The organism is Sneathiella sp. (genome assembly GCF_029233945.1).
Lineage (GTDB): Bacteria > Pseudomonadota > Alphaproteobacteria > Sneathiellales > Sneathiellaceae > Sneathiella.
The window spans coordinates 1-56406 of record NZ_JARGOQ010000020.1; the positions used below are offsets into that span (position 1 = coordinate 1).

General features: G+C 57.4%; 57 protein-coding genes (1 of these 57 only partly in view). 38 read left to right on the forward strand and 19 right to left on the reverse strand.

The window, feature by feature from the left end; genetic code table 11:
* Positions 1–1094 (forward strand): class I tRNA ligase family protein (locus P1U71_RS08385; protein WP_301105127.1); only part of this gene is annotated, 1094 nt, incomplete at its 5' end.
* A gap of 335 nt (positions 1095–1429) precedes the next feature.
* Here P1U71_RS08385 and P1U71_RS08390 read toward each other — a convergent pair.
* Positions 1430–2182 (reverse strand): phosphatase PAP2 family protein, encoded by a 753-nt coding sequence (locus tag P1U71_RS08390; protein WP_301105128.1) that lies wholly within the window; start codon positions 2180–2182, stop codon positions 1430–1432.
* A gap of 195 nt (positions 2183–2377) precedes the next feature.
* Between P1U71_RS08390 and P1U71_RS08395 the strand changes: the two genes are divergently transcribed.
* Together P1U71_RS08395 and P1U71_RS08400 are read left to right on the forward strand one after the other, a co-directional pair.
* Positions 2378–3832 carry an amidase gene (locus P1U71_RS08395; RefSeq protein WP_301105129.1) on the forward strand — a complete coding sequence of 485 codons (1455 nt, stop codon included), beginning with the start codon at positions 2378–2380 and terminating at the stop codon, positions 3830–3832.
* A 217-nt stretch (positions 3833–4049) separates the two neighbouring features.
* Positions 4050–4517, forward strand: a complete 468-nt coding sequence (locus tag P1U71_RS08400; protein WP_301105130.1) for a hypothetical protein — start codon at positions 4050–4052, stop codon at positions 4515–4517.
* Between the two features lie 8 nt (positions 4518–4525).
* On the opposite strand, the gene P1U71_RS08405 is transcribed toward P1U71_RS08400, so the two are convergent.
* Positions 4526–4939 carry a PaaI family thioesterase gene (locus P1U71_RS08405; RefSeq protein WP_301105132.1) on the reverse strand — a complete coding sequence of 138 codons (414 nt, stop codon included), beginning with the start codon at positions 4937–4939 and terminating at the stop codon, positions 4526–4528.
* A gap of 160 nt (positions 4940–5099) precedes the next feature.
* Between P1U71_RS08405 and P1U71_RS08410 the strand changes: the two genes are divergently transcribed.
* On the forward strand, positions 5100–6659 hold the full coding sequence (locus P1U71_RS08410) for a long-chain fatty acid--CoA ligase (protein WP_301105133.1): 1560 nt from the start codon (positions 5100–5102) through the stop codon (positions 6657–6659).
* Positions 6660–6673: 14 nt separating this feature from the next.
* Here P1U71_RS08410 and P1U71_RS08415 read toward each other — a convergent pair whose 3' ends face one another.
* The gene (locus tag P1U71_RS08415) at positions 6674–8335 is read right to left on the reverse strand and encodes an OmpA family protein (RefSeq protein ID WP_301105134.1); all 1662 of its coding nucleotides are present in this window, start codon (positions 8333–8335) and stop codon (positions 6674–6676) included.
* Between the two features lie 186 nt (positions 8336–8521).
* On the opposite strand from P1U71_RS08415, the gene ilvD reads away from it, so the two are divergent.
* A complete protein-coding gene (ilvD, locus tag P1U71_RS08420; protein ID WP_301105135.1) occupies positions 8522–10375 on the forward strand; it encodes a dihydroxy-acid dehydratase in 1854 nt (617 codons plus the stop codon).
* Positions 10376–10440: 65 nt separating this feature from the next.
* On the opposite strand, the gene P1U71_RS08425 is transcribed toward ilvD, so the two are convergent.
* The 3 genes from P1U71_RS08425 to erpA form a co-directional block, all read right to left on the reverse strand.
* Positions 10441–11346: a hypothetical protein gene (locus P1U71_RS08425; protein WP_301105136.1), complete on the reverse strand. Its 906-nt coding sequence runs from the start codon at positions 11344–11346 to the stop codon at positions 10441–10443.
* 65 nt (positions 11347–11411) lie between these two features.
* Entirely contained in the window at positions 11412–12179 is a 768-nt protein-coding gene (gene xth / locus P1U71_RS08430; RefSeq protein WP_301105137.1) for an exodeoxyribonuclease III, read from the reverse strand.
* A 69-nt stretch (positions 12180–12248) separates the two neighbouring features.
* On the reverse strand, positions 12249–12599 hold the full coding sequence (erpA, locus tag P1U71_RS08435) for an iron-sulfur cluster insertion protein ErpA (protein WP_301105138.1): 351 nt from the start codon (positions 12597–12599) through the stop codon (positions 12249–12251).
* 119 nt (positions 12600–12718) lie between these two features.
* Here erpA and P1U71_RS08440 point away from each other — a divergent pair, with 119 nt between their 5' ends.
* The 16 genes from P1U71_RS08440 (at position 12719) to P1U71_RS08515 (ending at position 27470) form a co-directional block, all read left to right on the forward strand.
* Positions 12719–13744 (forward strand): DALR anticodon-binding domain-containing protein, encoded by a 1026-nt coding sequence (locus P1U71_RS08440; protein WP_301105139.1) that lies wholly within the window; start codon positions 12719–12721, stop codon positions 13742–13744.
* Entirely contained in the window at positions 13745–14581 is an 837-nt protein-coding gene (locus P1U71_RS08445; RefSeq protein ID WP_301105140.1) for an SPOR domain-containing protein, read from the forward strand.
* A complete protein-coding gene (nagZ, locus tag P1U71_RS08450) occupies positions 14568–15608 on the forward strand; it encodes a beta-N-acetylhexosaminidase (protein ID WP_301105142.1) in 1041 nt (346 codons plus the stop codon). The genes P1U71_RS08445 and nagZ overlap by 14 nt, the downstream gene beginning before the upstream one ends.
* The gene (locus P1U71_RS08455) at positions 15608–16294 is read left to right on the forward strand and encodes a site-2 protease family protein (RefSeq protein ID WP_301105143.1); all 687 of its coding nucleotides are present in this window, start codon (positions 15608–15610) and stop codon (positions 16292–16294) included. The genes nagZ and P1U71_RS08455 overlap by 1 nt, the downstream gene beginning before the upstream one ends.
* Positions 16295–16343: 49 nt before the next feature.
* Positions 16344–17138 (forward strand): ScpA family protein, encoded by a 795-nt coding sequence (locus P1U71_RS08460; protein ID WP_301105144.1) that lies wholly within the window; start codon positions 16344–16346, stop codon positions 17136–17138.
* Positions 17135–17743: an SMC-Scp complex subunit ScpB gene (gene scpB / locus P1U71_RS08465; RefSeq protein ID WP_301105145.1), complete on the forward strand. Its 609-nt coding sequence runs from the start codon at positions 17135–17137 to the stop codon at positions 17741–17743. Before P1U71_RS08460 ends, scpB begins: the two co-directional genes overlap by 4 nt.
* A 67-nt stretch (positions 17744–17810) precedes the next feature.
* Positions 17811–18659: an alpha/beta fold hydrolase gene (locus tag P1U71_RS08470; protein WP_301105146.1), complete on the forward strand. Its 849-nt coding sequence runs from the start codon at positions 17811–17813 to the stop codon at positions 18657–18659.
* Positions 18660–18901: 242 nt separating this feature from the next.
* A complete protein-coding gene (locus tag P1U71_RS08475; RefSeq protein ID WP_367281153.1) occupies positions 18902–20527 on the forward strand; it encodes an ABC transporter permease in 1626 nt (541 codons plus the stop codon).
* Positions 20527–21612 (forward strand): ABC transporter ATP-binding protein, encoded by a 1086-nt coding sequence (locus tag P1U71_RS08480; protein WP_301105148.1) that lies wholly within the window; start codon positions 20527–20529, stop codon positions 21610–21612. The genes P1U71_RS08475 and P1U71_RS08480 overlap by 1 nt, the downstream gene beginning before the upstream one ends.
* Positions 21613–21760: 148 nt before the next feature.
* Positions 21761–21994: a twin-arginine translocase TatA/TatE family subunit gene (gene tatA, locus P1U71_RS08485; RefSeq protein WP_301105149.1), complete on the forward strand. Its 234-nt coding sequence runs from the start codon at positions 21761–21763 to the stop codon at positions 21992–21994.
* A gap of 53 nt (positions 21995–22047) precedes the next feature.
* Entirely contained in the window at positions 22048–22536 is a 489-nt protein-coding gene (tatB, locus tag P1U71_RS08490) for a Sec-independent protein translocase protein TatB (RefSeq protein ID WP_301105150.1), read from the forward strand.
* Positions 22533–23405 (forward strand): twin-arginine translocase subunit TatC, encoded by an 873-nt coding sequence (locus P1U71_RS08495; protein WP_301105151.1) that lies wholly within the window; start codon positions 22533–22535, stop codon positions 23403–23405. Before tatB ends, P1U71_RS08495 begins: the two co-directional genes overlap by 4 nt.
* 137 nt (positions 23406–23542) lie before the next feature.
* The gene (gene serS, locus P1U71_RS08500; protein ID WP_301105152.1) at positions 23543–24814 is read left to right on the forward strand and encodes a serine--tRNA ligase; all 1272 of its coding nucleotides are present in this window, start codon (positions 23543–23545) and stop codon (positions 24812–24814) included.
* A 26-nt stretch (positions 24815–24840) separates the two neighbouring features.
* Positions 24841–25599 (forward strand): 5'/3'-nucleotidase SurE, encoded by a 759-nt coding sequence (gene surE / locus P1U71_RS08505; RefSeq protein WP_301105153.1) that lies wholly within the window; start codon positions 24841–24843, stop codon positions 25597–25599.
* Positions 25599–26243: a protein-L-isoaspartate(D-aspartate) O-methyltransferase gene (locus P1U71_RS08510; protein ID WP_367281154.1), complete on the forward strand. Its 645-nt coding sequence runs from the start codon at positions 25599–25601 to the stop codon at positions 26241–26243. The genes surE and P1U71_RS08510 overlap by 1 nt, the downstream gene beginning before the upstream one ends.
* 72 nt (positions 26244–26315) lie before the next feature.
* A complete protein-coding gene (locus tag P1U71_RS08515; protein ID WP_301105155.1) occupies positions 26316–27470 on the forward strand; it encodes a LysM peptidoglycan-binding domain-containing M23 family metallopeptidase in 1155 nt (384 codons plus the stop codon).
* Between the two features lie 6 nt (positions 27471–27476).
* Here P1U71_RS08515 and P1U71_RS08520 read toward each other — a convergent pair whose 3' ends face one another.
* Positions 27477–27890, reverse strand: a complete 414-nt coding sequence (locus P1U71_RS08520; RefSeq protein ID WP_301105156.1) for a PaaI family thioesterase — start codon at positions 27888–27890, stop codon at positions 27477–27479.
* 93 nt (positions 27891–27983) lie between these two features.
* The gene (tmpT, locus tag P1U71_RS08525) at positions 27984–28622 is read right to left on the reverse strand and encodes a thiopurine S-methyltransferase (protein ID WP_301105157.1); all 639 of its coding nucleotides are present in this window, start codon (positions 28620–28622) and stop codon (positions 27984–27986) included.
* 81 nt (positions 28623–28703) lie between these two features.
* Between tmpT and P1U71_RS08530 the strand changes: the two genes are divergently transcribed.
* Positions 28704–29114, forward strand: coding sequence for a helix-turn-helix domain-containing protein (locus P1U71_RS08530; protein WP_367281155.1), 411 nt, complete (start codon positions 28704–28706; stop codon positions 29112–29114).
* 13 nt (positions 29115–29127) lie between these two features.
* On the opposite strand, the gene P1U71_RS08535 is transcribed toward P1U71_RS08530, so the two are convergent.
* Positions 29128–29985, reverse strand: a complete 858-nt coding sequence (locus P1U71_RS08535; protein ID WP_301105159.1) for an ATP-binding protein — start codon at positions 29983–29985, stop codon at positions 29128–29130.
* A gap of 247 nt (positions 29986–30232) precedes the next feature.
* Between P1U71_RS08535 and yajC the strand changes: the two genes are divergently transcribed.
* From yajC to P1U71_RS08560, 5 genes are all read left to right on the forward strand, one after another.
* Positions 30233–30598, forward strand: coding sequence for a preprotein translocase subunit YajC (yajC, locus tag P1U71_RS08540; protein ID WP_301105160.1), 366 nt, complete (start codon positions 30233–30235; stop codon positions 30596–30598).
* A 12-nt stretch (positions 30599–30610) separates the two neighbouring features.
* Complete coding sequence (secD, locus tag P1U71_RS08545) at positions 30611–32191, forward strand: protein translocase subunit SecD (protein ID WP_301105161.1); 1581 nt, start codon at positions 30611–30613, stop codon at positions 32189–32191.
* Positions 32192–32203: 12 nt separating this feature from the next.
* Complete coding sequence (gene secF, locus P1U71_RS08550) at positions 32204–33172, forward strand: protein translocase subunit SecF (RefSeq protein ID WP_301105162.1); 969 nt, start codon at positions 32204–32206, stop codon at positions 33170–33172.
* Between the two features lie 30 nt (positions 33173–33202).
* Positions 33203–33580, forward strand: coding sequence for an Mth938-like domain-containing protein (locus P1U71_RS08555; RefSeq protein ID WP_301105163.1), 378 nt, complete (start codon positions 33203–33205; stop codon positions 33578–33580).
* 126 nt (positions 33581–33706) lie between these two features.
* Positions 33707–34321 (forward strand): urate hydroxylase PuuD, encoded by a 615-nt coding sequence (locus tag P1U71_RS08560; protein WP_301105164.1) that lies wholly within the window; start codon positions 33707–33709, stop codon positions 34319–34321.
* A gap of 55 nt (positions 34322–34376) precedes the next feature.
* On the opposite strand, the gene P1U71_RS08565 is transcribed toward P1U71_RS08560, so the two are convergent.
* The gene (locus tag P1U71_RS08565; protein WP_301105165.1) at positions 34377–34964 is read right to left on the reverse strand and encodes a superoxide dismutase; all 588 of its coding nucleotides are present in this window, start codon (positions 34962–34964) and stop codon (positions 34377–34379) included.
* Positions 34965–35133: 169 nt separating this feature from the next.
* On the opposite strand from P1U71_RS08565, the gene P1U71_RS08570 reads away from it, so the two are divergent.
* The gene (locus P1U71_RS08570; protein WP_301105166.1) at positions 35134–35967 is read left to right on the forward strand and encodes a phytoene/squalene synthase family protein; all 834 of its coding nucleotides are present in this window, start codon (positions 35134–35136) and stop codon (positions 35965–35967) included.
* 11 nt (positions 35968–35978) lie between these two features.
* Here P1U71_RS08570 and P1U71_RS08575 read toward each other — a convergent pair whose 3' ends face one another.
* The 3 genes from P1U71_RS08575 to uvrA all read right to left on the reverse strand — a co-directional run bounded on the left by P1U71_RS08575 (position 35979) and on the right by uvrA (position 41305).
* Positions 35979–36917 carry a hypothetical protein gene (locus tag P1U71_RS08575; RefSeq protein WP_301105167.1) on the reverse strand — a complete coding sequence of 313 codons (939 nt, stop codon included), beginning with the start codon at positions 36915–36917 and terminating at the stop codon, positions 35979–35981.
* Between the two features lie 150 nt (positions 36918–37067).
* Entirely contained in the window at positions 37068–38405 is a 1338-nt protein-coding gene (trmFO, locus tag P1U71_RS08580) for a methylenetetrahydrofolate--tRNA-(uracil(54)-C(5))-methyltransferase (FADH(2)-oxidizing) TrmFO (RefSeq protein WP_301105168.1), read from the reverse strand.
* Between the two features lie 5 nt (positions 38406–38410).
* Positions 38411–41305, reverse strand: a complete 2895-nt coding sequence (uvrA, locus tag P1U71_RS08585; protein ID WP_301105169.1) for an excinuclease ABC subunit UvrA — start codon at positions 41303–41305, stop codon at positions 38411–38413.
* 205 nt (positions 41306–41510) lie between these two features.
* Here uvrA and ssb point away from each other — a divergent pair, with 205 nt between their 5' ends.
* From ssb to P1U71_RS08600, 3 genes are all read left to right on the forward strand, one after another.
* On the forward strand, positions 41511–42014 hold the full coding sequence (gene ssb / locus P1U71_RS08590) for a single-stranded DNA-binding protein (protein ID WP_301105170.1): 504 nt from the start codon (positions 41511–41513) through the stop codon (positions 42012–42014).
* A 93-nt stretch (positions 42015–42107) separates the two neighbouring features.
* A complete protein-coding gene (locus P1U71_RS08595) occupies positions 42108–42491 on the forward strand; it encodes a VOC family protein (RefSeq protein ID WP_301105171.1) in 384 nt (127 codons plus the stop codon).
* Between the two features lie 20 nt (positions 42492–42511).
* The gene (locus tag P1U71_RS08600) at positions 42512–44509 is read left to right on the forward strand and encodes a hydantoinase/oxoprolinase family protein (protein ID WP_301105172.1); all 1998 of its coding nucleotides are present in this window, start codon (positions 42512–42514) and stop codon (positions 44507–44509) included.
* On the opposite strand, the gene P1U71_RS08605 is transcribed toward P1U71_RS08600, so the two are convergent.
* A complete protein-coding gene (locus tag P1U71_RS08605) occupies positions 44506–44964 on the reverse strand; it encodes an Lrp/AsnC family transcriptional regulator (protein WP_301105173.1) in 459 nt (152 codons plus the stop codon). The two genes, P1U71_RS08600 and P1U71_RS08605, sit on opposite strands and share 4 nt — an antisense overlap.
* A gap of 151 nt (positions 44965–45115) precedes the next feature.
* Here P1U71_RS08605 and P1U71_RS08610 point away from each other — a divergent pair, with 151 nt between their 5' ends.
* The 6 genes from P1U71_RS08610 to tgt all read left to right on the forward strand — a co-directional run bounded on the left by P1U71_RS08610 (position 45116) and on the right by tgt (position 51612).
* Positions 45116–45379, forward strand: coding sequence for a DUF6356 family protein (locus P1U71_RS08610; protein WP_301105174.1), 264 nt, complete (start codon positions 45116–45118; stop codon positions 45377–45379).
* A gap of 176 nt (positions 45380–45555) precedes the next feature.
* On the forward strand, positions 45556–48282 hold the full coding sequence (gene gyrA / locus P1U71_RS08615) for a DNA gyrase subunit A (RefSeq protein WP_301105175.1): 2727 nt from the start codon (positions 45556–45558) through the stop codon (positions 48280–48282).
* A gap of 62 nt (positions 48283–48344) precedes the next feature.
* Positions 48345–48857 carry a pantetheine-phosphate adenylyltransferase gene (gene coaD, locus P1U71_RS08620; RefSeq protein WP_301105176.1) on the forward strand — a complete coding sequence of 171 codons (513 nt, stop codon included), beginning with the start codon at positions 48345–48347 and terminating at the stop codon, positions 48855–48857.
* 50 nt (positions 48858–48907) lie between these two features.
* Positions 48908–49390, forward strand: a complete 483-nt coding sequence (locus P1U71_RS08625) for a peptidylprolyl isomerase (protein ID WP_301105177.1) — start codon at positions 48908–48910, stop codon at positions 49388–49390.
* A 63-nt stretch (positions 49391–49453) separates the two neighbouring features.
* Positions 49454–50485, forward strand: coding sequence for a tRNA preQ1(34) S-adenosylmethionine ribosyltransferase-isomerase QueA (gene queA / locus P1U71_RS08630; protein WP_301105178.1), 1032 nt, complete (start codon positions 49454–49456; stop codon positions 50483–50485).
* Positions 50482–51612 (forward strand): tRNA guanosine(34) transglycosylase Tgt, encoded by a 1131-nt coding sequence (tgt, locus tag P1U71_RS08635; protein ID WP_301105179.1) that lies wholly within the window; start codon positions 50482–50484, stop codon positions 51610–51612. Before queA ends, tgt begins: the two co-directional genes overlap by 4 nt.
* Positions 51613–51912: 300 nt before the next feature.
* Here tgt and P1U71_RS08640 read toward each other — a convergent pair whose 3' ends face one another.
* Entirely contained in the window at positions 51913–53223 is a 1311-nt protein-coding gene (locus tag P1U71_RS08640; protein WP_301105180.1) for a hypothetical protein, read from the reverse strand.
* 180 nt (positions 53224–53403) lie between these two features.
* Between P1U71_RS08640 and P1U71_RS08645 the strand changes: the two genes are divergently transcribed.
* Positions 53404–53748, forward strand: coding sequence for a Spx/MgsR family RNA polymerase-binding regulatory protein (locus P1U71_RS08645; protein ID WP_301105181.1), 345 nt, complete (start codon positions 53404–53406; stop codon positions 53746–53748).
* Here the strand turns inward: P1U71_RS08645 and P1U71_RS08650 are convergent.
* The 4 genes from P1U71_RS08650 to P1U71_RS08665 form a co-directional block, all read right to left on the reverse strand.
* Positions 53745–54578 (reverse strand): hypothetical protein, encoded by an 834-nt coding sequence (locus P1U71_RS08650; protein ID WP_301105182.1) that lies wholly within the window; start codon positions 54576–54578, stop codon positions 53745–53747. The two genes, P1U71_RS08645 and P1U71_RS08650, sit on opposite strands and share 4 nt — an antisense overlap.
* Before the next feature lie 16 nt (positions 54579–54594).
* Positions 54595–55236, reverse strand: coding sequence for a hypothetical protein (locus tag P1U71_RS08655; RefSeq protein WP_301105183.1), 642 nt, complete (start codon positions 55234–55236; stop codon positions 54595–54597).
* Positions 55237–55270: 34 nt separating this feature from the next.
* Positions 55271–55966 (reverse strand): ParA family protein, encoded by a 696-nt coding sequence (locus tag P1U71_RS08660; protein WP_301105184.1) that lies wholly within the window; start codon positions 55964–55966, stop codon positions 55271–55273.
* A 191-nt stretch (positions 55967–56157) separates the two neighbouring features.
* Positions 56158–56406 carry the final stretch of an NAD kinase gene (locus tag P1U71_RS08665; RefSeq protein ID WP_301105185.1) on the reverse strand. The gene runs 510 nt beyond the window's last position, so only the last 249 of its 759 coding nucleotides appear in the window; its start codon lies off the right edge, out of view — the gene reads right to left on this strand; the stop codon is at positions 56158–56160.

Genomic DNA, 56406 nt, shown 5'->3' on the forward strand with positions numbered 1-56406 from the left:
ATATCCATGCGCTGGTCCGCGATGAGCAGGGCGCGAAGATGTCCAAATCCAAGGGTAATGTGGTCGACCCGCTGGAGCTGATGGACAAATACGGCGCCGATGCGCTGCGTTTTTTCCTCTCCACCAGCGCCGCGCAAGGCCGCGATGTGCGCCTTTCCGAGCAGCGGGTCGAGGGCTACCGCAATTTTGCGACCAAGCTCTGGAATGCCGCCCGCTTCTGCGAGATGAATGACTGCGCGGTGCCGGAAGGGTTTGATCCCTTCGCGGTGAAAGAGACCATTAATCAATGGATTGTCGGCGAGACGGTCAAATGCGAAAGCGCGGTGCGCGCGGCGATCGAGGGCTATCGTTTTAACGATGCCTCCAACGCGATCTATGCCTTCACCTGGAATGTCTTCTGCGACTGGTATCTCGAATTCGCGAAGCTGCCCTTCATGGGCAATGACAAGGCGGAAACGCAGGCAACAGCGGCCTGGGCGCTGGACCAGATCCTGAAAATCCTGCATCCCTTTATGCCGTTTGTCACTGAGGAACTCTGGGGCAGCGTCGCGGCAAAGCGGAACAGCGATCTGATCGTTGCCGACTGGCCGGTCTATCCGGCGGAGGGCGTCAATGCGGATGCAACGGCGGAAATGGATTGGGTACAGGAGCTGATCACCGGCATTCGCGGGGTGCGCAGCGAAATGAATGTGCCCGCCGGTGCGAAAATTCCGCTGATCTTCAATGAGGGGAGCGCGGACGATAACGCCCGGCTTGAAAAACATTGGGATATCATCGCCCGCATGGCCCGGCTGGAGTCGCGCGAGATTGATGCCGCTGTGCCGAAAGGGGCGCTGCAATTTGTGCATAAGGGCGCGACGGTCATACTCCCGCTCGCGGGGGCGATGGATCTGGACGCGGAGAAAGCGCGGATCGCCAAGGAAATGGCTAAGCTCTCGGGCTATATGACCGGCCTCAACAAGAAGCTCGGCAACGAAAAATTCGTCGCCAATGCCCCGGCGGATGTGGTCGAGGGCGAGAAGGCGAAGCTGGCGGATGCCGAAACCCAACTCGCCAAGCTCAACGATGCAGCGGAACGCCTCGCGGAGCTTTGAACGCCCGGCTCGGGATTAAGAAGCGGCGCTTTGGCGCCGCTTTTTTTTGTCTGTTTGATGGCAAAAATATGATCATTTTATGATCGATGCGGCCAAAGCTTGAACCGGAAATATACCACATTACTTGCGGGATAACGATGTATTAGACATTTTTAACCAAGAGGTCAGCAATGCAAAGTGAATATCCGCAAACCCATGTATTGGGCAACCGAACAAAAACCATCCCCCAGATGAGGAAGCGGTTAATTGAAATCGCGAATGAGCATAAATTGCCCGAATTACGCGAGATAGCGGAAGGACTGTATCGCAAATCCGCCCTCAAAAAAGGTAACGAATTAAGATCCGGCGCGCGCGATCACGGCGTTCCAGAGGCGGGTCTGCTGCCGTTCAATCCAGGGCACCATCGGACAGATGACGAGCCACGGCAACAGGATCAGGCAGGCCGCTCCGCCGCCGACTATCGCATCCGTCAGCCAATGACCGCCGCCCGCAAGGCGTGGTAGGCAAACGAAAACCATCAGCAGAACGCTTAAAATCGCGATATAGGGACGATCCCGGAACAGCATAATAATACCGCCCGCGAACAGCGCGCTGGTCATCGCATGGTCTCCGGGGAAGGAATTGTCGGTCGAGGTCTTCACCGTATAGCCCGTGATATAGTCATTTATGTTGTTGAACGGGCTGAGAACGAGGCCGGGGCTTGGATGAATGAAATCGCCAACCAGCTTTTTCGACACCAGCAAGGCGAGCAGGATGAGGAAGGTAATTGCGCTAAGTTTCGCCATGACCGCGATACGTGCTTTCCGCTCCGTCGAGGCCACCATATAGATACAGATGGCAAGCATGGCAACGAATGTTCCCTGATCGAAGGTTTTACTGTTCGTCCAGGCCCAGAACTGGGTGAGGAAGCCATCCGGCGTAATTGTGTCATTCAGGATCCGGAAAACACCAATATCCAGCTTCCGCCAGATGACGTCATAGAACCCGGTCAGATTTGACATCAGCAAAATCACGGCCGACAGGGTGCAGACGATCAGCAGGGTTATTCGCGTTCGCAGCAGGCGCGCGTCTGAGGTGGAAAGGGACATTGCGCTCCGGTTTACTCTAATATTGTAACCAAATTGTCATATGATCTTCTATTTATGGTTAGGGAAATGGGCTTGTCAATCCCGGCTCGTAAGTTTGTGATTGAGGCGGGAGGGAAAATAGCCTTACACTTCCGCTGATAATTTCACGCAACGAAAAGCCGGGAATACCCGGCATCAGCGAGAGGGAGCCCATCCATGACAGACATTCATTTTGCGTCCGCCCATGAACAGGCGGCGAAAATCGTTCAAGGGGAAATCGGCGCGGAGGAGCTGCTCGATCATTATCTCGCGCGCATCGCCAAATATAACGGCGATCTCAATGCCGTGATCTGGATGGACGAGAAAACCGCGCGGGCACGGGCGCGGGAGGCGGATGCGGCGCGGAGCAGAGGCGATCGGCTGGGCCCGCTCCACGGTGTGCCGATGACGATCAAGGAAAGCTACAACCTTGTTGGCAGCCCCTCGACCTGGGGCAATCCGGCGTGGAAAGACCATTATCCGGAGAAAAATGCCCTGAGTGTGCAGCGGCTTCTCGATGTCGGCGCGAATATCTTCGGCAAGACCAACGTGCCCTTCATGCTCGCCGACTGGCAGAGCTTTAACGATATCTACGGCACGACGAACAATCCCTGGGACCTCGGCCGGACACCGGGCGGCTCGTCGGGCGGCTCGGCTGCGGCACTGGCGGCGGGGCTGTCGGGGATCGAGACCGGCTCCGACATTGGCGCGTCCATCCGTAACCCGGCGCATTACTGCGGCGTCTGCGGTCACAAGCCGACCTATGGCATCATTCCGGGGCATGGCCAGAAACCGCCGGGGATTGTCGCCGACAGCGATATCGCCGTGCTGGGCCCGCTCGCACGCTCCGCCTTCGATCTCGAAATTGCCCTCGATGTGATGGCGGGGGCGGGGCGACCGCAAAACGCCGCCTGGACGCTCAACCTGAAACCGGCGCGCCACCGGCACCTTGCGGATTTCCGCGTCGCCGTGATGACGAGCGCCGAGGGGTTCGATGTCGATAATGACTATCAGGCGGCCCTCAGCGCCATTGCCGACAAGCTGGAGGCGGCGGGCGCCCGCGTCAGCCGCACCGCCCGGCCCGATATTCCCATCGCCGCGGCCTATGAGACCTATATCCTGCTCTTGCGGGCGGCGACGTCCGGCGCACTTACCGAGGAGCAGCTGGCGCGCTTTCGCAAGATCGTTGCCGAGGCGGATCCCGACGACAAGAGCTATCTCACCCTGATGGCGCGGGCCGGGACGCTGCCGCATAAGGAATGGCTGCGGATCAATAACGAGCGTCACCTGATGGCGCTAAAATGGGCATCGTTCTTTGAGGACTACGATATTCTCATCTGTCCCGCCGCCGCCGGACCGGCGTTCCCGCAAAACCAGACGGGGGAGCGGCAGGACCGCATGATCGATATCAATGGCAATCCGCAGCCGAGCACGGATCAGATGTTTTGGGCGGGCTACCCCAACATGGTCGATCTGCCCTCCACCGTGGTGCCGGCGGGGATCACGCCCGGCGGTCTGCCGGTCGGGCTGCAGGCCGTCGCGGCTTACGGCGAGGACAAGACCTCCCTCCGGCTCTGCCAGCTGATCGAGGAGGCATTCGGCGGCTTCACCCCGCCGCCCGGGTATGATTGAGCCGGGCGCAGCCTTAACCCCAAAGACTCCCCGAAAATGCCTTAATTTCGGCGGCCTTTGATAAGAGACTGTATTTAAACGGAAAATAAATCTCCGGGCGACCGAAGCCTAAATTTTTCGTAAAAATGCAGACAGATAGCAAGACTTTGTAAAGAAAATCTTGCTACCTCTTGTCGCAGGATGACTGCGCCGATGCGCCTCGGTCTGAGCGGCGAATATGGACCGGGATGACGGCGGAACTTCTGCTTTGGAGGCAAAAATGGCCTATGCCATTCCGATGATCGAGCCGCAAACCCGGAGACGGGCGATTGCCTATGCGGGCATCTCCTGGACCTGCCTGTTTTTCGGGCCCTTTCCGGCGTTGTACCGGAGCCATATCCTCGGCTTTGTCGGCATGTCGCTGGTCAATCTGGCGACGCTTGGTTTCTCCCTGCCGGTTTTCATTTTCGTCTATAACGCCTGGCACTATCATTCGCTGCTGTCGCGGGGGTATCGCCCGGCGCGGGACAGCCACACAGCCATGACGGAAGAAGCCGTCCGTGTACCGCCGAGCTTTCAGGATAATATGGAAGATATTTACGACACCGGAGAGACGCCAAAGAGACAGCGGATCCGCCTGGCGTCGCCGAAATTATCCGACCGCCTGATCGATGACCATCATCAGGGATCCTTCCTGAAGAAATAATTTGCCTGCTACAGCAGCATGACGCTGGTCGTCACATGGGAGACAGGTTTCGCCGCGTCGCCCATATGCAAATTTACCTCCCCATAGACGAGCCGCTTGCCGGACTTGACAATGCGTGCCTCGGCGAACATCTCGTCCCCTTGCGCCGGACGGAGGAAGGTCGTCTGCATATTGACGGAGGTCATGGAGACGAAAGAGCCCGCATTGGCGGCGACGGCAAAGACCATGGCGGTATCGGCAAGCGCCATGATCGCCTGACCGCAGATCATCCCGCCCAGGCGATTGATCCGGTCCGTTGCGGGAATGCGTAACGTCGCGCTTCCCGTCGTAATGTCGGTGATCGTGATGTCCAGCTCCTTGATCCAGTCGGCGAAGCTGTTTTCGAAGAAGTCTTGCGCTTCCTTTAGAGTAATTTCAGACATGCGGCCCTTTATTGTTAGATTTCTGCCAAAGTTACAATGGCGCAAGTTTCGGCGGCGGGCAATATGCAATGCAATCGCCCATTTCCTGCGGTGTCATCCTTTCCCTTTACGTTCGCTGCGATTTCTCTAATATTTCAAGAAAACAGACAGGGAGCAGGGAATGTTTATTTCACAGTTATTGACGCGCGCGGTCCAGACCAAGCGCGACTGCATCGCCACCATTTGCGCCGGGCGGGAGCGGACCTATGGGGAGTTTGCGGAACGGGTACAGAAGTTTGCCGGCGCGCTCCGGTCTTTCGGCATCACGAAGGGGGAACGGGTGGCCATTCTCGCGCATAATTCCGATCGGTATCTGGAATTCTACTATGCGACGCCCTGGGCGGGCGGGGTGTTCGTGCCCGTGAATACGCGCCTTGCGGTGCCGGAGTTTGCCTATTGGCTGGATGATTCAGGCTCGGAAATCCTGCTCGTCGATGACGCCTTTGCGCCCGCCGTGCCGGAGCTGAAAAAGCGGGTCGCGAGTTTGCGGGAAATTGTTTATATCGGCGATGGCGACACACCGGAGGGGATGCTGAATTATGAAACCCTCATCGAGAGCCATGATCCGGTCCCGGATGCCGGGCGCGGCTTTGACGATATCGCCGGGCTTTTTTATACCGGCGGGACGACGGGCGTCTCCAAGGGGGTAATGCTCAGCCATACGAACTTCATCACCAACACGCTGAACGCCATGCCCTGCTTCAGCTTCGAGGAAGATGCCCGCTGGCTGCATGTGGCGCCGATGTTCCATATTGCTGATGGCGCGGCGGTGTTCGGCACGACCATGGGCCTCGGTGTCCATGTTTTCATTCCGGGCTTCACGCCCAAGGGCACGATGGAGGCGGTACAGCAATATAAGATCACCAATACCCTTCTCGTGCCGACCATGGTCAATATGGTGGTCAATGACCCGGATATTGCCAACTACGATATGTCGAGCCTGAAAGACATTATCTATGGCGCCTCCCCGATGCCGGAGGCGGTGATCGTGAAAGCGCTGGAGGTTCTGCCGGACGCGGGCTTCACTCATGCCTATGGCCAGACGGAATGCGCGCCGCTGGTGACTTTTACGGGGCCGGAATTTCATGTGATGGACGGGCCGAACGCGGGGCGGTTCAAGTCGGCGGGGCGGCCCGCCTATGCGGTGGAGGTGCGGATTTTCGATGCCAATGACGCAGAAGTGCCCTATGGCACCGTTGGACAGATTTGCGTGCGTGGCGCGAATGTCATGCTCGGTTACTGGAACAAGCCAGAGCAGACGGCAGAGGCGCTTCGCGGGGGCTGGATGCATTCGGGCGACGGCGGCTATATGGATGAGCAGGGCTTCGTCTATGTCGTCGATCGGGTGAAGGACATGATCATATCGGGCGGGGAGAATGTCTATTCCGCCGAGGTCGAGAATGCGGTCTATCAGCATCCGGCGGTTGCCGAATGCGCGGTGATCGGTATCCCCCATGAAACCTGGGGCGAGCAGGTCCACGCCGTTGTCCGGCTGCATGACGGCAAGGAGAGCAGCGAGCAGGATGTGATCGCGTTCAGCCACACGCTGATCGCCGGGTTCAAATGCCCGCGCAGCGTTACCTTCGTGACCGATCCGCTGCCGCTCTCCGGGGCGGGCAAGATTTTGAAGACGGAACTGCGCAAACCCTATTGGGCGGACAAGGAAAAGCAGGTCAGTTAGCGCGCGCCATTCCGTCACCCGGCGCGGGTACAATCCCTGACCTCGACCCGCCGTCGGGGCAGGCTGCTGCTGTTATCCTCGCCCCGGCCGATCATATAGAGCGCGGTCTTGTTGAGCCCGGCCTCTGTCAGCAGGCGGGTGACCGCCGCCGCGCGTTGACGCGAGAGGCGGTAGTTATCAAAGCTCGACCCGCTCGGGTCCGAATGGCCGGAGACCACGATGAATTGGCTGCCGCCATCGAGATACCGGCCCGCCAGCTTGCGGATCAGGCTTTTTGTCTCTTCGCTGGGCACCGCCGTCGAGCCGACCTTGAACGTCACCACCAGATGCGGCGATTGATCCCAGCAGTAGTCGGGGATGGTGGCGACAATGCGCTTGGTATGATCGAGTTCCACTTCATTGAGGGCGTAAGAGATCCGGCCAAGCCCTTCCTCAAGATTATCAAGCGCAGCCTCTGATTTCGCGGCGCTCCGTTCCAGCGCGTCCAGCTTCAGCTTGAGATTTGCTGTGTCCGCCTGTTCGCGTTGCCGGGTTGACTTGGCGAGGGTTGTGATATTGTCGCTATTCTCCCGCGCCAGCTTCTCGATGGTCCCGATCTTGTCCTCAAGACCGGCAAGGCGCGTCTCTTCCTTCGGCGTCTCTCCGCCATAAAGGGGTCCGAGATTTTCGACCGGCACGGCGAAGGGGAGGCGGGTGCTGCCGTTGAAGAACAGTTCGAACCGGGAGGTAGAGCCAAGATAGAGGACCGGCTCTGCAGTCGCTCCCTGATGCAACCTTACAACGGGGAAGCTGAAAAAACTGGTCAGGCTTCGCTGGAACTTATCCGACACGGCCACTTCCTCCGGCAGGTCGGCGAGGTCGCTATGGCAGAGGTTCGACATATTGAGCGCCGGGTACAGGGTCTTGGTCTCCGTCGCAGCGGGGACAATTTTCTTGTCCGCCACCATGATGATACATTCGCGCAAATCCCGTGCCTGATGAGCGGCATAGAGGATCGATCCGCTTGAGGCCAGCACGAGCAACAGGATCGTCACAAAGAAACGATGATTGTTGAACGTGCAGACCGCAAGGAAACGACGGTAGATATCGCGCGCAATATCACCCGCGTCGGGCCCGGTGGCGGCGTGTAGCGCTTTCTTGTGGCGATGCAGGGAGAGGGCCAGATGTTCGCGCCCGATCAGGATTTGCGACGGGTTCTTGCGATTGCGCTTTGGCAGCAGAAAAATGAACATATGCAGGATGTTGAGAATAAAAATCCCGAGGCTGAGGCCGATGATCTTGAGCCGCCGGACGGGTTTCAGATGCTTGTGCGAGGTGGACAGGGTGACCTTGACCAGCAGCCAGATGCCGAAAATCACGGCAAGGATAATCGTATAGAATACCCAGGCTTTCAGGATGATAACCGTCAGCACGCCGCCGTTCCTGAGCGCGCTGATGAAGAAATCGTCAAGTCCTGCAAATTTAAGGTACTGAAGATCGAAAACGCCGTAATGCAGCGTTTCGAAAAACAGGCCAAAAACAAAGAAATAGCATAGCACAAGGGTGGTCAGGAACGGCACCAGCAACGCGAGGTTATAGGTGCGGTTCACCCGCAAATGCACCTCGCAGAAGATGTCATCATCAAGAGCCTTGTTGCGGCAGCGCACCCCGGCGCGCGTTATTCCTTCACATTGCATTGTTTCGACGCCTCTTGGTTTTCGGAAGCAAATAATCTTAAAAATAGTAAATTAAATATTAAAAACAAGTATAAGGTGTATTTCCGCGAAAAATATCCCCCCGGCCTTCGTAAATCCGGGCTGGCGCTTGTCCTCGCTCGCCGATCGTATTAACTAGGGACTATAGATTTCACGAAAGAGAAGAATATGCCCCAATATCGATCGAAGACCACCACGCAGGGACGGAACATGGCGGGCGCCCGGGCACTCTGGCGCGCCACCGGCATGACGGATGGCGATTTCGAGAAACCGATTATCGCGATCGCCAACAGCTTTACGCAGTTTGTGCCCGGCCATGTGCATCTGAAGGATCTCGGCCAGATGGTCGCGCGGGAGATTGAGAAATGCGGCGGTGTGGCCAAGGAATTCAACACCATCGCCGTCGATGACGGGATTGCCATGGGCCATGACGGCATGCTCTACAGCCTGCCCTCGCGCGAAGTGATCGCCGATGCCGTGGAATATATGGTCAATGGCCATTGCGCCGATGCGCTGGTCTGCATTTCCAACTGCGACAAGATCACACCCGGGATGCTGATGGCGGCCATGCGGCTCAATATCCCGGTGGTGTTTGTCTCCGGCGGCCCGATGGAGGCTGGTAAAGGCATGGCCGACGGCAAGGAGATTGGCCTCGACCTCATCGACGCGATGATCCAGGCGGCGGACCCGAATGTTTCCGACGCAGAGGTGGCGGAAGTGGAACGCTCGGCCTGTCCGACTTGCGGCTCCTGCTCGGGCATGTTTACCGCCAATTCCATGAACTGCCTGACCGAAGCGCTCGGCCTTGCGCTGCCCGGGAACGGCAGCATGCTGGCGACCCATGCGGATCGCAAGCAGCTCTTCCTCGATGCGGCGCGGACCATTGTCGATATCACCCGCCGTCATTATGAAATGGATGAGCCCGGACTGCTGCCGCGCGAAATCGCCAGTTTCGAGGCGTTTGAAAATGCGATGACTCTGGATATCGCCATGGGCGGCTCGACCAATACGGTCCTTCATCTTCTTGCCGCCGCGCAGGAAGGGGAGGTTGATTTCAAGATGGAGGATATTGACCGCCTGAGCCGAGGGGTGCCGCATCTGTGCAAGGTCGCGCCCAGCATCCAGACCTATCATATGGAGGATGTGCATCGCGCCGGTGGCATCATGGGCCTCTTGGGGGAGCTGTCCCGGGCGGAGCTTTTGCATACCGACGTGCCGACAGTGCATTCGCCAACCATGGCCGAGGCGATTGAGCTGTGGGATGTCGTCAAAACCCGCAGTAACACGGTGCAGGAATTTTACCGCGCCGGTCCCGGCGGGGTCCGCACGACCGAGGCGTTCAGCCAGTCGAAGCGTTACCCCGATCTTGATGTTGACCGGGAAAACGGCTGTATCCGCGCGAAGGAGCATGCCTATTCACAGGATGGCGGGCTTGCCGTTCTTTACGGGAATATTGCGCTGGATGGTTGTATCGTGAAGACGGCGGGCGTCGATGAGGGCAGCCTCAAATTCTCCGGCCCGGCCCGCGTATTCGAGAGCCAGGACGCGGCGGTCGAGGCGATCCTCGGTGATGAGATCAAGGCGGGCGACGTCGTCGTTATTGTCTATGAAGGGCCGAAGGGTGGCCCCGGTATGCAGGAAATGCTGTACCCGACGTCCTACCTCAAATCGAAGGGCCTCGGCAAGCAATGCGCGCTCCTGACCGACGGGCGGTTTTCCGGCGGTACGTCGGGCCTCTCCATCGGCCATGTCTCCCCTGAAGCGGCGGAAGGCGGCGCGATTGGCCTGGTGGAGGAGGGGGATATCATCGATATCGACATCCCGAACCGGACGATTAATCTGCGCGTTTCCGATGACGAGATGGCGAACCGGCGGATCAGGATGGATGCGAAGGGCGATGCCGGATGGGCACCGACCAAGCCGCGTGCCCGCAAAATCACCACCGCCCTCCGCGCCTACGCCGCGCTCACCACCAGCGCCGCAAGAGGCGCCGTCCGCGACGTCGATCAGCTGAAACGCTAGCCGATAGGCGCGCACCCAACAGAAAAGCCCGCTGGTACGCCCGGCGGGCGTTTTTTTGTCACCCTTCACAAACTCTTCAGATACTGATGCGCCTCCGTCAGGGTGAGGCCGCGGTTCTCGCGGAGAAGGGCGGTGGCGCCGAGGGCGTCGCCGCGGCGGACCATCTCGCGGAGGCGGTCTTCCTGTTCCTCCGTTGAGAGGGAGAGGAGTGGGGCTTCCTCCGCCGCTTCCGCCGTCTCCGTCCGGTAGAGACCGTTCAGAATGCCCTCCGCCTCCTTCATCGACGGGGTGAGGCGGGTCTTGCGGGTTTTCCAGTCAATGCGGATGATGCCGGTCTCTGTCATTAGCTTGATGTCCGACCCCTTGGCGTTTGCGGTCACCCCCTTGATCCAGGTCGGCCCCTTGCGGCGGCGTTCTTCTTCAAGCGCGGTGGCAACCCTGGCAAGATCGTCCCCATAAAGTGCAATCTCAAGGCTTTCCTCCTTGTGGACATGATTATCCTCCGGCACGTCCGCATCGGTCACCATGCGGGTTTTCTGTCCCATGAAGCGGAGCGCGCGGATTTCCCGTTTTGGGATAAAGGCGACGATGGGGTCAGCGGCATTTAAGCGGTGATCGCTGTAATTGCGGAGCTTGAGATAGAGCCCTTCCGGCGCGGCGCGCAGCGTCCAGTTGCTTTGCTTCATCGCGGCGACGGCGGAGGAGAGAAAGACCAGGCCAACAAGCGCGCAGGTCAGGACAATCACGCCGCAAAAGAGCCAGATAAAGATCGCGAACAGGATACTGAAGAGGGAGTCGCCCCTGCTGAACAGATCGTTCGCCCCCAGAAAAGCCGGAAATACGACGCTCCAACCCAGGAGGAACAGCGCAACAATCAAATGCCCTTTCCAGGACATTTTTGCGGTCAGGAGCGCGGGGTTTTGCCGCGCCTCGTCTTCCGTGATCAGGTCAATTTTTCCATACCGGCCCATAACTTCGCGCCCCTTTGGTCATCGTCAGGGGCAGAATAGCCGGAAATCCTTAATATTTTTCTGAACTAGTCCGCAAGATCGACCCAGATCGGCGTATGATCGGAGGGTTTTTCCTGACCGCGCGGGTCCTTGTCGATGCCGACCTCCGTCATCCGGTCGGCAGCCTGCGGGGAGAGGAGGAGATGATCGATGCGGATGCCGTTATCCTTCTGCCACGCCCCGCGCTGGTAATCCCAGTAGGTGTAATTCACCTCACTCGTGAAAGCGCGGTAGGCGTCCGCATAGCCCAAATTAAGAATCTGGCGAAAACGATTGCGGCTCTCGGGGCGGGTGAGGGCGTCGCCTTCCCAGGCTTTCGGGTCATAGCAATCCTCATCCTGCGGGATCACATTGTAATCACCGCCCAGCACAATGGGTTCTTCCAGCGTGAGAAGATATTTCGCGCGGGTGATCAGACGGTCCATCCATCCAAGCTTGTAGGGGAATTTCTCCGTGTCGGTCGGGTTGCCGTTGGGTAAGTAGATGGAGGCGATACGAACATTGTTGATGGTCGCCTCGATATAGCGGGCCTGCTCATCCGCGTCATCGCCCGGCAGGCCGCGCATCACATCCTCGATCGGGGATTTCGAGAGGATCGCCACGCCGTTATAGGTTTTCTGGCCATGAGTCTCGACATTATAGCCAAGATCCTCCACCTCCAGGCGGGGGAAGTTGTCGTCAATGACTTTCAGTTCCTGCAGGCAGAGGACATCCGGCGCATAGTCTTTTAAGTAATCGGTAAGCCGCGGCAGGCGGGCTTTCACCGAATTGACGTTCCAGCTGGCTATCTTCATATCACCCCTCGCGCAAAACAAAAGCCCGGCGAAAACCGGGCCTTTTTTCTAGCATCTTTGCCGCCTCAATCAAATGGCAAATGACGATCCGCAGGAGCAGGAGGCCGTGGCGTTGGGGTTCTTGATCTGGAAGGACGCGCCGATCATGTCATCGACAAAATCAATCTCCGACCCGGCGAGATACATCAACGACATCTGGTCCACCAGCAGGGTCGCGCCCTTGTTGGTCACCGCCACATCGTCCGGGTTTTGCGTATCCTCCAGATCAAAGCTGTACTGAAAGCCCGAGCAGCCGCCGCCATTGACCGCGACGCGCAGCATCTTCTTGTCGGAGTTCATTTCCTCGACAATGGCATTAATCCGGTCCGCTGCCGAAGTCGACAGCTTGACGGGAGGCTCCATTGTATCCATGACAGACATCGTACTTAAATTCCCATCTTACAAAGACAAACCGCCTTCGTTATAGAGACTATATAGCAAATGATGTATTAATCCTATGCCTGTTTGTCAATCGACGGTCCCGAAAAGGTGCCTGCATTATGTCCATCAGCTATATAACCGAGGCCCGGGAGGCACTTCACTCCACATTCGATGCGGTTGAGTTTGCGGATCAGGCGGAAAAAGCGGCGATCCTGCGGGAGGTGACGTTGCGTCCGCCAAAGGAAAAATCTTATGGTGATCTCTCAACAAACACCTGTATTATTTTGAAATCAAAAAAGAATATAGACTTTAAATCCATCTCGGAAAAGCTTGTTACCGCCTTTAGTGAGATGGCGGAGGTTAGCGATGTTCGCCTGGAGGATAACGGCTATATCAACATTAAATATTCTGTAAAACACTGGTTAAATAATATTTTACTGGTGTTGAGTGACGGGTTGGAATTCGGCCTGGAGAGGATAGCCGCGAAAAATTGCGTTTTCCCGGCACCGGCGGAAGTTGTTGACCTCGCGAGTTTCCGTGAGCAGGCAAATTTTGAGGCGCTGGACCGTATTGCGGTGCTGACTGGCGCGGAGGTGGTGCGCGAGCCTCTGCCAGTGCGGGAGGCAGCGGGGTTCCCCCATAAAACGGCAATTGCAAAATGCACCGAGGCGAAGACACGCTTTGCCGTTATCGCCAATCCGCCCGGCTTTATCGATGCGTTCAGCCCTATTTTAGCCATAGACCGGCACTATGATAATCCGGTTTTCGCGATACCTTACGCGCGCCTGATGCTACAACGGCTCGGCGCGACGGCGGAGGCGGCGGAAACCGGTATGAGTGACGGGGTGGATATGTCGGTTCTGAAATTGCCGGAGGAGGTGGCGCTGGCGCGGCTTTTGAGCGACTGGCCGCTGGCGCTTGAACGGTCGATGCGCAAACGGGACGCATTTTATCTCGCCTCTTTCCTCCAGGCGCTTTCCTTGCTATTTTTCAAACTCAATAAACGGGTGCATCCTGTATCGTCAAACTATCTGACGGCGGAGGCGGAGCGACCGGCGCGCCTTTGCTTGCTGGGTGCGCTTGATGTAATTTTAATCGGCGGCGTGAGGCTTCTCGGCGTTGATGCAGTAAAGGAGTATGGTTAAGTGACTGACGATGATGATTATCTGGACGATGACTTCTACGATGGCGAAGATGAGCCGCGTTTCAGCCGCAAGAAATGGATTGGCGGCATTCTCGCCCTGTTGATCATCGGCGGTTTCGGGATCGGCATCTGGTATGCCTATGATCAGGGCGTTAAAAAGGGCGTCCAGCTCGCCCCGCCAATCATCAGCGCCGACACATCGCCCGTCAAGGTCAAGCCCGACGATCCGGGCGGGATGGATATCCCCAATCAGGACAAACAGGTCTTTAACGTGCTGAAATCCGGCGACGCGCCTGAGAAGGTGGAAAAACTGATGCCGCCACCGGAAGACGCGATCAAGGATGAGGCGACTGAGACGGCAGCCGTGAGCGAGGCCGAAAAGGCTGCGGACGAGAACAAGCTTGAAACCCTGATCGAGAAGGCAACGAAGGACGCGCCCACGGCGGATGCCGCAGCATCCGAGGCAGCGGAACCGGCCGAAAAACCTGAGGTGATGGTCGAGAAGATTGAACCCAAGGTAGAGGAGAAAAAGGTCGAGGTGGCGGCGGCACCGGTGCCCAAAAAGGTTGAGGAACCCAAGACGAGCGGGCCGCTTTACCGGGTGCAGGTTGGCTCTTTCCGCTCTCCCGACGCGGCGGAGAAACAATGGTCAACGCTTTCCGCCAAGCATAAGTCGCTTCTCTCCGGCCTTAACTACCGGGTACAGGATGTTGATGTGAAGGACAAGGGCAAGTACTACCGCCTGCAACTTGGGGCCTATGGCAGCCGGGACGGCGCGAACAAGCTTTGCAGTGATCTAAAGGCGCAAAAGCAGGATTGTCTCGTTGTCAGGGGCTGATCTTTCCAGCTGCCGCTCCGTCATTTTTGGCTGTGAAGGAACGAAGCTGACCGCGGCGGAGAAGAAATTCTTCAAGGCGGAGCAGCCCTTCGGCTTTATCCTGTTCGCTCGTAATGTGGAGACACCAAAACAGCTCAAGAAACTCGTGAAATCCCTGCGGTCGGCGGTCGGGCGGCCCGATGCGCCGGTCCTGATCGATCAGGAGGGGGGCCGGGTGCAGCGCTTGCGCGCGCCCCACTGGTTCGAGGCGAAACCCTTCGGCTATTTCGGAAAACTCTATCAATCCGATCCGGACAAGGCGATTGAGGCCTTGCGCCTGACGACCCGGCTGATCGCGGCGGACCTTAACGACGCCGGAATCACTGTGGATTGCACGCCCTGTCTTGATCTTTCCCTGCCGGAGACTGTCGAAGCCATTGGCGACCGGGCCTTTGACGGCGATCCGCAGGCCATTGCCCGCCTCGGCGCGGTGGTGGCGGAGGAAATGCTGACCGCCGGGATCATTCCCGTGATCAAGCATATGCCGGGCCATGGCCGCGCAACCGTCGATAGCCATCACGCCTTGCCCCATGTCGGTGCAGAGCTGGAAATGCTGGAGGAGACGGATTTCGCGCCCTTCAAGGCCCTTTCCATGCTACCCTGGGGGATGACCAGCCATATCGTCTTTGACGCCATCGATGCGGATCATCCGGCGACCCAGTCCGCCGCCGTCATCAAGGATATTATCCGGGGTGAGATCGGCTTTAACGGGCTTCTGCTGACCGATGACCTCAATATGGAGGCGCTGTCGGGCAGTCTGCCCGAACGGGCGACCGCCGCGCTGGAGGCCGGGGTGGATATCGTGCTGCATTGTTCCGGTGTCCTTATCGAGATGGAGGAAGTGGCTGCTGTCTGCCCGCCCCTGACGGAGGAGGCCAAGGCGCGGATCAATCTTGGCAATCAGGTGTTCAACCATACCCCGGACAAGATGGACGCAAAGGTGGATCTCGCCCGGCTTAACGATCTTCTGGAAATGGGCGTCGCCTGATGGATTTTGGCAATATTTTCTACCAGATTTCCATCTGGATTATCCCGGCGCTCGCGGCCATTACCCTGCATGAAGCGGCGCATGGCTTCGTTGCCTGGAAACTCGGCGATGACACGGCCAAGCGGCAGGGGCGGGTAACCTTCAATCCGTTCAAGCATATCGACCCGATGGGCACGATCATCATTCCGGGCATTTTGCTGCTGATCAAGGCGCCGTTCCTGTTCGGCTATGCGAAGCCGGTGCCGGTGAACTTCGGTCGCCTGAACAATCCGCGCCGCGATATGATCTGGGTGGCGCTGGCCGGGCCGGGCATGAATTTCCTGCTGGCCTTCCTTTTTGCGCTCGGCTTTCATCTTCTGCCGCTCTTTCCGGGAGAGGTGGCTGAATGGCTCGCACATAATTGCAAAAATGGTATTATTCTCAATGTGGTGCTGGGTGTTTTTAACCTGCTGCCGCTGCCGCCGCTGGATGGCGGGCGGGTCGCCGTCGGCATTCTGCCCGACAGTCTCGCCCTGCCGCTCGCCCGGCTGGAACGCTATGGATTTTTCATCCTGATCGGGGTGATTTTCCTTCTTCCCATGATCACGCGCCAACTCGGCATGGAGGTTGATCTGCTGAACTGGCTGTTCACCGGACCGATCAGCTATGTGGTCAATCTGATTGCCAATCTGGCCGGTCTGGGATAGGCTTTTGCGATGCTGACAGGCACAGAAATCAGAGTAAAGGCGGCGCACCGTGGATAAGGGCTCCTTCGACGAGGCGGGAGAGAAAAACCCCGATGTTATCCCGCTTCCCACGCATGCGCTGCTGGTCGATCTTGATGGCTATGAAGGGCCGCTGGATGTGCTCTTGGTGCTGGCGCGGGACCAGAAGGTAGATCTTCTTAAAATTTCCATTTTGCAGCTGGCGGAGCAGTATCTCGCCTTTATCGAGCAGGCCCGCGCGCTCCGCCTTGAGGTGGCGGCGGATTATCTGGTGATGGCGGCCTGGCTTGCCTATCTGAAGTCGCGCCTGTTGCTCCCGGCGGAGGAAGACGATGGCCCGACCGGAGAGGAACTGGCGGACCGGCTGGCCTTTTTGCTGAAAAAGCTGGAGGCGATGCGCGACGCGGCGGAAAAGCTGACGAACGGCACGGTCGTCGGGCGCGACCGGATGCAGCGCGGCAGGCCCGAGGCGATCCGGATTACCCGCCATTCGAAATATGATTGTACGTTACGGGAGTTGCTTCAGGCCTATGCCGCGCAGAAGGAACGCAAGGGCATCATCAATCCGCTCCGCCTGATGCGCGACGCTGTCTTCTCGGTGGAGGCGGCGCTCGACCGGCTTGAAAAGATGCTCGGCACCCTGCCGGAATGGACGGATTTGATGGCGTATCTGCCGGAGAATATCTCCGATCCGTTCAGCCGCCGCTCGGCCCAGGCCTCGACCTTGCTGGCGAGCCTGCAGATGGCGAAAGAGGGGCAGCTTGAGCTGCGTCAGGGCGCGACATTCGGCCCCATTCAGGTGAAAAAGAGGAATAGCGAGAAATGAGTCTCGATCCCGAGCATGTCAGAATGGCGGAGGCACTGCTGTTTGCCTCGAAAGAGCCGCTGGATGAGGCCGCGCTGGCGGAACGCTTACCCGACGGCGCCGATATTTCGGCCATCCTCGCGACCATTGAGGAGCAATACCGCCATAAGGGCGTTAATCTCACCCGCCTTGCCGGAAAATGGACCTTTCTGACGGCGCCGGATCTTTCCTGGCTGCTCGAAGAGGAGCGGGAAACCACCCGTCGCCTCAGCCGCGCCGCGCTTGAGACCCTCGCGATTATTGCCTATCACCAACCGGCGACCCGCGCCGAGATTGAGGAAATTCGCGGGGTTGGCCTCAGCCGCGGCACCATGGATGTGTTGTTCGATGCGGGCTGGATACGCCCGCGTGGTCGCCGTCGGACGCCGGGACGGCCGGTCACCTATGGTGTGACGGAAGACTTTCTCATTCATTTCGGCCTTGATGATATCAATGACCTCCCGGGCTTTGACGAGATGAAGGCGGCGGGTTTGCTCAGTACAGAGCCCACCGGCATTTTCAATGATCTTGCCCGCCCCGACGAAGAACTGGACGAAGTTGAGGACCCGGAGGAAGAGGAACTCTAGGCGGGGCCTCGTCGGCATCACGAATAACAAGAACAAGTCGGCACAAGGCGGCAGAAAAGGAGAGGGGATGTCAAAAAGCAGGGGGTACGTCTTTATTCACGGGGCCTGGCATAGCAGCGGAACATGGGCCGAGATCAAACCCCGGCTTGAACGGCAAGGGCATCTTGTGCGCGCCGTTGATCTGCCGGGGGCGGGCCCGAATGCGTCTGAGCCGGCCTCGCTGACCCGGCGCCCTTTCGATAAGGACGCTTTTGCTACGGAACCTTCCCCAAATGCAGATGTTACGCAACGGGAACGAACCGATGCCGTTATTGCGGCAGTCCGCGAGATTAACAGCCAAACCGGCGGCAAGGCCATTCTCGTCGGGCATTCGCTTGGTGGCCTGACGGTGTCCCATGTGGCGGAAGAAATTCCGGAAGAGATTGGCGCGGTTGTCTATTTAACGGCGATGATGCTTCCGAGCGGCATGTCGGCATTGGAGGTATCCAAGCGCGATGCTCTGCCGGATGAGATGCTCCCGTCCCTGATATGCGCCAATCCGAATACCGTCGGCGCGATGCGGCTTAATACCAGAAGCGAGGATCCGGCATATCGCGCGCGGATGAAGGAATGCTTTTACGGGGATGTGGATCAGGAGACATTTGACAGGGTGGCCAAAGGGTTGCATTGCGACGAACCGGCAGTGGTGCGGATGGAGCCGTCACCGATGACGGCCGGGAACTTCGGGACCGTCCCAAGACATTATATCGAATGTACCGAGGATAATGCGATTCCCATTTATCGACAGCGGTTTATGATCGCAGCCGTTGATGCCGCCTTGGGTTCGAAAACAACCGTCCATACTCTGCGCTGCAGCCATTCGCCCTTTGCCTCAATCCCGGATGACCTTGGCGGGATTCTGCTGAACATTCGGTGATCAGGCCCGTTTTGGGCTTGTTACGGAAAAACGCGGCGATTTGCCGCTCACATCCGCCTTTTCTTATCCCTTGCAAATGATTATTATTTACCGATTGCGCCGGGTGGCTTAGACAAGCCCCTGCGCGTGAACTGGAATGAGGGAAATCATTGGCAGTCCTGGAGTTTGAAAATCAGCAACCGCTTGTGCGGCAGGGGCGGCGGCGCAAGGGCACGTCCCTTGCGACGGGCTTCGTGCTGGTGATGGCGTTGATCCTTTCGATCCCGGTGCTTGTTGTCCTCGGCTATGTGTTTGTGCCGGCGCAGGACATCTGGGCCCATCTCGCCAGCACGGTTCTGCCGACCTATCTCTATAACACGCTGGCGCTGGCTCTCGGCGTGGCGGCTGTGGTCCTTATCATCGGGGTGGGGACGGCCTGGCTGGTCACCATGTGTGAGTTTCCGGGGCGCAGGATATTCTCCTGGGCGCTGTTCCTGCCGCTCGCCATGCCCGCCTATATCATTGCCTATACCTATACCGGCATGTTTGATTTTGCGGGGCCCCTCCAGACGGCTCTGCGGGAGATGTTCGGCTGGAGCCGGGCAGACTACTGGTTCCCGTCAATCCGGAGCCTGGGCGGGGCCATCGCCATGCTTGGCCTGGTGCTCTATCCATATGTCTATCTGGTGAGCCGCACGGCCTTTCTTGAGCAATCGATCTGCGCGCTGGAAGTGGGGCGGACGCTGGGACGCGGGCCGTGGCGCGGCTTCTTCTCGATCGCGCTCCCGCTTGCCCGCCCGGCCATTGTCACCGGCCTTGCGCTGGCCCTGATGGAGACCTTGAGCGATTTCGGCACTGTTCAGTTCTTCGCGGTCGATACTTTCACCACCGGCATCTACCGGACATGGTTCGGCCTCGGGGAGCCTGCAGCGGCGGCGCAGCTCGCGGCGATCCTGATGCTCTTCGTCTTTACCCTGATCCTGATCGAGCGGTTCAACCGGGGAAAACGCAAATTCCACCACACCACGGGGCGGTATCAGAAGATCACCCGCTATCGCCTTGGCAAGGGGCATCAGGGCCTCGCCCTGCTGGCCTGCGCGCTTCCGATTATATTTGGCTTCCTGCTGCCGACGGGCTGGCTCTTGAAAGACAGCATTTCGCATTCGAGTAGCGCCTTTAATGCTCACTTTCCGCAGCTGGTGCTGAACAGCGTGACCGTCGCCCTGATCGCGGCGGGGCTGTCGCTGCTGCTGGCTCTGTTCTTGATCTATGGCTTGCGGCGGGATAGCGCTGCCCCCTCCCGCTTTGAGCAGGGAGCCTTGCGCGTCGCCTCAATGGGCTATGCGGTGCCGGGTCCGGTGCTTGCCGTCGGGATCATGCTCCCCTTCGGATTTGTTGATAATGCGGTCGATAGCTGGATGCGAACGGCTTTCGGTATTTCGACCGGCCTGATTTTAAGCGGCACCATGGTCGCGCTCTTGTTCGCCTATATCGTCCGGTTCCTGGCGATTTCCCTCAACACGGTCGAGGCCGGGGTGGATACGGTGACGCCGAATATGGACCGGGCGGCGCGAACCCTCGGCGTCACCGGGCTCAAAAAGCTCTTCCGGGTGCATATCCCGATTATCTCGGGCAGCCTGATGACGGCGGTCCTCTTGGTCTTTGTCGATGTGATGAAGGAACTGCCCGCGACCCTTGTGCTCCGGCCGTTTGGCTTTGACACCCTGGCAATCCGCGCCTATGAAATGGCGAGCGATGAGCGGCTCGCCGACGCGGCCGGCCCGTCGCTGGCCATCGTCATCGTCGGTATCCTGCCGGTTATTATCCTCAGCCGGGCGATCGCCAAATCCCGCCCGGGACAGCATTCAGCTTCGAGAAGCGATCTTTGATGAGTAATCTTGTTTTCAGCAATGTCCGTCATCAGTATGACGGAATAAACTCCGTCGATATCGAGTATCTGGAGGTGGGCACGGGCAAGCTGGTCTGCCTGCTCGGTCCGTCGGGCTGCGGTAAATCGACGACATTGCGCCTCGCGGCGGGTCTTGAAAGCCCGCTGGAAGGAGAAATCAGCATCGGCGGCGAGGTAATGGCGAATGAGAAGATTTTCGTCGGGCCGGAGGATCGCCGTGTCGGGCTGATGTTTCAGGATTACGCCCTGTTTCCGCATTTGACGGTGGCGGATAATGTGGCTTTTGGCCTCTCGCATCTCGGCGGGGAGGAACGGCGCGCACGGGCCGAGGCGATGCTGGAAACCGTTGGCATGGCGTCTTCCGCACAGAAGTACCCGCATATGCTTTCGGGCGGGGAGCAGCAGCGCGTCGCGCTCGCCCGGGCACTTGCCCCGAGCCCGCGCATCATGCTGATGGATGAGCCCTTCTCGGGCCTTGATGCGGTTTTGCGCAACCGGCTCCGGGACGAGACACTGGCCTTGCTCAAGGAAATGGGAACGACCGTCCTGATGGTCACCCATGATCCGGAGGAGGCCCTGCGCATGGCCGATGAGATTGTGTTGATGCGAGCAGGCAAAATCGTGCAGCAAGGACCCGGCGGGGAGCTTTATAACCGCCCGGTTGATGCGTTCGTGGCGTCCTTCCTCGGTGATGTGAACCGGGTGCCGGCGCGGCAAAATGGTGAATTTTTCGAAACCGACCTTGGCCCTGTCCCGGCCACCGCCGCGTTAAACGGCGAGAGTGTCACCAACATTCTGATCCGGCCGGAGGCGATCCGCTTCCTGCCCGTGGTCAATCCCGACGCGCCGACGGGTGAGGTGGTTTTGTCAAGGAATCTCGGGGCTTACAGCCTGGTTGATGTCCAGTTTGAGAGCGGAATGAGGGTGACAGTGCGGGTTGCGTCCATGTATCAGCCAAATTTGGGTGAAAGCTGCTCTCTCACGCTTAATTTGGGCGGGGTTTTCATTTTTCCGGAGCCCGGAAATGGCATATACGTCGATAAACCCATATCAAACGCAAATTAAATGTCGTATAAACGCCTATAGACCTTTATATAAAACGAAGGAAGAGCCGCAGAGTTCCTTGAAAAAGTCCGGCGTTGGAAACTTTTCGATATTTGCGGTCGTCATATAGATTTAAGATATTCTCAAGATGAGAACAGGAGCATAAAACATGAGTATTGGTCCGTGGCAAATTATTCTAATTCTTGTCATCGTGCTCATCATTTTTGGGGCCGGCAAGCTGCCGCGCGTTGCCGGTGATCTGGCAAAGGGCATTAAAAACTTCAAAAGTGGGATGAGCGAGGACGACAAGCCGGAAACGGCTGAGGAGAAAAAGCCTGAAGTGCTTGAATCCGCCAGCAATAATGACAAGGCCGAGAGCAAGGACAAGGCGGCGCAGGGCTAAGCCTGACGCGGCCTCTTTCGTGAAACCCTTCAACCTGGACGAAGTGAATAGCCATGTTTGATATTGGCTGGACGGAAATGGTGTTTGTACTGGTGATCGCCGTGTTGGTCATCGGGCCGAAAGACCTGCCGAAAGCAATCTCGACTATCGGGAAATATGTCCGCAAGGCCCGGTCCATGGCGCGGGACTTTCAGTCCGGTATCGATGATCTCGCCCGGGAGACGGAACTGGACGATATCAAGAAGGATATTCAGAAGGGGACAGACTTCAATATCAAGAAACAGATTGAAGATGCGGTCGATCCCACCGGTTCCAAAGAGAACATGTTCAACGATATCAAGCCGCAGATCCGCGATCCGCGCGACAGCGCCAATAACTATTCCGCCCCGCCCGAAAAAGCTGATCCAGCGGCGGAGGTCCCCGCAAAAACCGACGCTCCGGCAGCAAAGCCCGCATCAACCACCTCTGCCGAGCCTGCACCCGCACCTGTAAAGACAGCGGACGCTCCCCCAGAACCTAAAGCGGAAACCAAAGCGTCGTGAACGAATCCGAGATTGACGATAGCAAGGCTCCCTTGATGGAGCATCTGATCGAGTTCCGCAACCGGCTGGTTTATTCGGTAATTGCGCTGCTGGTGGCCTTTATCCTTTGCTATCTGGTGGCGGAGGATTTGTTCGCCTTTCTTGTCCGGCCGCTGGTCGAGGCGATGGGCGATGATATCGAAGGCCGCCGGATGATCTTCACCGGCCTGCATGAAGCCTTTTTTACCTATATCAAGATCGCCTTCTTCACGGCGATGTTTGTCTCTTTTCCGGTCGTCGCGACGCAGATCTGGATTTTCGTGGCCCCGGGCCTCTACAAGAATGAAAAGGGCGCGTTTCTGCCTTTTCTTGTGGTGACCCCGGTCCTGTTTTTTCTGGGCGGCGCGCTCGCCTATGAAATCGTCATGCCGCTTGCGTGGAAATTCCTGCTCAGCTTTGAAAGCAGTGGGGAGGCCAGCCTTTATTCGCGGGCCTTTACCGCGTTAATTGCTGAATTTCCGAACCTGGTGAATTATCTGCCGACACCGGCGGAACCCATGGCCCTGCCGATCCAGTCGGAAACGCGGGTCAGTGAATATCTCAGCCTTTCCATGAAGCTGATCTTCGCCTTTGGTCTTTGCTTCCAGCTGCCGGTCCTGCTGACGCTTCTGGGGCGGGTGGGGATCGTTTCTTCCGCCGGGCTGAAGGCAAAATTCAAATACTCCATCGTCTTTGCCTTTATCGCGGCGGCGATCCTGACACCGCCCGATCCTTTAAGCCAGATCACTCTCGCCATCCCGATTATCGTGCTCTATGGCATTTCCATTGTCAGTGTGCGCATGGTCGAGAAAAAACGCGAGGCGCGAGAGGCACTGGAAGACGAAGACTGATCTTTCACCGCCGCCTGTGGGCTGGTCACCACATTTTTTGAGATAAATTTGACGGACGGCGCAAACCCCTCTGGACGTCGGACGACCGCGCCCTTATACACAGGATATCCATCCTTCAATACCGAAATGACGTATCTATGCTCGACTTAAAATGGATCAGGGAAAACCCGGAAGCTTTTGACGCGGCCATGAAGCGGCGCGGCCTGCCGCCGCAGTCTGAAGGGCTGCTCTCCCTCGACGCGGACAAGCGGAAAATCCAGACGGACATGCAGGATGTGCAGGCCCGGCGGAACGCGGCCGCGAAGGAAATCGGCAAGGCGAAGGCGTCCGGCGGCGATGCCGATGCGCTGATCCGTGAGGTGGCTGACCTCAAAGGCGCTGCGCAGGAGCTGGAGACGCGCGAACGCGATCTTCAGGCTGATCTCGATGCGGCGCTCTCTGTCCTGCCCAATATCATGAAAGACGACGTGCCGGATGGTGCGAGCGAGGACGACAATGTCGAACTTCGCCGTATTGGTGACATCCCGGAGTTCGAGTTCGAGCCGAAGGAGCATTACGAGCTTGGCGACGCCCTCGGCATGATGGATTTCGAGACGGCGGCGAAACTCTCCGGCGCGCGCTTTGTTGTGACCAGCGGCCAGATCGCCCGGCTGGAACGGGCGCTTGCCGCCTTTATGGTCGATGTGCATACGCTGGAAAAAGGCTATCTCGAAATCTCTCCGCCGGTGATGGTGCGCGGCGACAGCCTGTTCGGCACGGGACAGCTCCCGAAGTTCGAGGAAGACCTCTACAAGACGGAAGAGGATCACTATATGATCCCCACCGCAGAGGTGCCGCTGACCAATCTTGTGCGCGAGAGCATTCTTGCCGAAAGTGAGCTTCCCAAGCGCTTTACCGCCCATACGCTTTGCTTCCGGTCCGAGGCGGGCTCGGCGGGCAAGGATACGGCGGGCATGCTGCGCCAGCATCAATTTGCGAAGGTTGAGATGGTCTCCATCACCACGCCGGAGCAATCCGACGAAGAGCACGAGAGGATGACGGCCTGCGCGGAGGATATCCTCAAACGCCTTGGCCTGCCATACCGCGTTGTCGTGCTGTGTAGCGGCGATACCGGCTTCGGCGCGCGTAAAACCTACGATATCGAGGTCTGGCTGCCGGGACAGGATAGCTATCGCGAGATTTCAAGCTGCTCGACCTGCGGCGATTTCCAGGCCCGCCGGATGAAGGCGCGCTACCGTCCTGAAGGCGAGAAGGGAACGCAGTTCGTGCATACCCTGAACGGTTCCGGCCTTGCGGTCGGGCGGACCCTCATCGCGGTGATGGAGAATTATCAGCAGGCGGATGGATCAATCAGGATACCGGACGCACTTGTGCCCTATATGGGCGGAGTGACGGAGATCCGGGCCTAAAACAAGAAGAATAAGGAATAGAGATTTTGCGAATTCTACTCAGTAATGATGACGGGTTTAACGCGCCCGGGATGGAAACGCTGCGGCGCATTGCGGCGGAACTTTCCGACGACATCTATGTGGTCGCCCCGGAAAAGGAACAGAGTGGCGCCTCTCGCTCGCTTACCCTGCATGACCCGATCCGTATCAATAAATATGGCGATAAGGAATATTCGGTTGAGGGAACACCGACCGATTGCGTCATGATGGCGATGAATTACCTGTTCAAGGACAGGCGCCCCGACCTGATCCTGTCGGGCGTCAACCGCGGCGGCAACCTGGGGGAGGATGTTCTCTATTCCGGAACGGTCGCGGCAGCGAGTGAGGGGTGCCTGCTCGGCGTGCCGTCCATCGCGCTCAGTCAGTGCGTTGCCCCGGACGGCGCGACATTCTATTGGGATACGGCGGAGGCACTGGCGCCCGATATTATTCGCAAGCTGACCGAGTTTGAGTGGGGGCCGGATGTCCTGATCAACCTGAACTTTCCGGCGGTCCCGAAAGTGCAGGTCAAGGGCATCGATGTGACGAAGCAGGGCAAGCGTGATCTCTCCAACCTGTCCATTGATGACCGGGTCGATGCGCGCGGGCGGGAATATTTCTGGCTGGGTTATCGCCCGTCATTCGGTGATCCGCCCAAGGGCACGGATCTATGGTCGGTTGCGAACGGTCGGGTCTCGATTACCCCGCTCAAGCTCAACCTGACGAAAGTGGCGCTGGCCGACAAAATCAAGAAAGCCTTTGCGTGATTGATAATCCTGCCCAGAAAATCCGCCTGATTATGGAGCTTCGCCGGCAGGGGATCAACAATACGGAGGTTCTCTCGGCGATTGAGCGGGTGGCGCGCGATGCCTTCGTGCCGAAGACCTTCCGCGACCGGGCCTATGAGAATATCGCCCTGCCCATCGCCAGCGGCCAGACCATCAGCCAGCCCTATGTGGTCGCCTATATGACCCAGATGCTCAATCTGGACAAGCGGCGCAAGGTGCTGGAAATCGGCACCGGGTCAGGATACCAGACGGCCATCCTCGCCCGTCTGTGTCGCCGGGTCTATTCGATTGAGCGCTATCGTAACCTGCTGGAGCAGGCGGAGGCGGCGTTCGAGGAACTGAAAATCACCAATATCACCACGCGGCTTGGCGATGGCTATAAGGGCTGGCCGGAGCAGGCGCCCTTTGACCGGATTATTGTCACCGCCGCGGCGGAGGAAGTGCCCGAGGCGCTGCTTGACCAGCTTGGGCCGGACGGGATTATGGTGCTGCCCGTGGGCAAGGATTCCGCCAACCAGCATATCCTGCGCTTAACCAAGGATAACGACGGCAATGTCTCGGAAGAGGTTATGCTGCCCGTTCGATTCGTGCCCATGGTTCAAGGGGTTGCGGACGAATCTTAATTTAGCACTATATCTTGTATGTGGTTAATTTTGTTGTGATTCGCGGCCATTTATGCTTAATATCAGGGCATTATGGCGAGGTATGTATCTTTTTTCAGTCGCGTTGCCTGCGTAAGCCTGCTGCTCCCGATGTTGGCGGGCTGCCTTTATGACGACTATCTGCCGCGCTACAAAAGCGCCAAGGTCGTGCATACCCCGAAGCCGGAGCTGGTGACTGCGAAAGTCGTGATGCCCGCCGATTTCTCGCCCTATTATCAGGATTTGTCCTATCAATATGTGACCGTGCGCGGCGGGGATACGCTCTCACGCCTTGCGGCGCGCAGCAATGTGCCGGTCAAGGCGGTGGTCGCGATGAATAATATGCGCGACCCCTACCGGATTTATCCCGGTCAGCAGCTGAAGGTGCCTGCCTTCCATGTCCATTCCGTCCGGGCGGGGGAGACGCTCTATGCCATTTCCCGCGTGTATGATGTGGAAATGTCGGAAGTGGCGCATTTTAATTTTCTTGAGACACCCTATACCCTGATGCCGGGAACGAAGCTGAAAATCCCGATGAAGACAAGGGGAGAGGTGCGTGTCGCCTCCACCGATATGTCTGCCTGGCCTGCGCCGAAGCCCGCAGGGGCCAGCACTTCAGCGCAGCCGGTTAAAACGGTCCTCATCAATTCCAAACCACAGGTCGTGGCGCTTCCGCCGCCGCCACAGGCAACGCCTGCGGTCATCACCACCAAGGCGGCCCCGAAAGCGGCTCCGGCCCCGGCGAAGGTGGAGCCCAGCTATCAGACGGCGAAACTCGATATTCCGCCCGTGCCAACGCGGAAATTCACCACGAAGGCCCCGCCCAAGCGGAGCGGCAAGTCTTTCGGCTGGCCGGTTGAAGGGCAGATTATCTCCGGCTTCGGCAAGAAGAAGACCGGTTTTCATAATGACGGGCTCAATATCGCGGTGAAGGAGGGAACCCCCATTCGCGCCGCGGAAAATGGCGTGGTCTCCTATGTTGGCAATGAAATGCGCTCCTTCGGGAACCTGATCCTGGTCTCCCATGCGGATGGCTATGTCACCGCCTATGGCCATACGGAGCGGGCGGCGGTCGCCAAGGGCGACGCGGTCAAAAAGGGTGAGGTGATCGCCTATGCCGGATCGTCGGGCAGCGTGACGCGCAGCCAGCTCCATTTCGAAATCCGCAAAAAAGGACGCGCCATCAACCCCGTCGCGATGCTCGATTAACGCGGGCTAGCTTCTTGGCCGCAGCACGGTCTGTGTCTGGGTGACCTTGCCGACAAGCTTTCCGGCCTCATTCCTGACTTCCGTTTCAATGACAATGGTCGAGCCTCCGACATGGAGCGGCTTCGCCGTCGCGGTGACTTTTCCTTCCCGCACGGCACCAAGGAAGTTGGTCTTTGATTCAATGGTGGAGGTCCCGCTTGCGCCCTCGGACAGATTTGCGAAGGCCGCCGCGCCGCCCGCCGAATCCGCGAGTGCCATAATCGCCCCGCCATGCAGGATACCGGCACTGGTGCAGAGGGACGGAGCCCAGTCAAGGGTGAGGATCACTTCTTCGGGCGTCATCTTCTCGGCCTTCATGCCGAGGGTCGCGCAAAGGGGCATCTGTTTCTGGAGATAGGCGGTGAGGTCAGTCTCAGTCATCGGGTCACTTCTTCTTATGTGTTGATAGATGTCCCATCCTGACCCACTCCCGTAGGATAATCAATTACCTCACAGGTAAAGACGGTGCGCCGGTCAGGCTTTTCCGAGATGCCAGGCAACCTCCTCGGCATTGACCCGACCTTTCAGTCCGCCGCGTACCTCCGCTCGTTCAAGAACTGAGAGCCGGTAGATGTCGCTATAGAGGTCTTCCACGGTTTCTCCATCGATGGAGAAGGGCGGACCTGTCATCTCGCTCTGCTCATACTCGAACGTCAGGAGGAGTTGCGGCGCTGTGCCGGTAATCTTTGTCACCTGCCGCGCGTAATCTCCTCGCATCTCTTCAGGGAGCGCGACCAGCGCGGCCCGGTCATAGATCGCATCGACATCGCCCAGCAGATCAGCAGTAAGATCGAAGATATCTCCGACAAAGATATCGATATCCGGGGCGCTAAAGCGGGTGAGCTTTCCCACGGGAGTGACGTCAGGGGTGACCCCCAGTTCCTCAAACAGCTGCTTGATGGCGGACTCGCTGAGTTCCGCTCCGGCAACGCGATACCCTTTCGCGAGAAACCAGCCTATATCGAGGGTCTTGCCACAAAGCGGTATGAAAATGCGGCTCCCTTGGGTGGGAACAAGTGCCTCGAAATGCCTTTCAAGCAGGGTATTGGGTTTGCTTTGGTGGAACCCGATCTCGTTTGCATTCCACTTCTCATGCCAGAAACTTGCTTCCATAGTCATTCCTTTGATACTGGATTTTTGCGTTGTTTTTCGTAAGGTACAAGTTCAAGTCAACTTGAGGTCAAGAAAAAAATGATGCGAACTGGTGTTCTGGATATCGGCACTGTGGCGAAGGCGTCCGGTCTGCCGGCCTCGACATTGCGCTACTATGAGGAAAAGGGCCTGATCCGCTCTGTCGGTCGTCGCGGACTAAAAAGACTATTTGATTCGGCAGTGCTGGAGCGGCTCGCGCTCATTGCCCTCGGTCAGCATGCCGGGTTTTCGCTTGCGGAAATCGCCGCAATGTTTTCGCTAGACGGACGGCCGCAGATCGACAGATCGCAGCTCATGGCGAAGGCGGAGGATATCGATAAGACTATCCGCCAGCTTAGCGTGTTGCGCGATGGGCTGCGTCATACGGCGGTTTGCAAAGCCCCGAGCCATATGGAATGCCCGACATTTCAACGCCTGCTTCGTTTCGCGGTGAAAGCCCGAGGCCGGAACTGATCTCTGAACAAGATTACTCGATGATGGTGCCGGTCCGTCCGGCCACATCCTGAACATATTGCCAGGCAACGCGGCCTGAGCGGCTGCCGCGCGTGCGGGTCCATTCGATCGCCTCCCGCGTGAATTCTTCCTCGCCGATCGGGATGTTGTAATGCTTGAGATAGCGGCGAATCATCTCAAGATATTCATCCTGCGAGCAGCCATGAAAGCCGAGCCAGAGGCCGAACCGGTCGGAGAGGGAGACTTTTTCTTCCACCGCTTCGGAGGGCATGATGGCGGTGGAACGCTCATTCTCGATCATGTCGCGACGCATCATATGGCGGCGATTGGAGGTCGCATAGAAGATCACATTCGCGGGCCGGCCCTCCAGTCCGCCATCGAGCACGGTCTTGAGCGATTTATAAGTGGAATCGTCGCTGTCGAAGGACAGATCATCGCAGAAGATGACAGAGCGGCGCCTGGTTTTTTGAAGCTGCTGCATCAGGACGGGTAAGGAGGGGATATCCTCCCGATGGATCTCGATCAGGGCGAGAGGGTGGTCCATTTCCTCATTCACTTGCGCGTGGGAGGCCTTCACCAGCGAGCTTTTCCCCATGCCGCGTGCGCCCCAGAGCAGGGCGTTATTGGCGGGCAGGCCCTTGGCGAAGCGCAAGGTATTGTCATAGAGAATGTCGCGGACCCGGTCGATGCCATGCAGGATCGACATATCCACATGATTGACCTTGGGGATGACGCGCAGGTGATTGCTCTCGGCTTCCCAGATAAAAGCGTCGCCGCTGTTCAGGTCAACGGGGGTGGCGGCGGGCGGTGCCAGACGGTCAAGACTGTCGGCGATGCGCGTCAGCTGCGCGAGGATTTTGTCGTTACTCATATTCACCAATTGAAATCAGAAGGGGCAGACCCCAATTTACGGGACAGGCAACATAAATGCCACCATACGGCGGAATGTTCAAGCGCCCGTTCGTCCGGCGGCCTCAACGGTCCTTCAAATGACGGAGATTACCGATTGCGGCTTGCATTGCGCGGCAGGAACAATATAAAAGTCGTTCAGTATTTTCACGGGGCGGGCACAGCGCTGTCCTCCCTTCGTCACGAATTGTACCAAAGGACCTATTACGATGGACCAAGGACTAACCCAACTTCTGCCGCTCGTACTGATCGGTGTCGTGTTTTACTTTCTTCTTATTCGTCCGCAGCAGAAACGGGCGAAGGAACATCGCGCCATGATTGAGGCGGTTCGCCGCGGTGACAATGTTGTTACTGCCGGGGGCATCATGGGTAAGGTGACAAAGGTGCGCGACGACAATGTCGTCCAGATCGAGGTGGCGCCGGAAGTCCGCATCGATGTCGTGAAATCGACCCTGACGGAAGTCAAGACCAAGGGCGAGCCTGCGCCTGCCGCGCCGAAAGAGGGCGGTGACGACAAGGCCGAAGGGGATAAGCCATCAGGCGGAAATCCGGTCAGCAAGCTTTTCAAGAAATAACGGCCAGCCCTCATGAACCGCTTCCCCATGTGGAAGATTATCGTCGTGGCGATCGTTTGCGCCTTCGGGATACTCTACACACTTCCTAATTTCGTCAGCAAATCGGCGCTCAACGGACTGCCGGACTGGTTGCCGACGAAGCAGGTTAATCTCGGGCTGGATCTGCAGGGCGGTTCCCACCTCCTGTTGCAGGTGGATGCCGACACGGTCAAGACCAAGATGATGGACAGCCTTGTTGATGGGGTGCGGGACAGCCTGCGCCAGCAGGGCGATAATGTCGGCTATCGGGACCTTGCCCATGACGGCGAAGTGGTGTCCTTCACCCTTCGGGATCCGGCGGATGAGGACAAGGCGCGGGAGCGTATCGCGGATTTATCGAATATCATGCCAAACGGGCAGCGTGATGTGGTGATTACCTCCGATGACGGGCAGATTACCCTGACCCCGAGCGAGGCGGCGATCACCGCGCGGCTGAGCGCCGCTGTCGATCAGTCAATCGAGATTGTCCGCCGCCGCGTCGATGAGACGGGTGTGAACGAGCCGGCCATCCAACGGCAGGGGAATGACCGCATTCTGGTGCAATTGCCGGGTGTTGACGATCCTGACCGGATCAAGCGGCTTCTGGGCGAGACGGCGCAGCTGACTTTCCATCTGGTCGATTTGACCTCCGATGTCGGCGCGGCGGGCCGGGTGCCTCCGGGCTCCAAGCGGCTTCCGTCGATTGAGGAAGATGGCCGCACCTATATCATCAAGAACCGGGTTATGGTTTCGGGCGAAAACCTGGAGGATGCGCAAGCGACCTTCCAGCAGGGCCAGCCGGTTGTCTCCATCCGCTTTGACGGGTTGGGGGCGAAGCAGTTCGGTCAGGCAACGACCGAGAATGTTGGCAAGCCGTTCGCGATTGTTCTCGATAACAAGGTGGTGAGTGCGCCGCGCATTAACGAGCCGATCCTGGGTGGCTCCGCCGTAATCAGCGGCGGCTTCAATGTGGCGGGCGCGCAGGATCTTGCGCTGCTCCTCCGGGCGGGCGCACTCCCGGCGCCGCTTGATATATTGGAGGAACGCTCCGTTGGGCCGGACCTCGGCGCCGACAGCATCGCGGCGGGCGAGATTGCCGGGATTATCGGCATTATCGCCGTTGCGGTCTTCATGGTCGCCAGCTATGGCCTGTTCGGCATTATCGCCAATGTGGCACTGGCCATGAATATTTTCCTGATTATGGCGGTGCTTTCCGTTCTGGGGGCAACGCTGACGCTGCCCGGTATTGCGGGCATCGTGCTCACCATCGGTATGGCGGTGGACGCCAATGTGCTGATATTCGAGCGTATCCGAGAGGAAATCCGCGTCGGCAAGACGCCGCTGAATGCGATCAATTCCGGTTTCGCGCGCGCCTTTACCACGATTATTGACGCCAATGTGACCACCGGTATCGCCGCCGTTATCTTGTTCGTGATGGGCTCCGGTCCGGTCAAGGGCTTCGCGGTGACGTTGCTGATCGGGATTATCAGTTCCATGTTCACGGCGATTATGCTCTCGCGCATGCTCATCTCTTTCTGGATGCAGCGCAGGCGTCCGAAGACACTTGAGATTTAGGGGACCGGAAACATGTATAAAATCAAGCTTGTGCCGGATAACACCGCCGTTCCCTTCCTGAAATACCGGATGATCGCCTTTATTCTTTCGGCGGTGCTGATCCTGGGGTCGATCGGAGCCTTCCTGACCTTCGGGTTTAACAAGGGCATCGATTTTGAGGGCGGTATCCTGATCGAGGTCGGGACGGAAACCGCGCCGGATATCGCCGATATGCGCGGCTCTCTCGGCGGGCTGGGCTTGGGCCAGGTGGCGCTCCAGACCTTCGGCAGCGATACCGACATCCTGATCCGCGTTCAGCGGCAGGAAGGCGACGCCTCCGCCCAGCAGGACGCGGTGGAAGTGATCAAGCAGCAGCTCGCCACAGATTTCGGTGATGAAATTTCCTATCGCCGCGTCGAATTCGTTGGCCCGACCGTCTCGGAAGAGCTGGTGATTGCCGCGACGGAGGCCGTGATCGTCGCCGTACTGGCCATGCTGGTCTATATCTGGCTGAGATTTGAGTGGCATTACTCCGTCGGTGCCGTTGTCGCGCTGGTCCATGATGTTATTCTGACCATCGGCATGTTTGCCATCACGCGGATTGAGTTCAACCTCGCGTCCGTTGCGGCCATCCTGACGATTGTCGGCTATTCGATCAACGATACCGTGGTCGTCTATGACCGCATTCGCGAGAATTTCCGCCGCTACAAGAAGCTGTCGGTCGCGGAGCTGATCAATCTTTCCATCAACGAGACCCTGACCCGGACGGTCATGACCTCGGTCACGACTTTACTCGCGCTTGTCGCCCTCTATATCTTCGGGGGTGAGGTGATCCGCGGCTTTGCGACAGCGATGATCTTTGGCGTGGTCGTCGGTACTTATTCGTCGATCTTTGTGGCCGCGCCGGTTCTTCTTCATATCGGCCTGACGCATCAGAAAGAGGAAGAGGACGGCTTCGCCGGTGCGGAACGTGCCGATGGGGACGCAGAAGAAAAAGGCTAGCGCCGCGCGATCCAAACAACAGGAGACGTCATGCAGGACATATCCGGCCTTCCAAAAGAAGGGCAGCAGCTCATCAACGGCTACGGCGATGGGGGCTTCCGGGTGAGCGGTGTGCGCTATGAGGGATCTGTCCTGATCCTGCCTGAAAAGACGGAAAGCTGGTCGCTTGCGGATATTGACGGGATCAGCCTCGACAGCCTTTCCAGCCTGACCGAGAGCAGTGATAACATCGAAATCCTGCTGATCGGCTGCGGCGACGGGATGGCCTATATCGAGGATGATATCCGTAACGCTCTCAGGGAAAAAGGCATTGTCATCGACGCCATGAGCACGGGCGCGGCGGTCCGGACCTATAATGTCCTGCTGCTGGAACGGCGCCGGGTGGCCGCCGCCCTGATCGCCGTCTGAGTTTCTATATATATTACAGACTTTACATGTACGGCCTTCCGGCCTTATGATTCCCGCGCATATCCTTCCGGCGAAAAAAAATTGTAATGGTGCCGGGCGGAATTATCCTCAAGGGGAGGGAAAGTCATGTCCAGTATCTTATCAAACCTCAGAAATACGGTTATTGCCGGGATCGTTCTGACCATCATCATGGTGGCGATTGTCACCGGGGTTACCGGTGGCGGCTTCGACATGGGCGGTCACGCCTATGGTGCCTTTATCATGCGCTGGCTTCATGTGTTGAGCGGTGTGATGTGGGTTGGACTGCTGTATTATTTCAACTTCGTGCAAATCCCGAACATGCCCAATATCCCGGATGAACAGAAACCCGCGATTGGCAAGGTGATCGCGCCTGCCGCGCTGTGGTGGTTCCGCTGGGCCGCAATGGCGACCATCGTCACCGGTCTGCTGCTCGCCTGGATGAATGGCTATATCGTGGATGCGCTGACCCTCGGGGCGATGGACGGATTTGCCGTGGACAAGAGCCTTGCCATCGGCATCGGCATGTGGCTTGGCATCATCATGTGGTTCAATGTCTGGTTCGTGATCTGGCCCAACCAGAAGAAGGCGCTCGGCATTGTCGATGCGGATGCGGAAACCAAGGCCGCCGCCGCACGGACGGCGATGCTCTTCTCGCGGACGAACACCATGCTGTCGATCCCGATGCTCTATGCAATGGTCTCGGCGCAGAACCTGTTCTAGGCACAAAAAAGGCGCTTCCCGCAGGAAGCGCCTTTTCCATTTTACGCGGTAGCCGTTAGCCGAGATTTTCGTTGGCGAAATCCCAGTTCACAAGGCTTTCCAGAAATGTCTCCATATATTTCGGACGGGCATTCTGATAGTCGAGATAGTAGGCATGCTCCCACACATCCATGGTCAGGATCGGCTTCGCACCGTCGGTGAGCGGGCAGGCCGCGTTCGGGGTCTTGGTGACCTTCAGCTTGCCGCCATCAAGAACCAGCCAGGCCCAGCCGCTGCCGAATTGGGTTGCGCCGGCGGTCTTGAATTCCTCGGCGAATTTCTCGTATGAGCCAAAATCCTCATTGATCTTGTCGGCGATTGCGCCCGTCGGCTTGCCGCCGCCATTCGGCTTCATGGAATGCCAGTAGAAGGTATGGTTCCAGACCTGCGCGGCATTATTAAAAAGACCGGCTTTGCCCGCGTCGCCAGCGGTATCTTTCATGATCTCTTCCAGGGAGCGGGAGTCGGCATCGTCCAGGAGACCGTTCAAATTCGTCACATAGGCGTTGTGATGTTTTCCGTAATGAAAATCGAGGGTATTTTCCGAAATATGGGGAGCCAAAGCATCTTTTGCGTAAGGAAGGGGGGGAAGTTCAAAAGCCATAATTATCCTCTTGCCATTTTAGTGGTCAATTTTTCAGTTCATAATTCCGTGAAAATTCAAGCCCCTGACTGGGGAAAGAACTCGCATATCGCTACGCATACAGATATATACCAAATTATGTGCGCTTCCAGTTTTTTATAATGATTCTACATAAAAGTTGAGGCAGTTCGTGAGTGAGGCAGGCCAGAATAGCTATCTATCCGATGAAGTAAGGCGGTATGATTATGACCGATGGCTGACGGCGATTTTTGCGCCGACAGCGGCGCGGGAGGGGGTATTTGCCCTGCTGGCCTTTCATGCCGAGATAGCGCGTATTCGCGAAACGGTGAGCGAGCCGATGCTCGGCGACATTCGCCTGCAATGGTGGCGCGATGCGCTGAACTCGATTGCCGGAGGGACCTCTCCTGCCCATCCGGTGGCGGAGGCGCTGGCTCGGATTATTCCGGCCCATAATCTTGATATCGGTGATTTTCAGACCATCATTGATGCCCGGGCGTATGATCTTGATCCGCTGCCGTTCCAGACAGTAGCGGAGCTGCTCCGCTATTCGGAACAGACCGGCGGCGTATTGAACAGCCTGTTCCTGCGGATAACAGGGGTGACCGATGGGGAGGGGCTGACCGCTGCGCGGCAGGTTGGCAAGGCCTATGCGTTTCTTGGGATCATCCGGTCTGTGCCCTATCACGTTGCGCAAGATGTTTTACGCATCCCCGCGGAGATGATTGCCGCCAAGGGGCTGACCCCGGACACGCTCTTTACCTCCAAAAACCGGGAGGTCTTTTTCGAAATCATGCGGGAACTGACAGAACTTGCCGAGGGGGAACAGGCGGCGGCACGTGAGTTGATGCGAACGAGACCTAAATCGGAGAAATCCGCGTACCGGCTGGCCGCGCTCACGACGCTTTATCTTAACCGGCTTCGCTCGACCGGTTCCGATCCGGCGCATGAGAAAATGGATATCGGGGCTTTGCGGAAAATTCTTGCGCTCACCTTCGGACGCTGAGGTGGTAGGGGCTAAACGCCGCCCAGGCGCCAGTTTTGTGCCTGCATATAGTTACGGGCAAGAAACTGGTATGTATCCCTTAGGAGCCGTTCAATCTCGGAGCTTTCCTCGATAATCATCCCGTCCCATTTTTCCAGCATCTCACGCCATATCATAAAGTGCTGATGCAGCTCGTCGCGTGTTTTGCGGACCGTATCCACGGTCGGCTGGAAATTCTTCAGGATGACCATGACCTCACAGGTCTGGGCATCAATATCGATAAACTCCCTGTCGAATCTTCGGAGAACCGGATCGATCAGGATCTGCATCCGGTTGATTTCTTCGGATGTTGCCCGATCCCGCCGGTAGATGCTCGCGATCCGGCCGAGATTAGTGTTGATCTTCTTGATCTTTGAATAATGGTCGCGCAAGGCCTCGATATAGGCAAGTTCGCGAATGATCTCATCGATCTTGGCAACCACATCCTCTCGCTGAACGCCGAGCTTCTCGGCAATCTCGCGAAAGGCCTCCTGAACCTTCTCCTTGGTATTCGGGTCACTGGAAATTTTCTGGAGCTCACTCAGATTGAGGACTATTTCCTCGTCCCCCCTGAGCCAGGACAGAATTTGTGCCGTGATACGGCCGCGGGCGATTTCCTTATGCGCGTCGTCTATAGACCAGGAGGCGGAGCCGTCGAGCAGTTCTTTCGGGATGGAATCATTGGGCCGGATTTCCTGGACATATTTAAGGGCGCGCCCAATGGTGGCCAGCAATTCGGAGTCCGAGCTTTCGTCGTCGATACCAAATTCCCGACACAAGGATTTCGTCGGAATGGCGCCCTTTATTTCGCCAAGGTTGACAAAATAACAGGGTTCCTTCGTGTCGTGTGTCAGGCTGAAATACGCCCCCTCGACAGTGAAGATTTTATGGTCAAACGCGAAAAAAACGCTTGGATCCTGCTTTTCACCCATAGAATTGCCCGCTACACCTTATGTATCCAGTTAATCTGGCCTAATTGCACATATCCTGTCTGCATCGGAGCAGTCAGATTAGATGCTTAAGTCTGATCATAGAGAAACATCGTATACAAATGGTTACCAGATAACGCAGTTTCCGGGCGTTCAGAGCGCGGCCTTTTCGAGCCAGCCGGAGAAATCCCGTGCTGCCCGCGACGTATAGGCCAGTTTGCGCTCCTTTTTCTTAATCCGGCCTTCGGGCGGCGGGAACAGGCCGAAATTAACATTCATCGGCTGGAAGGATTTGGCGTCCGCTCCGCCGGTGATATGGCTCAAAATTGCACCCATGGCCGTGGTGACGGGCGGAAGCTGGAATTCACTCCCCGCAACATCGGCGGCGGCAAGCCGACCCGCGATCAGGCCGATGGCCGTGCTTTCCACATAGCCTTCAACCCCCGTGATCTGGCCCGCAAAGCGGATATGCGGATGATTTTTGAGACGAAGCTGTCCGTCCAGTACTTCGGGGCTGTTGATAAAGGTATTCCGGTGCAGGCCGCCAAGGCGCGCAAACTCCGCTTTTTCAAGCCCCGGTATGGCCGAAAAGATGCGCTTTTGCTCCCCATAGGTGAGCTTGGTCTGAAAGCCGACCATGTTATAGAGTGTGCCGAGTTTGTTATCCTGACGAAGCTGCACAACGGCGTAAGGCTTCTCGTCGGATCGCGGGTTGGTGAGGCCGACCGGCTTCATCGGCCCGAACCGGAGCGTTTCCGGTCCGCGTTCCGCCATCACCTCGATCGGCAGGCAGCCGTCGAAATAGGGGGTGTTCTTCTCCCAGTCCTTGAACTCGGTCTTGCCACCCTCGTTAAGCGCCTGGATAAAATCCTTGTACTGTGCCTCGGTCATCGGGCAGTTGATATAGTCCGATCCGTCGCCCTTGTCATAGCGGGACTGGAACCAGGCGATATCGAAATCGATGCTGTCTTTATAGACAATCGGCGCAATGGCATCGAAGAAAGCGAGCGCGTCGGCGCCTGTTGCCGCATGAACTTCTTTCGCCAGCGCGCCGGAGGTGAGGGGGCCGGTCGCGATAATCACCTGTCCCCAGTCGGCGGGCGGCAACTCGGTGACCTCCTCGCGTGCCAGCGTCACCAGAGGATGCGCCTCGATTTTTTCCTGAATATAGCCAGAGAACCCATCCCGGTCGACAGCAAGCGCACCGCCCGCCGGCACCCGGTTAAAATCCGCACTTTCCATGATCAGGGAGCCCATATCCCGCATCTCCCGATGCAGGAGGCCAACGGCGTTGTTCTCCGCATCATCGGAGCGGAAGGAATTCGAGCAGACAAGCTCCGCCAGCCCATCGGTGAGATGCGCGTCGGTGCCGCGCACGGGACGCATTTCATGGAGAATGACCGGAATGCCAGCCTGCACGAGCTGCCATGTTGCCTCACTCCCGGCGAGACCGCCGCCGATCACATGGACGGGTTTTTGATCTGTGCTCATAATGTTCAGGCGGCCTTTGTCTTCTTTGGCTTTTTCGCCTTGCCTTCCGCCTGTTTGACCGGCGGGCGCTTGGCGAGGATGTCCTTCAGATACTGGCCCGTGTAGCTTTCGGCGACCTTGGCGACGTCTTCGGGCGTGCCCTCGGCGACCAGATAGCCGCCCGCATCGCCGCCATCGGGGCCCATATCGACGACCCAATCGGCGGTCTTGATGACCTCAAGGTTATGCTCGATCACGAGGACGCTGTTGCCCGCATCGACAAGGGCCTGCAGCACTTCCATCAATTTGCGCACATCCTCGAAATGCAGACCGGTGGTCGGCTCGTCGAGGATATAGAGCGTGCGTCCCGTCGCCCGGCGGGAGAGTTCCTTCGCCAGCTTGACGCGCTGCGCCTCACCGCCCGACAGCGTCGTCGCCTGCTGCCCCACATGGATATAGCCGAGGCCGACCTGCTGCAGGGTCTCGAACTTCTCGCGAACGTTTGGCACCGCCTTGAAGAAGACCGCCGCATCATCGACGGTCATGTTCAGCACGTCGGAGATGGATTTGTCCTTGAACTTGATCTCCAGCGTCTCGCGGTTATAACGCTCCCCCTTGCAGACATCGCATTGCACATAGACGTCGGGCAGGAAATGCATCTCGATCTTGATGACGCCGTCGCCCTTGCAGGCCTCGCAGCGGCCACCCTTGACGTTGAAGGAGAACCGCCCGGATTTATAGCCGCGCGCCTTGGCCTCGGGCAGCCCCGCAAACCATTCGCGGATTGGCGTGAAAGCGCCGGTATAGGTCGCGGGGTTGGAGCGGGGCGTGCGCCCGATGGGGGATTGGTCGATATCGACAATCTTGTCGAGCCATTCGATCCCCTCGATCCGGTCATGCGGTCCCGGGTGATTGCGGTTGTTGTTGAGCTTCTTGGCGATAGCCTTGTACAGCGTCTCGATAATCAGGGAGGACTTTCCGCCACCGGAAACCCCGGTCACGCAGGTAAAGGTGCCGAGCGGAATATTGACGTTCACACGCTTCAGATTGTTATGCCGTGCGCCGATAATATGGATCTGGCGCGATTCCTGAATGCGGCGGCGCTGTTTCGGTAGCGGCACTTCCATCTCACCCGAAAGATACTTGCCGGTGATGCTCTCCGGTTCCTTCATGATGTCGTCGGGGGTGCCTTGCGCGATCAGGCGACCGCCATGGCGACCCGCGCGCGGGCCCATATCGACCACATGATCGGCGGTCATGATCGCTTCCTCGTCATGCTCGACGACGATCACGGAGTTGCCCTGATCACGCAGATTGACGAGGGTTTTAAGAAGCCGCGCGTTATCGCGCTGATGCAGCCCGATGGAGGGCTCGTCCAGTACATAGAGCACGCCGGTCAGGCCGGAGCCGATCTGGGAGGCAAGGCGGATACGCTGGCTCTCTCCACCGGAGAGCGTGCCGGAACCCCGCGAAAGCGTCAGATACTCAAGGCCGACATCGACAAGGAAGCCGAGCCGCTCGTTGATTTCCTTCAAGACCCGCTCGGCGATGGAATTATCTTTATCCGACAGGGCGCCGGACAATTCCGCGAACCATTTACGCGCATCGAGAATGGATTTCGCGCAAACCTCGCCGATATGATGGTCGCCAATGCGGATGGCGAGGCTTTCTTCCTTCAACCGGTGCCCGCCGCATTTGGAACAGTTGGTCTTGTCCTGATATTTCTCCAGATCCTCGCGGACCCAGCTGCTGTCGGTCTCGCGCCAACGCCGCTCGATATTTGGAATAACCCCTTCGAACGGCTTGTTGGTCTTATAGGTCCTGAGGCCATCGTCAAAGGTAATCTGGACTTTTGTCTCCCCGGTGCCAAAGAGAATAGCCTTCTGCGCTTCCTCGTCAATTTCCTCCCAGGGTTCGGTGGTGGTAAAGCCGTAATGCTTGGCGAGGGCTTCCAACGTCTGCATGTAGTATGGTGCCGGCGTCTGGGAGCGGGACCAGGGGGCGATCGCCCCTTCGCGCAAAGTGAGTGTGACATCGGGCACGATCTGGTCGGGATCGAAATACATTTCCGTCCCCAATCCGCCGCAGGACGTACAGGCGCCATAGGGGTTGTTGAAGGAGAAGATGCGCGGCTCGATTTCCTCAATCGTGAAGCCCGATACAGGGCAGGCAAATTTGGAGGAAAACATCGTCCGCTCCTGCGTGTCCGCATCTTCCACGGCGAAGAGCCCATCGGCGAGGTCGAGCGCGGTCTCGATGGAATCGGCGAGACGGCCCTGAATATCCTCATTCAGAACCACGCGATCAACAACCACATCGATATGATGCTTGATCTGCTTGTCGAGTTCGGGCGTGTCCTCAATGTCGTAGATTTCACCATCGACCTTGACCCGCTGGAAGCCGCGCTTGCGAAGATCAAGGAATTCCTTGCGATATTCGCCCTTGCGGCCGCGCACGATGGGGGCCAGCAGATAGAGCCGCTTGCCCTCGCCCTTGGCCATGACCTGATCGACCATCTGGCTGACTGTCTGGCTGGCGATGGGAAGGCCGGTCGCCGGGGAATAGGGAACACCGATACGGGCATACAATAGGCGCAGATAGTCATAGATTTCCGTGACCGTGCCGACGGTGGAGCGCGGGTTTTTCGAGGTTGTCTTCTGCTCGATCGAGATGGCCGGGCTCAGGCCGTCGATATGGTCCACATCCGGTTTCTGCATCATTTCCAGGAACTGCCGGGCATAGGCCGACAGGCTTTCGACATAGCGGCGCTGCCCCTCCGCATAGATGGTGTCGAAGGCGAGCGATGACTTGCCCGATCCCGAAAGGCCGGTGATCACCACCAATTGGTCGCGGGGGATATCGATATTGACATTCTGCAAGTTATGTTCGCGGGCGCCGCGGATGCTGAGAATTTTCTGCATTCGGATAGTATACCTGACATGTGCTTAAAACTGTGCCGGAATTTATCGGGTATCAGGGGAAAAGGCCAGACTTAAAGCCAAAAAATGTTTTCATTTTGTTCACGGTCGACATTATGGTCGAAAAGCACTGGCCAGAGGCGCTTTTGCACGTTATTGTCTGGCCAGAATTTTTTAAGAGAATTGAGAATCGAAAGCGGAAATCATCATGGCGGGCAGCGTTAATAAAGTCATTCTTGTTGGAAATCTGGGCGCGGATCCCGAAGTTCGCCATATGAACAATGGCAAGCCGGTCTGCAACCTCAGCGTAGCAACGAGCGAATCCTGGAAGGATCGCGATAGCGGGGAGCGCAAGGAACGCACGGAATGGCACCGGGTTGTGATCTTTAACGAGGGGCTTTGTAGGATTGCTGAACAATATCTCAAGAAAGGCTCCAAGGTCTATTTGGAAGGACAGATCCAGACTCGTAAATATGAGCAGGACGGTATTACCAAATATACAACCGAAGTTGTGCTGCAGGGCTTCAATTCGACACTGACCATGCTTGATAGCCCGGGCGGCGGTCAGGGTCAGGGCGCTGGCTATGGCGGTGGCGCGCAGCAGGGCGGAAATGATTATGGCGGTGGCGGCGCCCCGAGTGGGGATCGCAGCTTTGGCGGTCCGGCCGGCAGCGGCATGGGCGGTGATTTCGATGATGACATTCCCTTCTAAGGGCGTGGACATCACGGTGAAATGAGGAAGAGGCTGCCCGTCGCGGGCGGCCTTTTTTATTGGGACGGGATTGAAGGCAGAGGAGGGGAAAACATGGCGCTAGATCATATTTCCGTTGCAGTCAGTGATATTGGAAAAAGCGGTGCCTTTTACGATGCGGTTCTTGGCCATCTTGGAATGGCTCGGATAGCAGATCGGGAGATGACGATCGGTTACGGTAAGAAATTCCCCGAATTCTGGATTAATGCGCGCCCGGATATGGCACCGGTGTCGGCCGATACCGGCGTTCATATCGCGCTCCGTGCCCGAAGTGAGGAACTGGTTCTTGAATGTTATCAGGCGGCGCTTGAGAATGGCGGAACTGATGCGGGTTCGCCGGGGGCGCGACAGGCAGCACTGACCACATACTTTGGCGCCTTTTTCAAGGATCCGGATGGCAACAAGGTCGAAATCGTGACCTTCCCCAAACCAGAATAACCGGCGGGCGTGGGAATTTAATGACATTACTGTTGGGGATTGATACGGGCGGCACCTATACGGACGCCGTGCTGTTCGATGAAGACAAGGGCGTGATCGCGAGCGCCAAGTCCCTCACGACACGGAATGATTATGCCATAGGGATCGGCAAGTCCGTCGTCTCGGTGATTGGCTCGACGCAGATTTCGACCAAAGATATCGGTCTTGTCTCCCTCTCCACCACGCTTGCCACCAACGCGCTGGTGGAGGGTCAGGGCGGGCGCGTCTGCCTGATCCTGATTGGCTTTGACGAGACCGCGCTGGAACGGAATGGCCTGCGGGAGGCTTTGAAGGGCGATCCGGTCATTTTTCTGGGTGGCGGTCATAATGGGCAGGGGGAGGCGGAAGCCCCGCTCGATGAAGCGGCGCTCAATTCCGGGTTGGACGTTGCGGGGCCTATCACTGCCTTTGCCGTCGCGGGGCTGTTCGCCATTCGCAACCCGGAGCATGAACTTCGCGTGCGGGAGATCCTCCTCGCACGTTCTGAAAAGAATAGCGTTACCTGCAGCCATGAACTGTCCAGCAAGCTCGACGGGCCGCGCCGGGCTTTGACCTCGGTTCTTAATGCGCGGCTGATCAATTTGATCCATCACCTGATCACCTCAAGTGAAGCCCTGTTCGCGGAGATGAAGATCGACGCGCCGTTGATGGTGGTGCAGGGGGATGGCGCGTTGATCTCGGCGGAGATTGCCAAGCTGAAACCCATCGAGACCATTCTCTCCGGCCCGGCGGCGAGCCTTGTCGGGGCGGCCTATTTAAGCGGGGAGAAAGATGCAATTGTCTCCGATATTGGCGGCACGACAACGGATATCGCGGTGCTGGAGGGCGGCAGCCCGCGTCTTGATCCGGCGGGGGCGACCGTCGGCGGCTGGCGTACGATGGTGGAGGCGGTGGCGATCCATACCGTCGGCCTTGGCGGGGATAGCGAGGTAACGGCGGCGAAGTCCGGTTTCGGCCTTGCCATCGCGCTTGGGCCGCGGCGTTTGGTGCCGGTCAGCCTGCTTGCGACAGAATATCCCAAACTTGTGCATGATGCGCTGGATGCACAGTTACTGCGCGACCGCTGGCAGGACAGCTTTGGTCGTTTCGTCTTTGCCGTTGGGCGGGAGAGTGCGCATCTCGCGACCCTGTCCGAGCTGGAGGCGGCCCTCCTCGCTGAGTTGAAGGCAGGACCGAAGCCGCTTGAAAAACTGATCACCCGGCGGCGGCAAATGTCGGCGCTGGAAAGATTGGTCTCGGCGGGTCTTGTGATGATCGCCGGGCTGACCCCGTCCGATGCGGCGCATATTCTGGGACTGCAGGATAGCTGGGATAAGGCGGTGGCGGAAAAGGCGGCGCGCCTCTTTGCGCGGCAGAAGGATACGCGCGGGCAACCGCTCACCCGGACGGCCGAAGACGTGAGCCGGATGATTTTTGATGCGTTGGTCGCTAAGTCAAGCGAAACCCTGCTCACGGCGGCACTCGGGGGAGACCCGCTTCTCACCCCGGACGAGGCGGTGAGGGTTCTTCGCGCCGCAAACCGGGAGGCATCCCATCCGCTGGTGAAGCTGGATATCGGTCTGCAACTGCCGGTGATCGGGCTTGGTGCCTCCGCCCATATCTATTACCCGAAGGTGGCGGCCCGGCTTAAAACCGAGGCCGTGATCCCTGACCATGCCGCCGTCGCCAATGCGGTGGGCGCGGTGGTGGGTCAGGTCCGCATGAGTGCTCATGCCAGCATTTCTCCAACGGACAAGGACGGCTATCGCCTCTATCACAGCGGGGAGCCGTTGGATTTTGAGAGTGTGGACGTGGCCGCGGCTGAGGCAAAGAGATTGCTCACCTCTGAGGCGCGTGCCCTCGCCTTAGAGGCGGGTGCGGTGGAAGTTCAGACAACATTCGATCGGCGGGATAATATTGCCCATATCGATGGCCGGGAAATGTTCATCGAAAGCCATCTTGACGTTACCGCTTTCGGAAGGCCGCGCATCGCCCGCTAAGGCATCTGCAGGGGGAGCGCGGTGGTGAATTTTATCTCCTCCATCGCGAAATTTGAACTGACATCGGAAAGATCAATCTCCCGGATCAGGCGATGATAGAATTTGTCATAGGCGGCCACATCCGGCACCACCACTTTCAGCAGATAGTCGATATCGCCACTCATCCGGTAAAACTCCATGATTTCGGGGAATTTATCGACTGTCTCGGCGAATTTTTGAAGCCAGTCCGTATCATGGCGGCTGGTCTTGATGGCGACGAAGACCGTAACCGGCAGGTTGAGCTTGCCCCGGTCGAGAAGGGTTACCTGCGCCCGGATAACGCCGGTTTCCTGCAGCGACTTGATGCGACGCCAGCAGACGGTGCGGGAGCAGCCGACTTTCTCGGCCAGATCCGCCACGGCGATGGAGCTGTCCTTCTGCAGATGTCCGAGGATTTTGCGGTCTATGCTATCCATGAAGTATTGTCCCTTAAAATTCCGATATATCGAAACATATGTTTCATATTATAGGAATTATGAGTTAATTAAAGGCAAAAATTCCGGAAATTACCGTTATGATTATCCCATATTAAAACTGTGAGAGAAGCCTAAGTAACGGATAAAGACCATGACTATTCAGAAACTGTTTACCGATCATCCCGCGTCCGTGAATGAAAGCTATGTCGAGCATATGGAAATGTCCGGCTCTTTTGCCTTCTGGCTGTTCATCGCCGGTTTTTGCGCGGCGGTTCATGCCATTTTCCCCTTCCTGTTCGAGAAGACGGGAAGCCGGATCATTACCAGGCTGCATGGCCGGATGGTAACGGGCCGCGTGACGAAACCGATGCCCATGTCGCCAGCCCATCAGGCTCTCGACAGCGCGGCGCTATAAAGGCGCGGTTGGGCTAGTAAGGCGCGGTTTTTGGCCCGCTAAAGGTTGCGTATGGGGCGGATATCTTGTAGAACAGGCCAACCCTGACAATAGCTGATATTGACGGGGGAGTTTAACGGTTTTTTCTATGCTTGGCCGATGCCTGGCATGCTCAAGTTTATTCAGGAACCCCTGCCTTGAATGATGTAACGATACCTCCTTCCGATAACCATATCGTACCGGTCACTATCGAAGAGGAAATGCGGCGGTCGTATCTCGACTACGCCATGAGCGTGATTGTCTCACGTGCGCTTCCCGATGCCCGGGACGGGCTCAAACCGGTGCATCGGCGCATCATCTACGCCATGTATGAAAACGGCTACACCTCGGACAAGGCATTCCGCAAATCCGCCCGCGTGGTCGGTGATGTGATGGGCCGGTATCACCCCCATGGGGACAGCGCGATTTATGACGCCATGGTGCGTCTCGCGCAGGATTTCTCCATGAGCCTCAAACTGATTGAGGGTCAGGGCAACTTCGGCTCCATGGATGGCGACAAGGCTGCCGCCATGCGTTATACCGAGGCGCGTCTGCAAAAGGCCGCCGAGAGCCTGATCGATGATATCGACAAGGACACTGTCGATTTCGTCAATAACTATGATGATAGCGAGCGCGAACCCTCGGTTCTGCCGGCGCGCTATCCCAACCTTCTGGTCAATGGCGCGGGCGGTATTGCCGTCGGCATGGCGACCAATATCCCGCCGCATAATCTGGGTGAAGTGGTTGACGGAGCGCTTGCGCTTCTTGAAAAACCGGAAATGGCGGTCGAAGAGCTGGTCGATTATATTCCGGGACCGGATTTCCCGACCGGCGGGACGATCCTCGGGCGGAGCGGGTCAATCAGTGGCCTTACCACCGGGCGCGGATCGGTGATTATGCGGGCGAAGGTTGATATTGAGGAAATTCGCAAAGATCGGCAGGCGCTGATCGTGACCGAAGTTCCGTATCAGGTGAACAAGGCCCGCCTTGTCGAGCAGATTGCCGATCTGGTGCGTGCCAAGAAAATTGAAGGCATTGGCGATCTTCGCGATGAATCGGACCGTCACGGCGTCCGTGTCGTCATCGAGATCAAGCGCGATGCGATGGCGGAGGTGGTGCTGAACCAGCTTTTCCGATTTACCTCGCTGCAAACCTCCTTCGGGGTGAATATGCTGGCGCTCAACCGCGGCAAACCGGAGCTTCTCAACGTCAGGGAGCTGCTGGAAGCCTTCCTTGATTTCCGGGAGGAAGTCATCTCCCGGCGGACCAAGTTCCTGCTCGGCAAGGCGCGTGAACGGGCCCATGTGTTAATCGGCCTTGCGATTGCGGTCGCTAATATCGATGAAGTGATCAAGCTGATCCGCGCCGCGCCCGATCCGGCGACGGCGCGCACCCAGTTGATGGAGCGTGACTGGAATGCTTCCTCGGTGGAGCCGTTGATCCGGCTGGTGGACGATCCGGAATATGCAATCACGGACAAGGGCACCTATCGCCTGTCGGAGGCGCAGGCCCGGGCAATCCTTGATCTTCGCCTGCAACGCCTGACCGCGCTCGGCCAGAATGAAATCGGCGATGAGCTTAAGGAACTTGGTGAGAAAATTCTCGATTATCTCGATATCCTCTCCAGCCGTCCGCGCCTGATCAGCATCATCCGCGACGAGCTTCTGGAAATGAAGGAAAAATACGCGGTGCCGCGCCGCACGCAGATCGAGGAAAGCGAGTTCGAGCATGATATCGAGGACCTGATCCAGCGCGAAGATATGGTGCTGACGGTCAGCCATAAGGGATATATCAAGCGCGTGCCGCTCTCGACCTACAAGCCGCAGCGACGCGGTGGCAAGGGGCGTGCCGGCATGCAGACCCGCGATGAGGATTTCGTCACGCAGCTGTTCGTCGTGAACACGCATACACCGGTGCTGTTCTTCTCGACCTTCGGGCGGGTTTATAAGATGAAGGTCTATCGTCTGCCGCTTGGCTCGCCGCAGAGCCTTGGCAAGGCGATCATCAATCTCCTGCCGCTGGAGGAAGGGGAGGTTATCTACACCCTGATGCCGCTGCCGGAGGAAGAGGAAAGCTGGTCGGAGCTGGAAGTGATGTTCGCGACCGCCAAGGGCAATGTCCGGCGCAACCAGCTCAGCGACTTCTCCAATGTGAAGGCCAACGGCAAGATCGCCATGAAGCTTGATGAGGATGACCAGCTCGTCGATGTCCGGATTTGTACGCCGGATTCTGACGTATTCCTCGCGGCCAGGGGCGGAAAATGCATTCGCTTCCGTGCGACCGATGTCCGGTTGTTCAAGGGCCGGGATTCCAGCGGCGTGCGCGGCATGAAGCTTGCCAAGGGTGACAGCGTTATTGGTATGTCGGTCCTCAAATCCGTTGAGGCGGACACGGAAACCCGGGATGCGTATCTCAGGGCCCGCAAATCCACCGATGAGGCTGGAAATGTCACGGAATACGGCAGTCTCACGCCGGAACAGTATGATGCTCTCCTGCAGGATGAGGAGGTTTTGCTCGCCATTACCGAAAACGGCTATGGCAAGCGGACGAATGCCTTTGAATACCGTGTCACCAATCGCGGGGGACAGGGCATTATCAATATCGAAACCTCCAGCCGGAATGGCGATGTCGTTGCCACTTTCCCGATCACGGAAGATGAGCAGATCATGCTGGTCACCAATGGCGGCAAGGTGATCCGGACGCCGGTCACGGATATCCGGATTGCCGGGCGGAATACGCAGGGCGTGACCCTGTTCAAAACCTCAAAAGGGGAGCAGGTCGTCTCTGTGACTGCGCTTGCCGATGCCAAGTCGGAGGATGAGAACGGGGAAGGTGACGACAATGCCGATGATGCAGGGCCCGCCGATGAGGATGCGAACAGCTAAAACGGCGCACCTAAAATATCAAGCTAACAGATAGAAGTAGCGAAGAAAGGGAAGGAAATTTCATGTCGAAAAATCGCGTAGGATTATATCCGGGGACCTTTGATCCGATTACGGTGGGTCACTATGACATTATCCGCCGTGCGTCGAAACTGGTCGATACGCTGGTGATTGGCGTTGCGATGAACCCCGGGAAAAACCCTCTCTTCACCGTGGACGAACGGGTCGAGATGGTTGAAAAAATGACTGAGGAATTTCCGGGCACCAATTTCGTGGTGAAACCCTTCAACAATCTTTTGATGCATTTCGCCGAGCAAGTGGGGGCCGCCATCATTATCCGTGGCCTTCGCGCGGTTTCCGACTTTGAGTATGAGTTCCAGATGGTCGGCATGAACCGTCGGTTGAACTCGGAGATTGAGACGGTCTTCCTGATGGCCTCTGACCAGCATCAATTTATCGCCTCCAGCCTGGTCAAGGAAATCGCCTTGCTGAATGGCGATATCACGAAATTTGTTTCGGCGACGACGGCGCAGAAAATTGTCGATCGGGTCGAACTTATTCACAAGAATTCGAAATAGTAGAACTTAAAACCGCAGGCGATATCGCGCGCGGAAAACAGGAGAAAGTTATGGCACGAGACCTTGAAAACACCCTCTATCTTGAACTGAAGGATGGTCGTGTCATCATTGAGATGCGCCCCGATCTTGCGCCGAACCATGTCGCCCGGATCAAGGAGCTGGCACGCGAAGGCTTTTATGATGACATCGTCTTTCACCGGGTGATCGATGGATTTATGGCACAGACCGGCTGCCCGAACGGCACCGGCACCGGCGGCTCGGGCCAGAAACTCACCGCTGAGTTCTCCGATGAAGACCATATCGAAGGTACCTGCTCTATGGCCCGCGCAGGGCATCCTGATAGTGCGGACAGCCAGTTCTTTATCATGTTCGACCGCGCACCGCATCTGGATAGCCAGTATTCCATCTGGGGCCAGGTGGTTGAGGGGATGGAGGCTGTGCATAAGATCAAGAAGGGCAGTAGCATGGACAATGGTTCTGTTACAGACCCGGAGAAGATCATCAGCCTTAAAGTCGCCGCTGACGTCGAATAATATTTTCAAATTTCCGGGCACGAACGGCTTGGGCATCCAAGTCGTTCGTTTGCGTTTTAGATCATGAAAGTTGACGCATTTGATTTTACCCTGCCGACGGAGCTGATCGCCGATCGCCCGGCGGTCCCGCGTGAGGGGGCGAAGCTGTTGGTGGTTGGGGAGGCGATCAGCGATTACACTGTCGCCGATCTGCCGGACCTGCTGCGCGACGGGGATCTGCTTGTCTTTAACGACACCAAGGTGATTCCGGCGCGACTTCGGGGGATGCGGCGCACAGCGAAGATCGAGGTGACGCTGCACAAGAATGTTGCCGCCGATAGCTGGCATGCTTTCGCGAAACCGGCAAAGAAACTAAAAGTCAGCGATATCATAGACTTCGGGCGCGGCTTTACGGCGTTGGTGACGGATAAATTTGAGGGCGGGGAAGTGGCGCTTGCCTTTTCTGCGTCCGGTCCAGCCCTTATGGAGAAGCTGATGGAACATGGGGAAATCCCCCTCCCGCCCTATATCAGCAGCCTGCGCGCCGTCGATGAACAGGACAAGAGCGATTACCAGACGATCTTCGCGAAAGACGAGGGAGCCGTGGCTGCGCCGACGGCGGGCCTTCATTTCACCGAGGCACTTTTAGAGAAATTCGCGGCGAAAAAGATCGATATGGTGACGACGACCCTGCATGTCGGGGCCGGCACCTTCCTGCCAGTCAAGGTCGAGGATACGGATGATCACAAGATGCATGCGGAGCGGGGTTTCCTGAACGCGGAAACCGCCACAAAAATAAATGCTGTGCGCGCCCGTGGGGGAAGGGCTGTGGCAGTCGGAACGACGAGCCTCCGCCTTCTTGAAAGCGCAGCAGATGAGAAGGGTATTGTTCATCCCTTCGAGGGAGAGACGGATATCTTTATTACGCCCGGCTACCGGTTCAAGGCCATTGATCTGTTGATTACCAACTTCCATCTGCCCAAATCGACGCTTTTCATGCTCGTTTCCGCCTTTTCCGGACTGGAGACCATGCAGGCGGCCTATGCCCATGCGATTGCGGAAAAATACCGTTTTTATTCCTATGGCGACTGTTCGCTGCTATATCCAAAATTATGACGAACGCATTTGACTTTAAAATCTCCGCCACCGATGGCGCTGCCCGGCGCGGGACGCTCAAGACCGCCCATGGCGAGATCAGGACGCCTGCCTTCATGCCGGTCGGGACAGCGGCGACGGTGAAGGGCATGACACCGGAGGCCGTGCGCGAGACCGGCGCGGACATCCTGCTTGGCAATACCTATCATCTGATGCTCCGGCCGGGATCGGAGCGGGTAAAGCGCCTTGGCGGCTTGCATAAATTCATGAACTGGGAGCGACCGATCCTCACCGACAGCGGCGGGTTTCAGGTAATGTCGCTCAATGAGTTGCGTAAAATCGATGAGAATGGCGTTATCTTCAAATCCCATATCGATGGGCAGCGGTTTGAGCTGACGCCGGAACGCTCCATGCAGATCCAGAACGACCTCGACGCGACGATCACCATGGCCTTCGATGAATGCACACCTTATCCGGCAACGGAAGAGGTCGCCGCGAGTTCCATGCGCCGATCCATGCGCTGGGCGCTGCGCTCGCGCGAGGCTTATGAGCATCGCAACGGCTATGGCCTGTTCGGGATTGTGCAGGGCTCTACTTACGAGGATTTGCGGCTGGAATCCGTCGCGGCACTGACCGGGATCGGGTTTGAGGGATATGCGGTTGGCGGCCTCGCTGTGGGGGAGGGGCAAGCGGAGATGTTCCGCACCCTCGAATTCACCACACCCGCCCTGCCGCAGGACAAGCCGCGCTATCTGATGGGCGTTGGCAAGCCTGATGACTTGGTCGGCGCGGTGATGCGCGGCATCGATATGTTTGACTGCGTGCTGCCAACGCGCTCAGGGCGAAATGCGCAAGGCTTTACCCGCTATGGCACGGTCAATATCCGTAATGCCCGCCATGCGGATGATCCGCGCCCGCTCGATGAGCGCTGCGACTGCCCGGCCTGCCGGAATTATAGCCGGGGCTATCTTCATCACCTGTTCAAGGCGAAGGAGATGTTGGGCTCCATGCTGCTGACCTGGCACAACCTGCATTATTATCAGGAAATTATGGCGGGGATGCGCGATGCGATTGAGGAAGGTGGCCTCGCGAATTTCGCCCTCGATTTTTTTGCCATGCAGGAAAAAGGCGATATCGAGCCGATCTAGACCTGAAATGTTGGGAAAAATGGTAATCGAAGCCATCTTTGCCTTTGAGGGGAGGGGGTGGAATCGGCAAAAACAGCTTCGATCAACCTTGGACAACTTTATCATCCGCCCAGAACTCTTAACATTGCGTTAACAAATACCGAGGTCGCGGACCCGCCGGCAAAGATGCCGCTTTTTGACTGCATATTACGCAATTTAACCGCATTTTCTGACAATTTTATGGCAAAACTCTCGCTGGAGTAGTAAGAGGACGGAGAGATTCCTGTGCTCGGATAGGCGATTCTTGTCACCGGATCGTCCTTAGCTGTCGGCGGAATTGGCGGGTTTCGCGGGTTTCGCAGGAGAGGTCATTTTCACCGGCTGTGGCGTTGGTTTGACGGCGGTCGCGGTCGAGCGTGTCGTTACCGTGGAAATGATTTTATCAATCACATAGAAAATAAGCTCGACGCTGTAGCCCGCAAGGAAGGCGATGGCGAGCGGGCTGAAATTCGCGAGGCTGGACGAGCCGAGCTTGATCGTCGCAATTGCCGAGGAATGCGAGGTGAGGGAGTAGAATTTACTCGGCGCTTCGGTAAAAAAGAAGCTGGCCATGATCCCGGCAAGCGGGCCTTGCGTGATCCGAAGGCTGTAATCGATATGGGAGTTCATCGAAAAAGTCAGATTTTCGATATCCTTTGGGAGCTGTCGAAGCACATAGAAGGATGCCCCCAGCAACCCATAAAGGATCGGCAGGAAATAAACCGAGATGGCATGTAGCACATATTGGGCGGAAACGTAATGGACATGGATTTTTGATTCCGGTGAGAGGTCGTTGTAATCGGGCTTTTCCCAGGTCTGTTCACTGAAAAAGATGATCCGTCCCCAGAAACGGTTCCAGTTTTTAAGCTCGATAATCTCTGCGCTGCGCCAGGCGATATATTCGCCGATCTGATGATTGAGGGCCTGGATATCGACCTTCCGTCCCGGGGCGGTGCGTGCCTCTGGCGCGGCTGTCGTCTCGCCTTCTGTTTCCCCTTCCTCATTCGTGGCTGTGCCGTTGCTCTTCGGAAAACTGTTGAGGCTACCATTGGGTGAAGAGGTGTTGTTTTCGCTAAAAAGCTGCTCTTCCAGCATTATGATCTGATCAGACTGGTCCTTGATATCGATGACAAGAGTGTTGCCGATCGACCAGAACACCTGCAACGCGATCAGGCTCAGCAAGGTAGTCAGCGATAGCATTTTGTATCGAAAGGCAGATTTTCGGGAAAAGGGTACATATATGCGCCCTTGCAGATATCCCCAGATCCCGGAACGCAGGCGCCGCATGTCATGGGTTGCGCGGACGCTGTCGATGGTGATCGGGCTTAACGTACGCGAGAGAGAATCATAGGCATGCCAGAAACTGTTGATATTCTCCGGGGTGAGCCGGGATTTATCAAGGGCATCGCTGGTCTCAAGAATGGTCTGGGTTACTTCCGCATCAAGCTCGATGCCGCGTTCCGCCGCCGTCATCATCAGAAGCTGGGCATCGACGAGGGATGTCTGGAGGATGGTCGTTGCAAGGGTCCGCTCTGACGGTTTTTCGCTCTGCTGCGATCCGTCCGTCGTTGATTGCTTTGAAAAAAGACCCATGTTTCGCTCCTCCTGTCCTGTGACGACGGATGAGGGCGGTTTGTGACCGAAGCTCTCTGGTTTGGGCGGGTTTTGGGATGAAGAGCAAAGTTTTTATCGGGAAGGGTTGTCCCGCTTTGCGCCTCCGCGTTACAAGGGAGCAACCGGATTACACAAAGATGAGGGATCTACGCGGTGATAATGTATGGGATTAAAAACTGCGATACCTGCAGGAAGGCGCTCAAATGGCTACAGGCGGAGGGGATCGACTGCCGGTTTCATGATTTACGCGCCGATGGCTTGCCCGGGGCGGAGCTTGAAAAATGGCTCTCTGCCTTTGATCGCGATACCCTGGTTAACAAGCGCGGGACAAGCTATCGCCAACTGGACGATGCGGCGAAGGCGGCGCTGGCGGGGGACGATCCGACGGCTGAGATCATCGCCCAGCCGACATTGTTGAAACGGCCTATTTTCTCGCATAACGGCCGCTATCTGGTTGGCTTCAAGGAACCGGAGAAAGAAACGCTGAAAAGCTGGGTGGATTAATCCAGCTTCTGCACATAGCAAAGGACGTGATCGATATCGATCTGGTTCTCGCTGAGTGGCAGGGCGATCACTCGAAGCGGAATTTCATCGAAGGTAGAGGGGAATTGCTCGGTCCCGTGGGTCGGCTTGCCTGAATTCGCGACATCCCGCGCAAGGCCGAGGACCCAGTCGACCACCATCGGCGTAAATTCGATATCCGAGGCATATTTCTGGTGCGGGTTTTCTGCCTGCGTGGCCTGGCGGACTTCGCTGGCGAACCCGTTTTCCAGCTGTAGACGACCGGCGACCCGATCACAATGGACCAGCGTACAATTGGGCCAGTATTTTCCGATCTTGGCCGTATCCAGATTCTGCCAGCTGGGGTAGCGGTTGCCGTCACGTATTTCCATCCAGTAGGAAAGAATATCCGGTGTCGCCGGCTTTTTCTGCCATCCGGAGGTAGCGGCAGGCCGGGCCCAATGCGCCCGGCGTGGCGGCACGGCGGAAACCGGCTCGGGAGTGGAAAGAATCTCTTCTTTTGCAGGAGCTGGAGTTGCCGACTTCGGCTTTGCCTGCTTTTTTGCGGGTTTCGCAGGGGCTTTCGCCTTCTTAGGGGCCGGGGAGAGCGTCTCTTCTGCTTCCTGCGCGAAGGCAGGTTTGGGCGCGCCTGCTTCCGGCTTGCTGGCCTCCAGCTCCTCCGAGAGTGCCTGCAAGCGGTCGGTAATGTCGCCGGATTTCACCTTGCGGGGGGACGCGACCGTATCCTTTGGCCGTCGTACCTTGATCTGTGACAGCGACGCCGCATTCAGGCCCGCGTCCAGCTCGTTATTTTCATCAATATTTTCACGCATAACTGGCTACTTCCGCTCAGAGGGACGACTTGTCCAGAACACAATTGCACGATTGCGGCAGAATATCCGATCCGTGGTTGGCGACATACTCTTCCAGAGCGGTTTCAAAGATTGACTGAGCGGACATCTGCGTATGCGCCGCGATGAGTTTGAGCTGCAGATGATCCTTGGGGGACATGCGGACGGAAATCCGGATGCGGCCCAGGCCATCTTTCTTCAGCTTTGAGACTTCCGCGGCAATTTCCTGCGCTTTTTCTTCGCCAAGCGGGGAGTTTTCCGCATCGTTGAGCGTTCCATTTACGGCAGGTTTGGGCGTGGAGGCACGGGAAAAATCCGTCGATTGAAAGGGAGAGGAGCCATTATGGGCAGTCGCGGCCTTTTCCGGTGTTGCGGAATCGGATTCGCGGGCCATGAAGGCCGGAGCATTGTCTTTGCCGTTAGAGACAGAAACTCCCTCGGAGCTATTCGATGCATTCTGCTCAGGCGCCGCATCATGCGTCTCGGCATACTCGCGTACCCTGTCATAGATGCGCGATACATGGTTATTGCCATTCTTCTTGTCGTCGTCGAGAAGATTTCTCGGCGTCAGACGCGGCGAAGCCGGGGCGGCCTTGCCCTTGGAGGCAATCAATGAACTGGAGAGAAAAGCTGCTTTCATGACAAATCTTCTTCTTGTAAATGGCCGTCAGAACTTAGTTGTACGCCGCGCCATTGCTAGCCGGAGAGGCGGAAAGATGATGCGACGTCGGCATTGCATGGTTGGTTTCCATGCGCGACAGACGCTCATCGATATAGGACCAAAGCTTGGCGATCTCATCGCTGGAGCGTGAGCCGGGGTTCAACTCCATGGTCGTCCGGCCATCTATCATGCTGGAAGCGAAATCGACCCGCTGATGGATGATTGCCGGGGCCAGCGTGCCATGTTGAGAGAGCGCGATAGCGGCCTCGCTGGTGATCCGGGCGCGCGGCGTTGCGCCGTTAACAACGAAAATCAGCGGCGTATTCAGCCCTTCAGCCAGTTCCACCGTTGCGCCCACAGCCCGAAGGTCATGCGGGCTCGGCCGGGTCGGGATAATCAGCAGGTCCGATAGCCCGATGACATTGGCAATCGTTGAGGTAATGGCAGGCGGCGTATCGACGAACAATAGGTTGATGCCCATCTTTTTCATCCGGCCGATGTCCGCCTCGAGGCGTTCAACGGTTGTCCGGGCGAACAGCGGGGTTTCCGCCTCGCGTTCGTTCCACCATTCCGACAGGCTGCCCTGGGGGTCTGTGTCTACAAGCGCCACCGGGCCGCCGCCAGCCATTTCGGCCTGAACAGCAAGATGTCCGGCAAGCGTTGTCTTACCTGAACCACCCTTTTGTGATGCAACTGCAATAACCTTCATCAGAACTCTCCTGCTCGGTTCTTTAAAACTGGAGATAATGAAACCGGTTTTTACAGTCGGTTTATCGCTCCAGTTGTTGTCTCATGGAGCAAAATTACCGATTAAAAATTAAGGAAGATTTACGAATTCTGCCAAATCTTAGCTAAAAATTAGTAAAATTTTATAAAGTATCAGGAAGCGGCCTTGAACCCCTATAGAATGAACTGCTCATCAAGGATCCGTTTCTCCAGATTATGCTCCGGATCGAACAGAAGACGGATGGTGATATCGCGCTTTTCCTCAATGCTAACCGTGGAGACATCCCGCACTTCCACGGCGTCCGCAACGGCGCTGACCGGCCGTTTCGCGGCCTCAAGGACTTCCAGCTCGATCCGGGCTTCCTTTGGCAGTATGGCGCCACGCCAGCGCCTTGGACGGAATGCGCTGATCGGGGTCAGGGC

Excerpts from the sequence above, each read along its gene's own strand:
- secD (WP_301105161.1), top strand. The coding sequence starts at position 30,611 with ATGAACCGCTTCCCCATGTGGAAGATTATCGTCGTGGCGATCGTTTGC.
- P1U71_RS08480 (WP_301105148.1), top strand. The coding sequence starts at position 20,527 with ATGAGTAATCTTGTTTTCAGCAATGTCCGTCATCAGTATGACGGAATA.
- P1U71_RS08520 (WP_301105156.1), bottom strand. The coding sequence starts at position 27,890 with ATGACTGAGACTGACCTCACCGCCTATCTCCAGAAACAGATGCCCCTT.
- P1U71_RS08660 (WP_301105184.1), bottom strand. The coding sequence starts at position 55,966 with ATGAAGGTTATTGCAGTTGCATCACAAAAGGGTGGTTCAGGTAAGACA.
- P1U71_RS08515 (WP_301105155.1), top strand. The coding sequence starts at position 26,316 with ATGGCGAGGTATGTATCTTTTTTCAGTCGCGTTGCCTGCGTAAGCCTG.
- P1U71_RS08560 (WP_301105164.1), top strand. The coding sequence starts at position 33,707 with ATGTCCAGTATCTTATCAAACCTCAGAAATACGGTTATTGCCGGGATC.
- P1U71_RS08455 (WP_301105143.1), top strand. The coding sequence starts at position 15,608 with ATGGATTTTGGCAATATTTTCTACCAGATTTCCATCTGGATTATCCCG.
- P1U71_RS08605 (WP_301105173.1), bottom strand. The coding sequence starts at position 44,964 with ATGGATAGCATAGACCGCAAAATCCTCGGACATCTGCAGAAGGACAGC.
- P1U71_RS08600 (WP_301105172.1), top strand. The coding sequence starts at position 42,512 with ATGACATTACTGTTGGGGATTGATACGGGCGGCACCTATACGGACGCC.
- P1U71_RS08575 (WP_301105167.1), bottom strand. The coding sequence starts at position 36,917 with ATGGGTGAAAAGCAGGATCCAAGCGTTTTTTTCGCGTTTGACCATAAA.
- P1U71_RS08470 (WP_301105146.1), top strand. The coding sequence starts at position 17,811 with ATGTCAAAAAGCAGGGGGTACGTCTTTATTCACGGGGCCTGGCATAGC.
- tatB (WP_301105150.1), top strand. The coding sequence starts at position 22,048 with ATGTTTGATATTGGCTGGACGGAAATGGTGTTTGTACTGGTGATCGCC.
- ilvD (WP_301105135.1), top strand. The coding sequence starts at position 8,522 with ATGCCCCAATATCGATCGAAGACCACCACGCAGGGACGGAACATGGCG.
- xth (WP_301105137.1), bottom strand. The coding sequence starts at position 12,179 with ATGAAGATAGCCAGCTGGAACGTCAATTCGGTGAAAGCCCGCCTGCCG.
- P1U71_RS08425 (WP_301105136.1), bottom strand. The coding sequence starts at position 11,346 with ATGGGCCGGTATGGAAAAATTGACCTGATCACGGAAGACGAGGCGCGG.
- P1U71_RS08610 (WP_301105174.1), top strand. The coding sequence starts at position 45,116 with ATGACTATTCAGAAACTGTTTACCGATCATCCCGCGTCCGTGAATGAA.
- yajC (WP_301105160.1), top strand. The coding sequence starts at position 30,233 with ATGGACCAAGGACTAACCCAACTTCTGCCGCTCGTACTGATCGGTGTC.
- serS (WP_301105152.1), top strand. The coding sequence starts at position 23,543 with ATGCTCGACTTAAAATGGATCAGGGAAAACCCGGAAGCTTTTGACGCG.
- P1U71_RS08650 (WP_301105182.1), bottom strand. The coding sequence starts at position 54,578 with ATGCGTGAAAATATTGATGAAAATAACGAGCTGGACGCGGGCCTGAAT.
- P1U71_RS08565 (WP_301105165.1), bottom strand. The coding sequence starts at position 34,964 with ATGGCTTTTGAACTTCCCCCCCTTCCTTACGCAAAAGATGCTTTGGCT.
- P1U71_RS08475 (WP_367281153.1), top strand. The coding sequence starts at position 18,902 with ATGGCGTTGATCCTTTCGATCCCGGTGCTTGTTGTCCTCGGCTATGTG.
- P1U71_RS08405 (WP_301105132.1), bottom strand. The coding sequence starts at position 4,939 with ATGTCTGAAATTACTCTAAAGGAAGCGCAAGACTTCTTCGAAAACAGC.
- ssb (WP_301105170.1), top strand. The coding sequence starts at position 41,511 with ATGGCGGGCAGCGTTAATAAAGTCATTCTTGTTGGAAATCTGGGCGCG.
- tgt (WP_301105179.1), top strand. The coding sequence starts at position 50,482 with ATGACGAACGCATTTGACTTTAAAATCTCCGCCACCGATGGCGCTGCC.
- P1U71_RS08655 (WP_301105183.1), bottom strand. The coding sequence starts at position 55,236 with ATGAAAGCAGCTTTTCTCTCCAGTTCATTGATTGCCTCCAAGGGCAAG.
- tmpT (WP_301105157.1), bottom strand. The coding sequence starts at position 28,622 with ATGGAAGCAAGTTTCTGGCATGAGAAGTGGAATGCAAACGAGATCGGG.
- trmFO (WP_301105168.1), bottom strand. The coding sequence starts at position 38,405 with ATGAGCACAGATCAAAAACCCGTCCATGTGATCGGCGGCGGTCTCGCC.
- P1U71_RS08555 (WP_301105163.1), top strand. The coding sequence starts at position 33,203 with ATGCAGGACATATCCGGCCTTCCAAAAGAAGGGCAGCAGCTCATCAAC.
- secF (WP_301105162.1), top strand. The coding sequence starts at position 32,204 with ATGTATAAAATCAAGCTTGTGCCGGATAACACCGCCGTTCCCTTCCTG.
- P1U71_RS08400 (WP_301105130.1), top strand. The coding sequence starts at position 4,050 with ATGGACCGGGATGACGGCGGAACTTCTGCTTTGGAGGCAAAAATGGCC.
- P1U71_RS08410 (WP_301105133.1), top strand. The coding sequence starts at position 5,100 with ATGTTTATTTCACAGTTATTGACGCGCGCGGTCCAGACCAAGCGCGAC.
- P1U71_RS08645 (WP_301105181.1), top strand. The coding sequence starts at position 53,404 with ATGTATGGGATTAAAAACTGCGATACCTGCAGGAAGGCGCTCAAATGG.
- P1U71_RS08390 (WP_301105128.1), bottom strand. The coding sequence starts at position 2,182 with ATGTCCCTTTCCACCTCAGACGCGCGCCTGCTGCGAACGCGAATAACC.
- P1U71_RS08595 (WP_301105171.1), top strand. The coding sequence starts at position 42,108 with ATGGCGCTAGATCATATTTCCGTTGCAGTCAGTGATATTGGAAAAAGC.
- P1U71_RS08535 (WP_301105159.1), bottom strand. The coding sequence starts at position 29,985 with ATGAGTAACGACAAAATCCTCGCGCAGCTGACGCGCATCGCCGACAGT.
- uvrA (WP_301105169.1), bottom strand. The coding sequence starts at position 41,305 with ATGCAGAAAATTCTCAGCATCCGCGGCGCCCGCGAACATAACTTGCAG.
- scpB (WP_301105145.1), top strand. The coding sequence starts at position 17,135 with ATGAGTCTCGATCCCGAGCATGTCAGAATGGCGGAGGCACTGCTGTTT.
- P1U71_RS08625 (WP_301105177.1), top strand. The coding sequence starts at position 48,908 with ATGGCACGAGACCTTGAAAACACCCTCTATCTTGAACTGAAGGATGGT.
- tatA (WP_301105149.1), top strand. The coding sequence starts at position 21,761 with ATGAGTATTGGTCCGTGGCAAATTATTCTAATTCTTGTCATCGTGCTC.
- P1U71_RS08415 (WP_301105134.1), bottom strand. The coding sequence starts at position 8,335 with ATGCAATGTGAAGGAATAACGCGCGCCGGGGTGCGCTGCCGCAACAAG.
- queA (WP_301105178.1), top strand. The coding sequence starts at position 49,454 with ATGAAAGTTGACGCATTTGATTTTACCCTGCCGACGGAGCTGATCGCC.
- P1U71_RS08440 (WP_301105139.1), top strand. The coding sequence starts at position 12,719 with ATGTCCATCAGCTATATAACCGAGGCCCGGGAGGCACTTCACTCCACA.
- erpA (WP_301105138.1), bottom strand. The coding sequence starts at position 12,599 with ATGTCTGTCATGGATACAATGGAGCCTCCCGTCAAGCTGTCGACTTCG.
- P1U71_RS08530 (WP_367281155.1), top strand. The coding sequence starts at position 28,704 with ATGCGAACTGGTGTTCTGGATATCGGCACTGTGGCGAAGGCGTCCGGT.
- P1U71_RS08640 (WP_301105180.1), bottom strand. The coding sequence starts at position 53,223 with ATGGGTCTTTTTTCAAAGCAATCAACGACGGACGGATCGCAGCAGAGC.
- coaD (WP_301105176.1), top strand. The coding sequence starts at position 48,345 with ATGTCGAAAAATCGCGTAGGATTATATCCGGGGACCTTTGATCCGATT.
- P1U71_RS08395 (WP_301105129.1), top strand. The coding sequence starts at position 2,378 with ATGACAGACATTCATTTTGCGTCCGCCCATGAACAGGCGGCGAAAATC.